Annotated in this window: 46 protein-coding genes, 3 tRNA genes and 1 pseudogene; 15 read left to right on the forward strand and 35 right to left on the reverse strand. The window is 56.2% G+C overall.

The window, feature by feature from the left end; all coding sequences use genetic code 11:
• Positions 1-45: 45 nt before the first annotated feature.
• The 16 genes from ACJBF3_RS23100 to mngA all read right to left on the reverse strand — a co-directional run bounded on the left by ACJBF3_RS23100 (position 46) and on the right by mngA (position 14,621).
• Positions 46-121, reverse strand: a tRNA-Lys gene (locus ACJBF3_RS23100).
• Positions 122-124: 3 nt separating this feature from the next.
• Positions 125-200, reverse strand: a tRNA-Val gene (locus ACJBF3_RS23105).
• A gap of 27 nt (positions 201-227) precedes the next feature.
• Positions 228-303: transfer RNA gene (locus tag ACJBF3_RS23110), tRNA-Lys, on the reverse strand.
• Positions 304-464: 161 nt separating this feature from the next.
• Positions 465-1,259, reverse strand: a complete 795-nt coding sequence (cpoB, locus tag ACJBF3_RS23115) for a cell division protein CpoB (protein ID WP_045325850.1) — start codon at positions 1,257-1,259, stop codon at positions 465-467.
• A 9-nt stretch (positions 1,260-1,268) separates the two neighbouring features.
• Positions 1,269-1,790, reverse strand: a complete 522-nt coding sequence (gene pal / locus ACJBF3_RS23120) for a peptidoglycan-associated lipoprotein Pal (RefSeq protein WP_003858578.1) — start codon at positions 1,788-1,790, stop codon at positions 1,269-1,271.
• A gap of 35 nt (positions 1,791-1,825) precedes the next feature.
• Positions 1,826-3,118 carry a Tol-Pal system beta propeller repeat protein TolB gene (tolB, locus tag ACJBF3_RS23125; RefSeq protein WP_032649508.1) on the reverse strand — a complete coding sequence of 431 codons (1,293 nt, stop codon included), beginning with the start codon at positions 3,116-3,118 and terminating at the stop codon, positions 1,826-1,828.
• A gap of 134 nt (positions 3,119-3,252) precedes the next feature.
• A complete protein-coding gene (tolA, locus tag ACJBF3_RS23130; protein ID WP_406545284.1) occupies positions 3,253-4,530 on the reverse strand; it encodes a cell envelope integrity protein TolA in 1,278 nt (425 codons plus the stop codon).
• Positions 4,531-4,558: 28 nt separating this feature from the next.
• A complete protein-coding gene (gene tolR, locus ACJBF3_RS23135; RefSeq protein ID WP_032638928.1) occupies positions 4,559-4,987 on the reverse strand; it encodes a colicin uptake protein TolR in 429 nt (142 codons plus the stop codon).
• Between the two features lie 3 nt (positions 4,988-4,990).
• Positions 4,991-5,683: a Tol-Pal system protein TolQ gene (gene tolQ, locus ACJBF3_RS23140; RefSeq protein WP_008501101.1), complete on the reverse strand. Its 693-nt coding sequence runs from the start codon at positions 5,681-5,683 to the stop codon at positions 4,991-4,993.
• A complete protein-coding gene (gene ybgC, locus ACJBF3_RS23145) occupies positions 5,680-6,084 on the reverse strand; it encodes a tol-pal system-associated acyl-CoA thioesterase (protein ID WP_003858593.1) in 405 nt (134 codons plus the stop codon). Before ybgC ends, tolQ begins: the two co-directional genes overlap by 4 nt.
• A 148-nt stretch (positions 6,085-6,232) precedes the next feature.
• Positions 6,233-6,523: a cyd operon protein YbgE gene (ybgE, locus tag ACJBF3_RS23150; RefSeq protein WP_045325845.1), complete on the reverse strand. Its 291-nt coding sequence runs from the start codon at positions 6,521-6,523 to the stop codon at positions 6,233-6,235.
• Positions 6,523-6,636: a cytochrome bd-I oxidase subunit CydX gene (cydX, locus tag ACJBF3_RS23155; RefSeq protein ID WP_003858598.1), complete on the reverse strand. Its 114-nt coding sequence runs from the start codon at positions 6,634-6,636 to the stop codon at positions 6,523-6,525. The genes ybgE and cydX overlap by 1 nt, the downstream gene beginning before the upstream one ends.
• Before the next feature lie 14 nt (positions 6,637-6,650).
• Entirely contained in the window at positions 6,651-7,790 is a 1,140-nt protein-coding gene (cydB, locus tag ACJBF3_RS23160; protein ID WP_032638926.1) for a cytochrome d ubiquinol oxidase subunit II, read from the reverse strand.
• 15 nt (positions 7,791-7,805) lie between these two features.
• On the reverse strand, positions 7,806-9,374 hold the full coding sequence (gene cydA, locus ACJBF3_RS23165; protein WP_045325842.1) for a cytochrome ubiquinol oxidase subunit I: 1,569 nt from the start codon (positions 9,372-9,374) through the stop codon (positions 7,806-7,808).
• 676 nt (positions 9,375-10,050) lie between these two features.
• Positions 10,051-12,681 (reverse strand): mannosylglycerate hydrolase, encoded by a 2,631-nt coding sequence (mngB, locus tag ACJBF3_RS23170; RefSeq protein WP_406545285.1) that lies wholly within the window; start codon positions 12,679-12,681, stop codon positions 10,051-10,053.
• A gap of 23 nt (positions 12,682-12,704) precedes the next feature.
• Positions 12,705-14,621, reverse strand: coding sequence for a PTS 2-O-a-mannosyl-D-glycerate transporter subunit IIABC (mngA, locus tag ACJBF3_RS23175; RefSeq protein ID WP_406545286.1), 1,917 nt, complete (start codon positions 14,619-14,621; stop codon positions 12,705-12,707).
• A 171-nt stretch (positions 14,622-14,792) separates the two neighbouring features.
• On the opposite strand from mngA, the gene ACJBF3_RS23180 reads away from it, so the two are divergent.
• A complete protein-coding gene (locus tag ACJBF3_RS23180) occupies positions 14,793-15,509 on the forward strand; it encodes a GntR family transcriptional regulator (RefSeq protein ID WP_045325836.1) in 717 nt (238 codons plus the stop codon).
• Between the two features lie 83 nt (positions 15,510-15,592).
• On the opposite strand, the gene sucD is transcribed toward ACJBF3_RS23180, so the two are convergent.
• The 8 genes from sucD to sdhC all read right to left on the reverse strand — a co-directional run bounded on the left by sucD (position 15,593) and on the right by sdhC (position 25,269).
• Positions 15,593-16,462 carry a succinate--CoA ligase subunit alpha gene (gene sucD, locus ACJBF3_RS23185; protein WP_045325834.1) on the reverse strand — a complete coding sequence of 290 codons (870 nt, stop codon included), beginning with the start codon at positions 16,460-16,462 and terminating at the stop codon, positions 15,593-15,595.
• Positions 16,462-17,628 carry an ADP-forming succinate--CoA ligase subunit beta gene (gene sucC / locus ACJBF3_RS23190; RefSeq protein ID WP_006809579.1) on the reverse strand — a complete coding sequence of 389 codons (1,167 nt, stop codon included), beginning with the start codon at positions 17,626-17,628 and terminating at the stop codon, positions 16,462-16,464. The genes sucD and sucC overlap by 1 nt, the downstream gene beginning before the upstream one ends.
• A 117-nt stretch (positions 17,629-17,745) precedes the next feature.
• A complete protein-coding gene (gene odhB / locus ACJBF3_RS23195; RefSeq protein WP_045325831.1) occupies positions 17,746-18,969 on the reverse strand; it encodes a 2-oxoglutarate dehydrogenase complex dihydrolipoyllysine-residue succinyltransferase in 1,224 nt (407 codons plus the stop codon).
• Between the two features lie 14 nt (positions 18,970-18,983).
• Positions 18,984-21,791, reverse strand: a complete 2,808-nt coding sequence (gene sucA, locus ACJBF3_RS23200; protein ID WP_045325828.1) for a 2-oxoglutarate dehydrogenase E1 component — start codon at positions 21,789-21,791, stop codon at positions 18,984-18,986.
• A 234-nt stretch (positions 21,792-22,025) separates the two neighbouring features.
• Positions 22,026-22,742, reverse strand: coding sequence for a succinate dehydrogenase iron-sulfur subunit SdhB (gene sdhB / locus ACJBF3_RS23205; protein WP_008501090.1), 717 nt, complete (start codon positions 22,740-22,742; stop codon positions 22,026-22,028).
• Between the two features lie 15 nt (positions 22,743-22,757).
• The gene (sdhA, locus tag ACJBF3_RS23210) at positions 22,758-24,524 is read right to left on the reverse strand and encodes a succinate dehydrogenase flavoprotein subunit (RefSeq protein ID WP_023310789.1); all 1,767 of its coding nucleotides are present in this window, start codon (positions 24,522-24,524) and stop codon (positions 22,758-22,760) included.
• A complete protein-coding gene (gene sdhD, locus ACJBF3_RS23215) occupies positions 24,524-24,871 on the reverse strand; it encodes a succinate dehydrogenase membrane anchor subunit (protein ID WP_008501088.1) in 348 nt (115 codons plus the stop codon). The genes sdhA and sdhD overlap by 1 nt, the downstream gene beginning before the upstream one ends.
• Positions 24,865-25,269 carry a succinate dehydrogenase cytochrome b556 subunit gene (gene sdhC, locus ACJBF3_RS23220; RefSeq protein ID WP_020684965.1) on the reverse strand — a complete coding sequence of 135 codons (405 nt, stop codon included), beginning with the start codon at positions 25,267-25,269 and terminating at the stop codon, positions 24,865-24,867. The genes sdhD and sdhC overlap by 7 nt, the downstream gene beginning before the upstream one ends.
• Positions 25,270-25,908: 639 nt before the next feature.
• On the opposite strand from sdhC, the gene ACJBF3_RS23225 reads away from it, so the two are divergent.
• A complete protein-coding gene (locus tag ACJBF3_RS23225) occupies positions 25,909-27,192 on the forward strand; it encodes a citrate synthase (RefSeq protein WP_045325825.1) in 1,284 nt (427 codons plus the stop codon).
• A gap of 90 nt (positions 27,193-27,282) precedes the next feature.
• On the opposite strand, the gene nei is transcribed toward ACJBF3_RS23225, so the two are convergent.
• From nei to ACJBF3_RS23260, 7 genes are all read right to left on the reverse strand, one after another.
• Positions 27,283-28,074, reverse strand: coding sequence for an endonuclease VIII (gene nei / locus ACJBF3_RS23230; RefSeq protein WP_045325822.1), 792 nt, complete (start codon positions 28,072-28,074; stop codon positions 27,283-27,285).
• Between the two features lie 18 nt (positions 28,075-28,092).
• Entirely contained in the window at positions 28,093-28,833 is a 741-nt protein-coding gene (gene pxpA / locus ACJBF3_RS23235; protein ID WP_045325820.1) for a 5-oxoprolinase subunit PxpA, read from the reverse strand.
• The gene (pxpC, locus tag ACJBF3_RS23240) at positions 28,820-29,752 is read right to left on the reverse strand and encodes a 5-oxoprolinase subunit PxpC (protein WP_045325817.1); all 933 of its coding nucleotides are present in this window, start codon (positions 29,750-29,752) and stop codon (positions 28,820-28,822) included. Before pxpC ends, pxpA begins: the two co-directional genes overlap by 14 nt.
• Positions 29,746-30,402 (reverse strand): 5-oxoprolinase subunit PxpB, encoded by a 657-nt coding sequence (pxpB, locus tag ACJBF3_RS23245; protein ID WP_045325815.1) that lies wholly within the window; start codon positions 30,400-30,402, stop codon positions 29,746-29,748. Before pxpB ends, pxpC begins: the two co-directional genes overlap by 7 nt.
• 14 nt (positions 30,403-30,416) lie before the next feature.
• On the reverse strand, positions 30,417-31,160 hold the full coding sequence (locus tag ACJBF3_RS23250; RefSeq protein ID WP_045325813.1) for a type 2 GTP cyclohydrolase I: 744 nt from the start codon (positions 31,158-31,160) through the stop codon (positions 30,417-30,419).
• 10 nt (positions 31,161-31,170) lie between these two features.
• Positions 31,171-32,583, reverse strand: coding sequence for a deoxyribodipyrimidine photo-lyase (gene phrB, locus ACJBF3_RS23255; protein WP_045325810.1), 1,413 nt, complete (start codon positions 32,581-32,583; stop codon positions 31,171-31,173).
• A 593-nt stretch (positions 32,584-33,176) separates the two neighbouring features.
• Positions 33,177-33,383 carry a YbfA family protein gene (locus tag ACJBF3_RS23260; protein ID WP_028019445.1) on the reverse strand — a complete coding sequence of 69 codons (207 nt, stop codon included), beginning with the start codon at positions 33,381-33,383 and terminating at the stop codon, positions 33,177-33,179.
• A gap of 309 nt (positions 33,384-33,692) precedes the next feature.
• On the opposite strand from ACJBF3_RS23260, the gene kdpF reads away from it, so the two are divergent.
• From kdpF to potE, 9 genes are all read left to right on the forward strand, one after another.
• The gene (gene kdpF, locus ACJBF3_RS23265) at positions 33,693-33,782 is read left to right on the forward strand and encodes a K(+)-transporting ATPase subunit F (protein ID WP_014069365.1); all 90 of its coding nucleotides are present in this window, start codon (positions 33,693-33,695) and stop codon (positions 33,780-33,782) included.
• Positions 33,782-35,461 carry a potassium-transporting ATPase subunit KdpA gene (gene kdpA, locus ACJBF3_RS23270; RefSeq protein WP_045325805.1) on the forward strand — a complete coding sequence of 560 codons (1,680 nt, stop codon included), beginning with the start codon at positions 33,782-33,784 and terminating at the stop codon, positions 35,459-35,461. Before kdpF ends, kdpA begins: the two co-directional genes overlap by 1 nt.
• Before the next feature lie 18 nt (positions 35,462-35,479).
• Positions 35,480-37,528: a potassium-transporting ATPase subunit KdpB gene (kdpB, locus tag ACJBF3_RS23275; protein WP_045325803.1), complete on the forward strand. Its 2,049-nt coding sequence runs from the start codon at positions 35,480-35,482 to the stop codon at positions 37,526-37,528.
• Between the two features lie 12 nt (positions 37,529-37,540).
• On the forward strand, positions 37,541-38,116 hold the full coding sequence (gene kdpC, locus ACJBF3_RS23280) for a potassium-transporting ATPase subunit KdpC (RefSeq protein ID WP_045325801.1): 576 nt from the start codon (positions 37,541-37,543) through the stop codon (positions 38,114-38,116).
• The gene (gene kdpD, locus ACJBF3_RS23285) at positions 38,117-40,804 is read left to right on the forward strand and encodes a two-component system sensor histidine kinase KdpD (protein ID WP_045325799.1); all 2,688 of its coding nucleotides are present in this window, start codon (positions 38,117-38,119) and stop codon (positions 40,802-40,804) included. It abuts the gene before it with no gap.
• Positions 40,801-41,478 (forward strand): two-component system response regulator KdpE, encoded by a 678-nt coding sequence (gene kdpE, locus ACJBF3_RS23290; RefSeq protein WP_045325796.1) that lies wholly within the window; start codon positions 40,801-40,803, stop codon positions 41,476-41,478. The genes kdpD and kdpE overlap by 4 nt, the downstream gene beginning before the upstream one ends.
• Positions 41,479-41,756: 278 nt before the next feature.
• Positions 41,757-41,861: a leader peptide SpeFL gene (speFL, locus tag ACJBF3_RS23295; RefSeq protein ID WP_003858645.1), complete on the forward strand. Its 105-nt coding sequence runs from the start codon at positions 41,757-41,759 to the stop codon at positions 41,859-41,861.
• Positions 41,862-42,116: 255 nt separating this feature from the next.
• Entirely contained in the window at positions 42,117-44,315 is a 2,199-nt protein-coding gene (gene speF / locus ACJBF3_RS23300; protein ID WP_045325795.1) for an ornithine decarboxylase SpeF, read from the forward strand.
• Positions 44,312-45,625, forward strand: coding sequence for a putrescine-ornithine antiporter (gene potE / locus ACJBF3_RS23305; RefSeq protein WP_045325794.1), 1,314 nt, complete (start codon positions 44,312-44,314; stop codon positions 45,623-45,625). The genes speF and potE overlap by 4 nt, the downstream gene beginning before the upstream one ends.
• 90 nt (positions 45,626-45,715) lie before the next feature.
• On the opposite strand, the gene pgm is transcribed toward potE, so the two are convergent.
• Positions 45,716-47,356 (reverse strand): phosphoglucomutase (alpha-D-glucose-1,6-bisphosphate-dependent), encoded by a 1,641-nt coding sequence (pgm, locus tag ACJBF3_RS23310; RefSeq protein ID WP_045325793.1) that lies wholly within the window; start codon positions 47,354-47,356, stop codon positions 45,716-45,718.
• A 24-nt stretch (positions 47,357-47,380) separates the two neighbouring features.
• Positions 47,381-47,929 (reverse strand): replication initiation negative regulator SeqA, encoded by a 549-nt coding sequence (gene seqA, locus ACJBF3_RS23315; RefSeq protein WP_032638886.1) that lies wholly within the window; start codon positions 47,927-47,929, stop codon positions 47,381-47,383.
• 183 nt (positions 47,930-48,112) lie between these two features.
• On the opposite strand from seqA, the gene ybfF reads away from it, so the two are divergent.
• The 4 genes from ybfF (at position 48,113) to fur (ending at position 50,726) form a co-directional block, all read left to right on the forward strand.
• Positions 48,113-48,886: an esterase gene (gene ybfF / locus ACJBF3_RS23320; RefSeq protein ID WP_045325791.1), complete on the forward strand. Its 774-nt coding sequence runs from the start codon at positions 48,113-48,115 to the stop codon at positions 48,884-48,886.
• 128 nt (positions 48,887-49,014) lie between these two features.
• On the forward strand, positions 49,015-49,302 hold the full coding sequence (gene ybfE / locus ACJBF3_RS23325; RefSeq protein ID WP_032638882.1) for a LexA regulated protein: 288 nt from the start codon (positions 49,015-49,017) through the stop codon (positions 49,300-49,302).
• 155 nt (positions 49,303-49,457) lie between these two features.
• Complete coding sequence (fldA, locus tag ACJBF3_RS23330) at positions 49,458-49,988, forward strand: flavodoxin FldA (protein WP_008501067.1); 531 nt, start codon at positions 49,458-49,460, stop codon at positions 49,986-49,988.
• Positions 49,989-50,279: 291 nt separating this feature from the next.
• Positions 50,280-50,726: a ferric iron uptake transcriptional regulator gene (gene fur / locus ACJBF3_RS23335; protein WP_014169146.1), complete on the forward strand. Its 447-nt coding sequence runs from the start codon at positions 50,280-50,282 to the stop codon at positions 50,724-50,726.
• Positions 50,727-50,873: 147 nt separating this feature from the next.
• Here fur and chiQ read toward each other — a convergent pair whose 3' ends face one another.
• Together chiQ and chiP are read right to left on the reverse strand one after the other, a co-directional pair.
• Positions 50,874-51,203, reverse strand: coding sequence for a ChiQ/YbfN family lipoprotein (gene chiQ / locus ACJBF3_RS23340; protein ID WP_045325787.1), 330 nt, complete (start codon positions 51,201-51,203; stop codon positions 50,874-50,876).
• 43 nt (positions 51,204-51,246) lie between these two features.
• A pseudogene (gene chiP, locus ACJBF3_RS23345) lies at positions 51,247-52,173 on the reverse strand (chitoporin); the annotation flags it as partial.
• Positions 52,174-52,294 lie beyond the last annotated feature (121 nt).

The raw sequence follows: 52,294 nt of genomic DNA on the forward strand, positions 1-52,294 counted from the left end.
AAGCTGCAGATAGCAAAAAGGCGCCTTTAGGGCGCCTTTCTACACTGGTGGGTCGTGCAGGATTCGAACCTGCGACCAATTGATTAAAAGTCAACTGCTCTACCAACTGAGCTAACGACCCGAGTGGTGGGTGATGACGGGCTCGAACCGCCGACCCCCTCCGTGTAAAGGAGATGCTCTACCAACTGAGCTAATCACCCACTCTGTACTGCCGGTAATGCGTTAAGTGGTGGGTCGTGCAGGATTCGAACCTGCGACCAATTGATTAAAAGTCAACTGCTCTACCAACTGAGCTAACGACCCACTTTTACGCTGTTTTCACGTTGTTTGATATCCCGTGGCAACGGCGGCATATATTACTGATTTAAGAATTCAGCGCAACAAAAATTTCGATGAAGATCACTTAACTGCTTAGTAATCATGCTGCACGACCAGAAATAACGCGATTTCTGGTCATGCGATAATCATCCCATCGAATTCAGACGTTTTTGCGCCTGCTTAGCACCTTCGGTACCTGGGAATTTGGAGACCACCTGCTGATAAACCGCTTTGGCTTTCGCGGTGTCGCCTTTGTCCTGCATGATCACGCCCACTTTGTACATCGCATCAGGCGCTTTCGGCGATTTCGGGTAATTTTTCACCACGGAGGCAAAATAAAACGCCGCATCGTCCTTTTTACCCTTGTTGTAATTCAGCTGACCGAGCCAGTAATTCGCATTTGGCTGGTAAGTGGAATCAGGGTACTTCTTAACAAAGTTCTGAAACGCAGCCAGCGCGTCATCCTGACGAGATTGATCCTGCACCAGGGCAATGGCCGCGTTGTAGTCCGTATTCGCGTCACCGCTCTGTACAGGCGCACCTGTTGAAGCAGACGCATCCGCAGCCGGCGCAGAGGTTGCTGCACCGCTCTGGTCGCCCGCGGCTGGCTGTGCTTGTGCTGCCCCACCACCGCTGCTCAGGCTATCTATCTGCAACAAGATTTGCTTCTGACGTTCCACAACCTGGTTAAGCTGATACTGGCTTTCCTGAATCTGACCGCGGAGAGCGTCAATATCATTCTGGTTGTCGGAAAGTTGTTGCTGGAGCTGGGTTAAAAGCTGGCTGTGAGCGTTAGAAATACGCTCGAGTTGAGTGACCCGGTCTTCTACCGAGCCTGAGCCGACACTACTGATTGGTGCCTGAGCAAAAGCGGCCCAGGGGGCCGCTATTCCAACCAGTAACGACAGACTCAACAGATGATGTCTGAAGTTACTGCTCATGCAATTCTCTTAGTAAACCAGTACGGCACGACGGTTTTTGGAGTAAGCCGCTTCGTCGTGACCCAGTACTGCAGGTTTTTCTTTACCGTAAGAAACGATGGAGATCTGGTCAGCAGAAACGCCTTTACCCTGCAGGTACATTTTAACAGCGTTAGCACGACGTTCACCCAGGGAGATGTTGTACTCTGGGGTACCACGTTCGTCCGCGTGACCTTCTACGGTGACTTTGTAAGATGGGTTGCTACGCAGGAAGTTTGCGTGCGCATCCAGCATCGCAGCGAAGTCAGAACGGATGTCGTATTTATCCAGATCGAAGTAAACGATGTTGTTCTGCTGCAGCTGCTGCATCTGAAGACGCGCCTGCTCTTCAGAAGACATGTTGCCATTGCCGTTCGCGTCCATACCGGTGCCGGCACCCATCATGCCTTCGCCGCTCTGGTCATTGCTGGCGTTCTTGTTAGAAGAACACGCTGCGATTGCCATTACAGGCAGAGCGATCATCAGCCCCTTCAGCACTTTGTTCAGTTGCATTTCTATGATTCCTTTAGTAATCAATTAATTATTATTTACAGATACGGCGACCAGGCAGGTGATTTTACCTGTCCATCAGTGGCCGGAATACGCGCTTTGAAACGCCCATCTGTAGAAACCAGATTCAGCACAGATCCCATCCCCTGAGAAGAGCTGTAGATTACCATCGTGCCGTTAGGTGCCAGACTCGGCGTTTCATCCAGGAACGTTGACGACAGAACTTGAACGCCACCCGCTACCAGATCTTGTTTGGCAATGTGCTGCTGCCCACCGTTGGAGCTGACCATTACCATAAATTTACCGTCGCTGCTCACGTCTGAGTTCTGGTTCTGTGAACCTTCCCAGGTAATACGCTGTGGAGCACCGCCGTTGATGTTGACTTTGTAGATTTGTGGACGGCCAGCCTGGTCAGAGGTAAACGCCAGGTTTTGACTGTCCGGGAACCATGAAGGTTCAGTGTTGTTGCTGCGACCGTCGGTCACCTGACGGATCTGGCCAGAGCCAATGTCCATCACGTACAGGTTCAGGCTACCGGTTTTTGACAGCGCAAACGCCAGTTTAGACCCGTCCGGAGAGAACGAAGGCGCGCCGTTGTGACGTGGGAAGGACGCTACCTGACGAACGGCACCGTTTGCCAGCGTCTGGATGACCAGCGCAGAACGACCGCTTTCGAAGGTCACATAGGCGAGCTTAGAACCGTCCGGAGACCAGGCTGGAGACATCAGCGGCTGGGAAGAACGCTTCACCAGGAACTGGTTGTAGCCGTCGTAGTCAGAGACGCGCAGCTCATACGGGAACTGACCACCGTTGGTCTGCACCACATAAGCAATACGGGTACGGAACGCACCTTTAATGCCGGTCAGTTTTTCAAATACCGCATCGCTGGCAGCGTGTGCCGCGTAGCGCAGGTACTGTTTAGTGACCTTGTAAGAGTTCTGAGCCAGAACGGTACCTGGTGCACCGCCGGTATCCACCAGCTGCCAGGCCACATTGTAAGAGCCGTCCGGGTTAGGGGTAACCTGACCCACAACGACCGCATCAATACCCAGCGCAGACCATGCCGCAGGCTGTACTTCCTGCGCGCTGCCCGGCTGCTGAGGCAGACGAGAACGATCTAACGGGTTGAATTTACCGCTGTTACGCAGGTCAGCCGCCACGATGCCACCGGCATCTTCAGGTGCAGCGCCAGGACCGGCCCACTGGAACGGAACAACGCCGATTGGGCGTGCCGAGTCCACCCCCTGGGTGATCTCGATACGTACTTCTGCGTGCAGGACTGCTGCCCACAGCATTAAAAAACCAAATGCTACACGTAATGCCTGCTTCATCATATCTCCCTTATCCGGGTAACCTTACCCACGATAATTTAGCAGAATGTTAACAAACTCAAATAGACAAAACTACCAGAACCCTGTGACTAAACCTGGTCTAATTTTCCCCGTTTGCACGGGGAAAATGTAACTTAAGGTTTGAAGTCCAGCGGCGCATTTTTGAAGACTTCGTAAACAGCCTGAGATGGCGGTTTAGGCATCTTCGCCTGACGCGCTGCAGCCAGGGCCGCAGTACATAAAGCCGGGTCGCCACCTTCAGACTTAATATCCAGCAGCATGCCGTCCGGAGCCAGTTTTATACGCAACGTACACGTTTTACCGGCGTAGGAAGACGCATCATAGAATCGGCTTTCAATAGCGGATTTAATCTGCGCGGCATAACCGTTGATTTCAGCCCCTGTCGCACCGTTACTCTTAGTGTTACCGCTTCCCGTCGGCGCTGCGTTGTTTCCTTTCGCACCACCGCCCGTTTTCGGCGCATTCTTACCGGAGCTCAAATCGCCCAGCAGATCGTCAACCCCCGCGGCGGCAGCAGCTTTTTCAGCGGCGGCGGCCTTCTTCGCAGCGGCTTTTTCAGCTGCCGCTTTCTTATCGGCTGCGGCCTTCTCAGCGGCAGCTTTTTTATCAGCTGCGGCTTTTTCGGCGGCAGCGGCTTTTTCTGCCGCGGCTTTCTCGGCAGCAGCCGCTTTCTTCGCGGCCTCGGCAGCGGCTTTCTTCTCGGCTTCCTGAGCGGCTTTTTTCGCGGCTTCGGCTTCAGCTTTCTTCTGAGCATCGGCAGCGGCTTTCTTCGCGGCTTCGGCTTCAGCTTTCTTCTGAGCATCGGCAGCGGCTTTCTTCGCGGCTTCCGCTTCGGCTTTCTTCTGGGCGTCGGCAGCGGCTTTCTTCGCGGCTTCCGCCTCGGCTTTCTTCTGCGCTTCTGCCGCTAATTTAGCCTGGGCATCAGCCTGCGCTTTGGCGTCCGCTGCGGCTTTGGCTGCCGCCTCTTCCGCCTGCTTTTGCTGCTCCTGAGCTTTCTTCGCGGCCTCTTCGGCTTGTTTCTGCTGTTCCGCCTGCGCTTTCGCGGCTTCCTGCGCCTGCAAACGTTCTTTCTCGAGCTGCTTCAAACGCTCCTGCTCTGCGGCCTGCTTTTCACGCAGCTCTTCCGCCTGCTGTTGCGCCTGTTTTTCACGCTGCTCTTCAGCCCGTTTGGCACTCGCCTTCTGCTGTTGTTCGCGATTATAGTTCTGTACTACCGCACCGGGATCCACCATCACGGCGTCAATGGAAGACCCTCCACCGCCGCCGGCTGATGCATCAATATGCTCGTCGAACGAACTCCAGATCAGCGCTGCAAAAAGAATAACGTGCAGCACTGCGGAGACGATTATCGCTCGCTTAAGCTTGTCGTTCTGTTCGGTTGCCTTTGACACTATCGGTTCCCAAAAACTACGCGGATGATCAAATAGGTTGGGTCATTAAGCCAACTGACTTAACACCCGCACTATGTAGCAAGTTCAGCGCTTTAATAATTTCATCGTAGGGTACGTCCTTCGCGCCACCGATTAAGAAGACCGTTTTCGGATTTGACGCCAGGCGACGCTGCGCTTCAGCAATAACCTGCTCAGGCGGCAGCTGATCCATACGATCTTTCTCTACCACCACGCTGTATTGCCCTACGCCGGAAACCTCAATGATAACAGGAGGATCGTCATTGGTGCTCACCGCCTGTGATTCTGTCGCATCCGGCAGATCCACTTCCACGCTCTGGGTAATGATGGGGGCTGTTGCCATGAAGATCAGCAGCAGTACCAGCAGGACGTCCAGCAGTGGAACGATATTGATTTCGGACTTGAGCTCGCGACGACCTCGTCCACGGGATCTGGCCATGGTTTACCCCTTGTTGCTCTCGGTGCTGGTAAACGCCTGACGGTGCAGAATCGCGGTGAACTCTTCCATAAAGTTGTCGTAGTTCAGTTCCAGTTTGTTCACGCGCTGGTTCAGACGGTTATACGCCATAACCGCCGGAATAGCCGCAAACAGACCGATAGCGGTCGCAATCAGTGCTTCAGCGATACCCGGTGCAACCATCTGCAACGTGGCCTGCTTCACCGCGCCCAGCGCGATAAAGGCGTGCATAATCCCCCACACGGTACCAAACAGGCCGATATACGGGCTGATGGAACCTACCGTGCCAAGGAAAGGAATGTGCGTTTCAAGGTTTTCCAGCTCACGGTTCATAGAGATACGCATCGCACGCGAAGCACCTTCTACCACCGCTTCCGGCGCGTGATTATTCGCACGGTGCAGGCGGGCAAACTCTTTGAATCCGCTATAAAAAATTTGCTCGGAGCCGGTCAGATTCTCGCGGCGTCCCTGGCTCTCCTGATACAGACGAGAAAGCTCAATACCCGACCAGAACTTATCTTCAAACGCTTCAGCTTCACGGCCAGCGGCATTGAGGATACGCGTTCTCTGGATAATGATGGCCCAGGATGCGATTGAAAAACCAATCAAAATCAACATGATAAGTTTAACCAGAAGGCTTGCCTTCAGGAACAAATCAAGGATATTCATGTCAGTCACTGCTTAAACTCCGCGACAATAGACTTAGGAAGCGCACGAGGCTTCATTATGGTTGGATCAACACAAACAATCAGCACTTCAGCTGAGTTCAGTACGGTATTCTCTGCGTTGACTATCCGCTGCGTGAAAACCAGTGAGGTCCCGCGCATTGATGTAATTTCAGTTTGGACTTCGAGCATATCGTCGAGTCTGGCAGGCGCAAAATACTCAAGCGTCATCTTGCGTACCACGAAGGCAACTCGCTCAGCCAACAGCACCTGTTGACTAAAGTGATGATGGCGCAGCATCTCTGTGCGTGCCCGTTCATAAAAAGCAACGTAGCTGGCGTGGTAAACCACACCACCGGCATCGGTGTCTTCGTAATAGACACGAACCGGCCATCGAAACAGCGTTGTATTCACTTTACATCCCAGTAATGCAACTAAAGTTAATGCTTTTAAACTTCGCTACTATACGCGCGGGAATGAGGGTTGGGAATGGGAGAAAGTAAACGGAGAGTAAATTTTTATGGGCTTGGGTAAGCCCATAACGTTAACGGACATTTCTTATTCAGAAGAAGAAGAAAATCAAACCGGCGAGAAGCACCAGATCGGCAACCAGCGGACAAAAAATTCCCTGCCAGTGAACGGCTTTCGGACGAAAGCCCACGCCGTGGATCACGCCTGCGCAGACCGCCCACATAATGAGGAAGCCGTGCCAGATTTCAAGCTCGCTGGTTTTCGCTGCAAAGCGCGAAGGGTCCCAGAAGATACAACCTGCCAGCAGTAATGCCATCACTAAAGAAAGCGCCCGTAACGGGCGCTTATCCATTACCGCATATAACGTTGCGATAATATTCATCAGTGTTTTTCTTCACCCGCTTTGGTCGCTTCGACGTGCTCAAGCGCCAGGGCAGTGATGACACCAAATGCACAGGCAAGAAGCGTCCCTAAAATCCATGCGAAATACCACATATTCAGCTCCTTACTTAGTACATAGAGTGGGTGTTGCTTTCGATATGTTCTTTGGTGATGCGACCGAACATTTTCCAGTAACACCAGATGGTGTAGGCCAGAACAATCGGAACGAACACGCAAGCAACATACGTCATCAGGTTCAGCGTCATGTGGCTGGACGTTGCATCCCACATCGTCAGGCTAGCATTCAGCATGGTGCTGGATGGCATGACGAATGGGAACATGGCAATACCCGCCGTCAGAATAATGCATGCCAGGGTCAGTGAAGAGAACACGAACGCCAGAGCGCCTTTCTCCAGACGAGACGTCAACACGGTCAGCAGCGGCAGCAGCACGCCCAGAGCCGGGATAGCCCACAGCGCAGGGGTGTTGTTGAAGTTCACCAGCCATGCGCCCGCCTGACGCGCCACTTCTTTGGTCAGCGGGTTAGACGGCGCGGTATGGTTGATTGCAGACGTCACCACGTAGCCATCAATGCCGTACACCACCCACACACCGGCCAGCGCGAAGCAGACCAGCGTGACCAGCGCAGCAACCTGAGCCGTCGCGCGAGAACGCAGGTGCAGCTCACCCACCGTACGCATCTGCAGGTAAGTTGCGCCCTGGGTAATGATCATCGCCACGCTCACCACACCGGCCAGCAGACCAAACGGGTTCAGCAGCTGGAAGAAGTTACCGGTGTAGTAAAGACGCATGTATTCGTCCAGATGGAACGGTACGCCCTGCAGCAGGTTACCGAACGCCACGCCGATCACCAGCGGTGGAACGAAGCTACCGATGAAGATGCCCCAGTCCCACATGTTGCGCCAGCGGGTGTCTTCAATCTTGGAACGGTAGTCGAAACCGACCGGACGGAAGAACAAAGAGGCCAGCACCAGAATCATCGCCACATAGAAGCCGGAGAACGCAGCCGCGTAGACCATCGGCCAGGCAGCAAACAGCGCGCCGCCTGCGGTGATCAGCCACACCTGGTTACCGTCCCAGTGAGGGGCGATGGAGTTGATCATGATTCGACGCTCGGTGTCATTACGACCGAGGAAACGGGTGAGCATCCCCACCCCCATGTCGAAACCATCCGTGACGGCGAAACCGATCAGCAGAACGCCGATCAACAGCCACCAGATAAAACGCAATACTTCATAATCGATCATTTGATGACTCCTGTCTTAGCGTGCCGGCTGAGTAGTCGCAGTGGACTGCTCGTAGTGATAGCGACCGGTTTTCAGGCTGCTTGGGCCAAGGCGCGCGAACTTGAACATCAGGAACAGTTCAGCCACCAGGAACAGGGTGTACAGACCGCAAATCAGCAGCATGGAGAAGATCAGATCGCCCGCTGTCAGGGACGAGTTCGCTACCGCGGTTGGCAGTACCTCACCAATCGCCCATGGCTGACGGCCATACTCGGCAACAAACCAGCCGGATTCAATCGCGATCCACGGCAGTGGAATCCCGTACAGCGCGGTGCGCAGCAGCCATTTTTTCTCGCCGATACGGTTGCGAATCACGGACCAGAAGGAGGCCGCAATGATCAGCAGCATGATGATGCCGCAGCCCACCATGATACGGAATGCAAAGTACAGCGGCGCAACGCGCGGAATGGAGTCTTTGGTTGCCATCTGGATCTGCGCTTCCGTCGCATCAGAAACGTTCGGGGTATAGCGTTTCAGCAGCAGACCGTAACCCAGGTCTTTCTTCACGGTGTTGAACTGATCGCGAACAGCCTGATCGGTAGAACCGGCACGCAGCTGTTCCAGCAGCGAGTAGGCCTTCATACCGTTACGGATACGCTCTTCGTGCTGAACCATCAGCTCTTTCAGACCCGTCACCTGCTTATCGACAGAACGGGTGGCGATGATGCCCAGCGCGTAAGGGATCTGAATCGCGAAGCGGTTTTCCTGTGCGTCCTGATCGGGAATACCGAACAGCGTAAAGGCAGCAGGCGCCGGTTGGGTTTCCCATTCGGCTTCGATGGCGGCCAGTTTGGTTTTCTGCACGTCGCCCATTTCGTAACCGGATTCATCACCCAGAACGATAACAGAGAGGATGGCAGCCATACCGAAGCTTGCAGCGATAGCAAAGGAGCGCTTGGCAAACGCGAAGTCACGACCGCGCAGCATATAGTAAGAACTGATACCCAGGATAAACATCGCGCCGCACACATAGCCAGAAGCGACGGTGTGAACGAATTTAACCTGCGCAACCGGGTTCAGGACCAGCTCGGCAAAGCTGACCATCTCCATGCGCATGGTTTCGAAGTTGAAATCAGACGCGATAGGGTTCTGCATCCAGCCGTTCGCTACCAGGATCCACAGCGCGGACAGGTTCGAACCTAATGCCACCAGCCAGGTCACCGCCATATGCTGGACTTTACCCAGACGGTCCCAACCGAAGAAGAACAGACCTACAAAGGTGGATTCGAGGAAGAATGCCATCAGACCTTCAATGGCCAGCGGCGCACCGAAGATATCCCCTACATAGTGGGAATAGTAAGACCAGTTAGTCCCGAACTGGAACTCCATGGTCAAACCGGTTGCCACGCCCAGTGCGAAGTTGATACCAAACAACTTGCCCCAGAACTTGGTCATATCTTTATAAATCTGTTTGCCGGAGAGAACGTATACCGTTTCCATGATGGCCAGCAGGAACGCCATACCGAGCGTCAGCGGCACAAAAAGGAAGTGGTACATCGCGGTCAAGGCAAACTGTAAGCGCGACAGTTCGACTATATCTAACATCATGACTCCTTGCTCATCGCATGAAGACTCCGAGAGTGAACCCCGTCAGAGAGAGATCCACACGCATGCCCCAATACAAATTATTCGCATCCTTGTCGTCGTTATTACCCTAAAGGAAGATAAAAACGATGACGTGAGGTTACAAATACGTTAATAAAAAACTCAAATTGATCCCGCAAATATAATACGCTGCAAAACCCTTACGATAAACAGGTTTTTATTGAATCACATTTACGTTTTTCGACGGCGATCAATTTATAGCAAAATTACCACTTTTCGGCCATTTTGATCGGGGACAATTTAGCGCTTTTCAGTGCCTTTTTCCAAGGTTTAAACTTTGATTTAAATCAAAAACAGACACCAATGTTAACTATGTTTAATCATGGTGAGAGTGGTAAAGACCATGTTAACGATATGTACATGCAAAGATATGGTTGGTTATCGAAGAAGGGAAAAAATATAAACAGAAGTGATTTTAATTAACGCGAAAGAAAAGCATCCTTTCGATGTACGACAACCAATAAAGCTTAGTCGGGCCGGGTTATTTTTCCATTGAATTTTTGCGGCCCTTCGCAATTACATTTATTTTACTTTTGTCACTCCATAACTTAACACCGTCATGTGACTATTTAATGAAAAAAGGCCGCACCTTCTGCAGCCTTTTTCGAATCAATGGTCAGGCGATAAGAATACTAAAGGTTCGCGACTGCCCGGGCCTGAATGCCCCCGCAATCCCCACTCCTTCACACCGTTCCATTATGCGTTCATTCATGTCCGTCTCGCGGCACCGCTTCACCCTCGGATTCATGGATAACGTCGTGTCACATGCGCTGGACTCTGAAGGGTTGAACAGGCGGAGGATAAGCTCATCACGATCTTCAGCCTTTTTCAGCGTACTGAGCACGCACCCCGTGGGCGAAAGCGCGAGCAGACTGTAACTTTCCGGCGTGATAAACGACGCGCGATTCAGCTTCATCGCGTCCCAGGGAATTTTGTTATAGCACTGCACCGGCGTTAACCATGCTTTAGCCTGCTGCGCAACGCCCGCGTTTTCCGGCGTGCCGCTGAAGCTGAAGAGGCTAAAGCGACAGGTTAACGGCCCGCGAACCTGAGAGTCAGGAACAGGCATTTTGATCCCCGAAGGTCTGCCCGGACGCAGCAGCAGGTCCTCTTTGCCGAGTACCCCCACGCCACGCAACAGGGTCAAGGCGAAGGCTTTTTTGTCATCCCCCACCACTTCAAACTCACGCAGTCCTTCGGTGAACAGCGCCAGCCCGTTTCGCTTTTCCTGCAGGACGGCATAGTTGAGTAAATTCCAGACGGGTACCGGTGCTTCTTTCCACCCCTCCTCCTGCCAGTTTTGCATCGCCGCGTCCTGCACCGGGCGAGTGAGCGTGCCAAACTGCGTATCCGCTAACACTTCCTGAGTGATAAACGGCGTTGGGATTAGTACCCGAACGCGGTGGTCGTCGGCCTGGTTATCAATACGCACCGCCACATCAATGCGTCTGCTGTTATGACTGAGCGTAATCTCAAACTCAGCGTCGACGTAGCCGTTTCGCTGGCGAGCGGCGCGCTCGGCCAGATTAGCCGGAACGGCGATCCGATGGCGGATAGCCGCCCTGCTCTGCCAGCCCTCGTGCGTGACCTTAGCCTGATGTTCACCCTGCGCTGAAGTAAGTCTCCACCCTTCCCGCGACGGCGAGTAGTCGTACTCATCGCCATCATCGGAACTCTCCTCGATCTCCAGCACGCGGTCATAAATAAGCCCGGTCTCTTTGTCGCGCAGGCGCAGCGTGCCGTCGTCATTTAAGTCAATCTGCCAGAAGGCATTTTCAAGTAAGGATTCGGTGTTTTTCACCGCAGGGAGCACCTTCCCGGCCACGTTTGGTTCGATAAACAGCGTGCGGTAGCCCATCGACGGCAGTATCTGGCGGATCTGAATATCAAACTCCATAAACGGTTCGTAATTGCCGTAATGGACAATCTGCCGGTCAATAAGACCCGGGTCGAGCTCGCGCGCGCTGCGGATGAAGAAGGGGATTTCATTGCCTTTTTCATCCCGAAGGCGGAACTGGCTGGCGCGCAGCCGAATCGTGGTGTTTATCACCTCTTCACGCGGCCAGGGCATCAGGTTGAACATAACCAGCTTATCGGCATCGCTTTGCGGCATGTTGTCGACAATCTTGCGCATAGAGAAACGCACCAGGTTGTCAGCCATGTCCTCAGCCAGCTCAAAGCGGGAGACAATCTCACGGTGCACCTTGTCGCTACAGCAGCAGCCGATGCTGTCGTGAGCGTGGTTTTTGAGGATCTCTTTCCACATTTTCTCCAGCAGGCCGTGGTGGTAGTCGAAGCCCAGCGTCCAGGCAAGCGTCGCCAGCGGCTCGAGGATATTGACAATTTTGTTCTCGATACGCGCATGGGCGATTTTAATGTCCATGCGCGTGGAACCGATGGTCCGGTGAACGCGCATGTATTTCCCGTCAATAAACTCCCCTTTCAACGTCGCCAGGGCGTCGCGGTGCGCGTCGATGCGATCAAACACCTCCTCAAACCGACTCATCACAAATTGACGCTGGGGATAGATTTCACGAAGCGTCTTCATCACCGCGAAAATGTTCTGCTGCAGGGGCATCTGATCGTGGCCGTTGGGCAGCAAAATCTCGTTGGTGACGGAGGCGTTTTCCAGCACCTCGAAATAACTGTCGAGCCGTTTTCGCAGACCGGCTTCATCCTCCGGTAAGTACTTACCAATCGCGTAGCCCAGCGGCAGCACCTGCGTAGTCACTTCACTGCCGTCCTGGCTCTGCCAGAGAAACTCGGTTTTATCGGTCCCGTGTCGCTCAGAACAGCCGCGCCAGAACATCGCGCGCGTAATGCCAAATCCGTTATAGATATGCGGAAGCTGGCCGGACATACCAAACGAATCTGGTAGATAACCGATCTTCATCGGCTCGCCAAACGCCAAGCAGTCGCGCATGCCGTACATCAGGTTGCGGACAATCGACTCGCCGCTCACAATCGTGGTGTCGGTCTGGGTATACCAGGGGCCGATAATGAGTTTCCCTTGTTCGACAAGCGCCTTCACGCGAGAGCGGTTTTCGGGCACGACGGCAAAATAATCCTCCAGCACCGCCGTCTGTCCATCGAGGACATAATATTTATACTCGTCATCCTGCTCCAGGCGGGTCAGGATCTCTTCCATATTATTGACCAGAAGAATACGCGACTCTTCGGTGGTGAAGTACCACTCACGGTCCCAGTGCATATGCGGCGTGATATGAACGCGAGATACGGCTTTCATCTTCGTTTCCTGTGTGTGCGTTATTACGGTATGGCGTCTTCAGTGACGTAGCTGCCTTTTTTCACCGCCTGGCGTCGCCAGAGCAGCAGAACAAAGGTGGAGATAGCGGTCCCCACCAGCGCCGCGCCAAACCAGCCCGCCGCCGCAACCACACCACTCAACCCGGCATCGTGAAGTAAAAAGAGAGAGAAAATACCGGCCCCCGGCGTAGACAGCCCGATCCCCATCGCGCCGACAATCGCGCCTGTGACCATGGAGCCAAGCACAAATGAACCAATGACGCGAAGCGGATCTTCAATCGCCATTGGAATCGCCCCTTCGGTAATGCCCGCGAGGCCAAGCAGCCAGGTGGATTTACCGGTTTCAATTTCAAACGATTTGAACAGCTTCGGCGCCAGCAACGTTGAGGCCGTAACGGTGAAGGCCGACACCATTTTGACGGAGGCAAAGATGGCATAAGGACCGTATACCCCGTTAGCCATCGCGCCCAGACAGAACGCGTAAGAGGCTTTATTGACCGGGCCACCCAAATCGAATGAGCACATAAATCCGAGGATCGCCCCGAGGAGCAGCGCATTCGCGCCGGACAGCCCATTAAGCCAGGCGGTGAGCGTGTTATTAAGCCAGGCCACCGGCTCACCGATGACAAACAGCATCAGGCTGCCTGCACCCAGTACGCCAATGACCGGATAGAGATAAAACGTCAAGAAGCCGTTGAACCGGCTACTCAGGCGAATATGATTTTTCACCCAGCGCATCAAGTAGCCCGCGATTAGCCCGCCAACGATAGCCCCGAGAAAACCCGAGCCGATCATATTGGCAGCCAGACCGGCCGCAAAGCCCGGCGTCAGGGCGGGTTTATCCGCCAGCGAGTAAGCGGTATAGGCCGCCAGAACCGGGATCATCAATATGCCAAGCATGCCGCCGCCCAGCTTGCGGTATAGCCACAGCCACGAGTTTTCCTGGTCGAACAGGTGCTGCAGGCCCAGGATTTGCGCCAGCAGCACTGAAACGGCCAGCACCGTACCGCCGGCGACGATCAGCGGCACCGCGAAGGAGATGCCGCTGAGAAGCGCCTGCTTGAGTTCAGATTTAACGCTCTTTTTCGTTTCGGTATCGACCTGCGCATGCCGCGCGACGGTAGAAGGCTTTAGCGCCAGCGCGCGCTCAATGAGCGCTTCAGCATGCCGCAGGGGTTCCGCGACGGGCACGGAAAGGGCCGGGATCCCCTGAAAGCGCTCGATCTCTTTAATCGCCACTTCTGCCGCAAAAATGCACGCTTTCGCCTCCCGCAGCTGCTGCGCGGTGATGCGTCCCTCAATGCCGTTCGCCCCCTGCTTTTCGACCACCACGTTGACGCCCAGCTTACGCCCCGCTTTTTCCAGGTACTCAGCCGCCATGTAGGTATGGGCAATCCCAGCCGGACAGGCGGTGACGCAGACGACGGTGGGTGCATTCAGCAATGGGGCAATCTCGTCTTCCTGCGAGACCCCGTTCAGCGCATCAAGGAGATCCTCCGCCGTCGCTGCAGCCATAACGCGTTCCCGAAGCGCATCATCTGCCAGGCGAGACGTCAGTGAGGTCGGCACCTGGATATGCGTGGATCCCGCTTCAGCAGGCGGGATGGCAAGCAGGACAATCAGCTCAACGTTTTCAGGGCCGTCCACCCCCTCCCACTCCAGCGGTTCGCTCAGCGTAGCAACCGCAAAAGCCGCTTCGTTCACCGCGCTCGATTTACCATGCGGGACAGCCAGCCCTTCACCCAGTGCCGTTGGCCCCTGCGATTCGCGGCGGTAGACCTCCGCCAAAAATGCCTCGCCATCAGTAATTTTGCCCAGCGCCACCAGCCGCATCGTAAGCTGGCGAATGGCCTCATCGCGGCTGGCATAGCGTGCCTGCACGCAGACAGCACGGGCGTGGGTCAGAGTCGTCAGGTTCATGAGATCCTCACACTTAAGTTGTTATTGTCTGGCGGCAATTGTGGCAGGTCATTCAATACATTTATGTGATCATTTTCACTAACAACGCTAAATTTGTATTTAATTGGTATTATTTACAAATTTCAGGCTGAAGGCATAATTCCGTGAAAAGGTATTAGAAAGGCAGATTCGATGGGTCACAAACCGATGTACCGGCAGATAGCCGATGCGCTTCGCGAGAAAATTACTGCGGGTGAGTTAAAACCCGGCGATGCGTTACCGACGGAATCCAGCCTTCAGGAGGCATTCAACGTTAGCCGCGTCACGGTGCGACAGGCGCTGAAGCTGCTTACGGAAGAGCAGATCGTTGAGAGCATTCAGGGCAGCGGCACCTACGTAAAAGAAGAGCGCGTCAATTACGACATTTACCAGCTCACCGGTTTTTACGAAAAACTGGCGGACCGGAACGTGGATTCCCACAGCGAGGTGAGCACTTTCGAAGTACTGAAAGCCGATGAAAAACTTGCCGAAAAGCTGAATATCGCTCATGACGATAAAGTCTGGCACGTCAAACGCGTTCGTTTTATCAAACAGAAACCGGTGAATCTGGAAGAGACGTGGATGCCGCTGGCGATGTTCCCCGACCTCACCTGGGAAGTGATGGAAAACTCGAAATACCACTACGTTGAGCAGATCAAAAAGCTGGTTATCGACCGCAGCGAGCAGGAGCTGGTGCCGATCATGCCTTCAGAGGAGGCGATCGCCGCGCTGTCACTCGATCCGACAAAGCCGATCCTAGAAAAAGTCTCCCGCGGGTTTCTGAAGGACGGACGGGTATTTGAATACAGCCGCAACGTGTTCAATACCGATGATTACAAGTTCACGCTAGTCGCCAGACGCAGGCAATAAAAAAGGCCGCTTTACAGCGGCCAACCATGTCGAAACGGACATTTTTATACTGCAACGCCCCCCTCTCGGGGAGCAGAGAGGACTTACTTAATAATGGATTTCAGTGCTTCGCCGATATCCGCCAGGCTGCGAACGGTCTTCACGCCTGCGGCTTCAAGCGCTGCGAATTTCTCATCAGCCGTACCCTTACCCCCGGCGATGATCGCGCCTGCGTGACCCATACGCTTGCCTTTCGGCGCGGTTACACCGGCGATGTAACCTACAACCGGCTTGGTCACGTGTTCTTTGATGTAAGCAGCCGCTTCTTCTTCCGCGCTACCGCCGATCTCACCGATCATCACGATCGCTTCGGTCTGTGGATCTTCCTGGAACATCTTCAGGATGTCGATGAAGTTAGAGCCCGGGATCGGGTCACCGCCGATGCCCACGCAGGTGGACTGGCCGAAGCCGTAATCGGTGGTCTGCTTAACCGCTTCATAAGTCAGGGTACCGGAACGGGAGACGATGCCCACTTTGCCCGGCTTGTGAATGTGGCCCGGCATGATGCCGATTTTGCATTCGCCCGGGGTGATCACGCCTGGGCAGTTCGGGCCGATCATGCGCACACCGGCTTCATCCAGCTTCACCTTCACGGTCAGCATATCCAGCGTTGGGATACCTTCGGTGATGGTGATGATCAGTTTGATACCCGCATCGATTGCTTCCAGAATGGAGTCTTTGCAGAACGGTGCCGGAACGTAGATCACGGTGGCGGTAGCGCCGGTTGCTTCTACGGCTTCACGCACGGTGTTGAACACCGGCAGGCCCAGGTGGGTGGTGCCGCCTTTACCTGGCGTTACGCCGCCAACCATGTTGGTGCCGTAGGCAATCGCCTGTTCGGAGTGGAAAGTCCCCTGGCTACCGGTGAAGCCCTGGCAGATAACCTTGGTATCTTTATTAATTAAAACTGACATTATTTCCCCTCCACTGCGGCAACAACCTGCTGAGCTGCATCCGTCAGACTTTTCGCTGCAATAATATTCAGGCCGCTGTCAGCCAGTTTTTTCGCGCCGAGTTCAGCGTTGTTACCTTCCAGACGCACAACTACCGGAACGTTAACGCCCACTTCTTCTACCGCACCGATGATACCGTCGGCGATCAGGTCGCAACGGACGATACCGCCGAAGATGTTCACCAGAACGGCCTTCACGTTGTCGTCAGAGAGAATGATTTTAAACGCTTCGGTTACGCGCTCTTTGGTTGCGCCACCGCCTACGTCGAGGAAGTTTGCTGGCTCACCGCCGTGCAGCTTAACGATGTCCATGGTGCCCATTGCCAGGCCCGCACCGTTAACCATGCAGCCGATGTTGCCGTCCAGCGCCACGTAGTTCAGCTCCCACTGTGCAGCCTGTGCTTCACGCGGGTCTTCCTGAGACTGGTCGCGCATTTCGCGCAGATCCGGCTGGCGGAACAGCGCGTTGCCGTCAGCGCCCAGCTTGCCGTCGAGGCAGATCAGATCGCCCTGGGTGGTGATCACCAGTGGGTTGATCTCGATCAGCGCCAGATCGCGCTCCAGGAAGATGGTCGCCAGACCCATGAAGATCTTGGTGAACTGCTGAACCAGCTTGCCTTCCAGGCCCAGCTTAAACGCCAGCTCGCGACCCTGGTAAGGCATTGGGCCCGCCAGCGGATCGATAGCCACTTTGTGGATCAGGTGCGGGGTCTCTTCCGCCACTTTTTCGATTTCCACGCCGCCTTCGGTAGACGCCATGAACACCACGCGACGGGAGCTACGGTCAACAACCGCGCCCAGGTACAGCTCTTTGGCGATGTCGGTCGCGGCTTCAACCAGGATCTGGTTAACCGGCTGGCCGTTCGCGTCCGTCTGGTACGTCACCAGGCGCTTGCCGAGCCAATGTTCCGCAAACGCACGGATCTCTTCTTTGCTCTTAACAACCTTCACACCGCCCGCTTTACCACGGCCACCAGCGTGAACCTGACATTTAACTACCCACGGGCCGGAACCGATTTTAGATGCGGCTTCTTCTGCTTCACGCGGGGTAGTACAGGCATAACCCACCGGAGCCGGTAAGCCATACCGGGCAAACAGCTGTTTGGCCTGATATTCATGTAAGTTCATGTGTTCTATCCATCCTTCAGGGTAATCGTTATCTTCAAACCTGTAGACCGGCGCGGTCTGTGTGCCGGATGGCGCTACGCTTATCCGGCCTACAGGGCAGGTGATGCTAAATCGTTACTAGACGTCCAGCAGCAGACGCGTTGGATCTTCCAGCAGCTCTTTAATGGCGACCAGGAAGCCCACGGACTCGCGGCCGTCGATCAGGCGGTGGTCGTAAGAGAGCGCCAGGTACATCATCGGCAGGATCTCAACTTTACCGTCTACCGCCATCGGACGATCTTTAATGGCATGCATACCCAGGATCGCGCTCTGCGGCGGGTTAATGATCGGGGTAGACATCAGCGAGCCGAATACGCCGCCGTTGGTAATGGTGAAGTTACCGCCGGTCAGATCGTCTACGGTCAGCTTGCCGTCGCGGCCTTTCACGGCCAGCTCTTTGATATTTTTCTCGATGTCAGCCATACCCAGGGTATCCACATCACGCAGAACCGGGGTGACCAGGCCGCGTGGAGTAGAAACCGCCATGCTGACGTCGAAATAGTTGTGGTAAACCACGTCATCGCCATCGATGGACGCGTTCACTTCCGGGTAACGTTTCAGCGCTTCAACCACCGCCTTCACGTAGAAGGACATAAAGCCAAGACGGATACCGTGACGTTTTTCAAACGCGTCGCCGTACTGCTTGCGCAGGTCCATGATGGGCTTCATGTTGACTTCGTTGAAGGTGGTCAGCATCGCGGTAGAGTTTTTCGCCTCCAGCAGACGCTCGGCCACGCGCTTGCGCAGGCGGGTCATTGGCACGCGTTTTTCGCTGCGGGCGCCCAGAGCAGGCTGAGCTGCTGGCGCGGCCGCAGGAGCTTTCGCTTCTGCCGCCTGAGCAGGCGCTTTCGCCAGGTGCTTGTCAATGTCTTCGCGGGTCAGACGGCCGCCCACACCGGTGCCTTTGATGGCTGCCGGGTCAAGGCTGTGTTCAGCCAGCAGGCGACGGATCGCCGGGCTGAGCGCGTCGTTAGACTGTTCTTCCAGAGAAGCCTGCTGGCGCTGAGCCGGCGTAGAGGCTTTCTCTTCAGATTTCGCGCTGGACTCTTTGCCCGCGCTGTTGCCTTCACGCAGGCGACCCAGGATCTGACGAGAGGTGACGGTGGTACCTTCATCTTCCAGCACCGCGTCCAGAACGCCATCCGCCGAAGCCGGTACTTCCAGTACCACTTTGTCAGTTTCGATTTCTACCAGCACTTCATCGCGCTTAACGGCATCGCCTGGTTTTTTGTGCCAGGTAGCGACGGTCGCATCTGCTACGGATTCAGGCAGGTCGGGAACAAGAATATCTACGCTACTCATTTTGTATCCTTTAATTAATCGACGTTCAGCGCGTCATTGACCAGATCTTGTTGCTGCTTCTGGTGAACGGACATATACCCTACCGCCGGAGAGGCGGAGGCCGGGCGACCTGCGTAACGCAGGGCTGACCCAAATGGAATCACTTCACGGAAATGATGCTGGCTGCAGTACCATGCGCCCTGGTTGAGCGGCTCTTCCTGGCACCAGACAAAATCATGAACGTGAGCGTAAGGTTTCAGCACTTCCTGCATCGCCTGATGCGGGAACGGATAAAGCTGTTCGATACGCACGATGGCGACATCTTTCTGATCGTTCTTGCGGCGCTGTTCCAGCAGGTCGTAATAAACCTTACCAGAACACATCACCACGCGCTTCACGGCCTGCGGATCCAGCTCGTCAATTTCACCGATGGCTGGCAGGAAGGTGCCGTTGGCCAGCTCGTCCAGGCTGGACACCGCCAGCGGGTGACGCAGCAGGGATTTCGGCGACATCACCACCAGCGGACGACGCATACCGCGCAGCGCCTGACGACGCAGCATGTGGTAGACCTGCGCCGGGGTAGACGGCACGCAGACCTGCATGTTCTGCTCGGCGCAAAGCTGCAGATAGCGTTCCAGACGCGCGGAGGAGTGCTCCGGACCCTGGCCTTCATAACCGTGCGGCAGCAGCATCACCAGACCGCACATGCGGCCCCACTTCTGCTCGCCGGAGGAGATGAACTGGTCGATAACGACCTGCGCACCGTTGGCGAAGTCACCGAACTGCGCTTCCCAGATGGTCAGGGTGCGCGGTTCCGCCGTGGCGTAACCGTATTCGAAAGCCAGTACCGCTTCTTCAGACAGCACGGAGTCCCAGACCTTGAACTGGCCCTGACCGTTGTGCACGTGCTGCAGCGGAGTATAGGTTGAACCGTTGGACTGGTTGTGAACCACCGCGTGACGGTGGAAGAAGGTGCCGCGGCCCGCATCTTCACCGGACAGACGCACAGGAATGCCTTCGTCAACCAGCGTTGCGTAAGCCAGCGTTTCCGCGCCGCCCCAGTCGAACAGCTTCTCGCCTGCCGCCATGGACTGACGGTCAGCGTAAATTTTCGCCACGCGAGACTGCATCTCAATAGCGTCCGGTACGGTGCTGATGCGTTTAGCCAGCTCCTGCAGGCGCTTCATCTCCACCTTGTTCGGGTAGCTCTCATCCCACTCGTGGTTGAGGTACGGCGACCAGGTAAAGGAGTGCATGTTCATCGGACGCAGCTCTTTCACCACGCATTCACCCGCATCCAGCGCGTCGCGGTAGAGGTTGACCATTTCGGTCGCATCTTCCAGCGTCGTCACTTTGTCGCTCTCCAGCTTGTCAGCATAGATTTTGCGCGGGGTCGGGTGTTTTTTGATTTTCTGGTACATCAGCGGCTGGGTTGCACTTGGCTCATCCGCTTCGTTGTGGCCGTGACGGCGGTAGCAGAAGAGGTCAATGAACACATCGCGTTTGAAGGTATTACGGAAGTCCAGCGCCAGACGGGTAACGAAGGCAACGGCTTCCGGGTCATCCGCGTTAACGTGGAAGATTGGCGCCTGCACCATCTTACCGATGTCGGTGCAGTACGGGGTAGAACGCGCATCCAGCGGGTTAGAGGTGGTGAAGCCCACCTGGTTGTTGATCACGATGCGAACGGTACCGCCCACTTCGTAACCACGCGCTTTCGACATGTTCAGGGTTTCCTGAACCACGCCCTGCCCTGTGACCGCCGCATCGCCGTGGATGGTGATCGGCAGCACTTTATTGCTGCTCGGCTCGTCCAGACGATCCAGACGCGCGCGCACGGAACCGATAACCACCGGGCTAACGATTTCCAGGTGTGACGGGTTAAACGCCAGCGCCAGGTGAACCAGACCGCCTTCGGTTTCGATATCCGACGAGAAGCCCATGTGGTACTTCACGTCGCCGGTGCCGAGGTGTTCTTTATGTTTGCCCGCGAATTCGTCGAACAGGTCCTGCGGTTTTTTACCCAGCACGTTGACCAGCACGTTCAGACGACCGCGGTGCGCCATGCCCAGCACCACTTCACGGGTGCCGCTCTTGCCCGCGTGACGAATCAGCTCTTTCAGCATCGGCACCAGCGCGTCGCCGCCTTCCAGCGAGAAGCGTTTTGCGCCCGGGAACTTCGCGCCCAGATAGCGCTCAAGCCCTTCCGCTGCGGTCAGTTCGTTCAGGAAGCGTTTTTTCTCGTCTGACGAGAAGGTCGCATGGCCCGCTACGGATTCGATGCGCTGCTGGATCCAGCGTTTCTCTTCGGTAGAGGTAATGTGCATGTATTCCGCGCCGATGGAGCCGCAGTAGGTTTGCTTGAGCGCGTCAATCAGATCGCCAAGCTTCATCGTGTCTTTGCCGATGGCAAAGGAACCTACGTTAAAGCTTTCCTGGAAATCGGCCTCGGTCAGATCGTGATACGCCGGATCGAGATCGGCCACACGGTCTTGTTTCCACAGCCCCAGCGGATCGAGATTCGCATGCTGGTGACCGCGGAAGCGATAAGCGTTGATAAGCTGCAGGACTTTAACCTGCTTCGCATTGGTGTCAGGGTCGGAAATCGCAGAAGAGTAACGTGAGGCATCCTTCGCCAGACGACGGAAATAATCACGTGTTTTGGAATGGAATTGATCCGGTTTGACCCCTGTACCAGGCAACTGCTGGAACATGGAACGCCAGTTTGCGTCCACTGAGTCAGGATCGGTTAAGAAGTCTTCATAGAGCTGTTCAATCCAGCTCTGGTTTGCACCAGAAAGGAAAGAAGAGTCCAGCCAGGCTTTCATTGCGCCGTTCTGCATCGTGATCCCTTAAGCATTTTTATGCTTACTTTCGCCGTAGAAACTACCACGCACACCGCGTGTACGTGCCGGGGTTCACCTGCGAGCTCTATGTGGCCCGCGAAGGAACCTTTAGAAACTGTCTAGACTTCAGGGCAGTTTTTAAAGGTTTCTGCATTTTGCCCGGTGGCGCTACGCTTACCGGGCCTACAGTTTCGTAGGCCGGATAAGCGCAGCGCTATCCGGCAACGTTACTTACGCACTGCGCTGCAGCAGCATCGACTTAATATGGCCGATGGCGCGCGTCGGGTTCAGCCCCTTCGGACACACACTGACGCAGTTCATGATGCTATGGCAGCGGAATACGCTGAAAGCGTCACTCAGTCCTTCCAGACGGCTGTCGGTTTCGGTGTCGCGGCTATCGATCAGGAAGCGATAGGCAGCCAGCAGACCGGCCGGGCCGATAAACTTGTCCGGGTTCCACCAGAACGACGGGCAGGACGTAGAACAACATGCGCAGAGAATACACTCGTACAACCCGTCGAGTTTTTCACGCTGCTCAGGAGACTGTAAGTGCTCGCGAGCGGGTGGATTTTGCCCATTATTCAATAAGTAAGGCTTAATCTTCTCATATTGTGCATAGAATTGCCCCATGTCTACCACCAAATCGCGCACGACCGGCAGGCCTGGCAGAGGACGGATAACAATTTTCTGACCAGGACGCTGCAGCGCTGAAATTGGCGTGATGCAGGCGAGGCCATTTTTGCCGTTCATGTTCACACCGTCAGAGCCACACACCCCTTCACGGCAGGAGCGGCGGAACGACAGCGTTGGGTCTTTTTCTTTCAGCTGGATTAACGCATCCAGCAGCATCATGTCGCGACCTTCTTCCGCTTCCAGGGTGTAGTCCTGCATGCGCGGAGCGTCATCAACATCCGGGTTATAACGATAAACTGAGAATTCGAGTTTCATTATCCTGTCTCCGCATTAGTAAGTACGAATCTTCGGCGGGAACGCCGGACGCAGTTTCGGTTCCATGTTGACGCTACGACGCGTCATGGATTCCGACTCTGGCAGGTACAGGGAATGGCACAGCCAGTTTTCGTCATCACGATCCGGGAAGTCGAAGCGGCTATGCGCGCCACGGCTTTCGGTACGGAAGTTTGCCGACATCGCGGTCGCGAACGCGGTTTCCATCAGGTTATCCAGCTCCAGGCACTCAACGCGCTGGGTGTTGAACTCGCTGGAAGTATCGTCCAGACGGGCATTTTTCAGACGCTCGCGGATCGCCTTCAGCTGCTCAAGACCTTTGGCCATCGCGTCGCCTTCACGGAATACCGAGAAGTTGTGCTGCATGCACTCCTGCAGCGCCTTACGGATTTCCACCGGATCTTCGCCGTTACGGTTGCCGTTCCAGCGGTTGAGGCGCTCAAGCGAGGCATCAATTTCGTCGTCGGTCGCGTCACGCAGCGCGCCCTGCTCGGCAATGGATTCCTGCAGATGCAGACCCACCGCACGACCAAACACCACCAGGTCCAGCAGCGAGTTGCCGCCCAGACGGTTGGCGCCGTGTACGGATACGCAGGCAATTTCGCCTACCGCGAACAGGCCAGGAATGACCACGTCTTCGCCCTGCTCGTTCACGGTCAGCGCCTGACCGGTCACTTTGGTCGGAATACCGCCCATCATGTAGTGGCAGGTTGGGATAACCGGAATCGGCTCTTTTACCGGGTCGACGTGTGCGAAGGTGCGGGACAATTCGAGGATGCCCGGCAGACGGGATTCGAGAACTTCTTTACCCAGATGGTCGAGCTTCAGCTTCGCGTGTGGCCCCCATGGGCCGTCGCAGCCGCGGCCTTCACGGATTTCGATCATGATGGAACGCGCCACCACGTCACGACCCGCCAGGTCTTTCGCATTCGGGGCATAACGCTCCATGAAGCGCTCGCCGTGTTTATTCAGCAGGTAACCACCTTCACCACGGCAGCCTTCCGTTACCAGAACGCCCGCACCGGCGATACCGGTTGGGTGGAACTGCCACATTTCCATATCCTGCACCGGCACGCCCGCGCGGATAGCCATACCGACACCGTCACCGGTGTTGATGTGCGCGTTGGTGGTGGACTGGTAAATACGGCCTGCGCCGCCGGTCGCCAGCACGGTCGCGCGGGCTTTGAAGTAAACCACTTCACCGGTTTCGATGCACAGCGCGGTACAGCCAACAATTGCGCCGTCGGCGTTTTTAACCAGATCCAGCGCGTACCACTCGGAGAAGATGGTGGTGTGGTTTTTCAGGTTCTGCTGATACAGAGTGTGCAGCAGCGCGTGGCCGGTACGGTCAGCCGCCGCCGCGGTACGTGCCGCCTGCTCGCCGCCGAAGTTTTTCGACTGGCCGCCAAACGGACGCTGGTAGATGGTGCCGTTTTCCAGACGGGAGAACGGCAGGCCCATATGGTCCAGCTCCAGAATCGCTTCCGGGCCGGTCTTACACATATATTCGATGGCATCCTGGTCGCCGATGTAGTCGGAACCTTTTACCGTATCGTACATGTGCCATTCCCAGTTATCTTCATGGGAGTTACCCAGCGCAACGGTGATACCGCCCTGCGCGGACACGGTGTGGGAACGGGTTGGGAACACTTTTGAGAGCAGCGCACAGGTCTGGCCGCTCTGGGAAATTTGCAGTGCGGCACGCATACCTGCGCCACCGGCACCAATTACAACAGCATCAAATTCTCTGACTGGCAGTTTCATTACACACCCCACACCACAACGAATCCATAAATAACGTAAACCACCAGTGCAACGACAATGGCCAGCTGCAGCGGAAGGCGAATTGCCAGCGGTTTAACGTAATCGGTCAACACCTGCCACATACCAATCCAGGCATGAATAAGGATGGAGAACAGCGCCAGCAGAGTGAACACTTTGGTGAAGGCGGATCCGAAGAACCCACTCCAGATTTCCCACGTCAGCGTGCCGCTGGTCGCGAAGAAACCAATCATATAGATGATGTAAAGGGTGAGAACGATGGCGGTAGCACGGACCAGGATGAAGTCATGTACGCCGTTGCGTCCTAATGCGGAGGCGTTGCTTACCATACGAGAACTCCTGCGAGAAGTGAAAGCACGACTGTAATCACAAATGAAATGTTAGCGGAGCGTTTCCCGGCTTCGAAAGTCTCTTCCAGGTAGCCAAAGTCCATCAGCATATGGCGAACGCCGACAACGACGTGATACGCCAGCGCGGTCAGAATGCCCCACATGATGAATTTCACGAAGAAGCTGTTCATGATGGCAGAGGCCTGGAGGAAACCTTCAGGGGAAGAGAGGCTGGTGCCCAGTAACCACAGCAAAATGCCGACCGCCACAAACGTAATCACACCCGAAACACGGTGCAGAATGGACGCTATTGCTGTTACAGGGAACCGGATCGTTTTGAGATCCAGATTGACAGGTCTTTGTTTTTTCACATTTCTTATCATGAATAACGCCCACATGCTGTTCTTATTGTTTCCTTCCTCCGGACTGCGATGCGGGTCAAGCAGCGTTCCTTTTCTATAACTGCGCGTCATGCAAAACAGTGCTTCCAGATGCTTAAACGACACGTTACAACGCTGGGTGGCTCGGGATTGCAGGGTGTTCCGGAGACCTGGCGGCAGTATAGGCCGTTCACAAAATCATTACAATTAACCTACATACAGTTTGTCGGGTTTTCTCTGGAACAGTGATCAGGGTCACGATAACAACATCTTTTTAATTTTTAATCATCTGATTTGACAAATGTTAAACAATATTGTTACAAACGTCATCAGAAAAGGCATATAATGCGCAAAAGTTATGAGGTCTCTCTTTCACCTGACAAATAGTTATGTAACAGTGTGATGGTATTGACCGAAGTTATCAGGACAGTTATTAGTGATATACAGGTTTGAATAATTCGGACTGCAAAAACGCTGATTTGCTGTTGTTTCACTGATATTTCATTCGTTTACCTGCAAGGCGCCATAGCTCTGTACCCTGGTTTGTCCTCGTGAGCTGAGCGGTAAGCCAAATAACAATCTGGTAACGGTGATTAACAGCTGAAAGCAAATCCGGTAAAGCGCAGTCTTAAGCATAAGGCGCTAAGGAGACCGTAAATGGCTGATACAAAGGCAAAACTCACCCTCAACGGTGGTGATGCTATTGAACTGGATGTGCTAAAAGGCACGCTCGGTCAGGATGTTATTGATATCCGTACGCTGGGTTCTAAAGGTGTGTTTACCTTTGACCCTGGATTTACCTCTACCGCATCTTGCGAATCCAAAATCACCTTCATTGACGGTGACGAAGGTATCCTGCTCCATCGCGGCTTCCCCATCGATCAGTTAGCCACCGAATCCAACTATCTGGAAGTGTGCTACATCCTGCTGAACGGCGAAAAACCGACGCAGGCTCAGTACGATGAATTCAAAACCACCGTGACCCGTCACACTATGATCCATGAGCAGATTACCCGTCTGTTCCATGCGTTCCGTCGTGACTCTCACCCAATGGCGGTGATGTGCGGGATTACCGGCGCGCTGGCGGCGTTCTATCACGACTCCCTTGACGTGAATAACCCGCGCCACCGTGATATCGCGGCGTTCCGCCTGCTGTCCAAAATGCCGACCATGGCGGCGATGTGCTACAAATACTCTATCGGCCAGCCGTTTGTGTATCCGCGCAACGACCTCTCCTATGCGGGTAACTTCCTGCGCATGATGTTCTCCACGCCGTGCGAAGAGTACGAAGTGAACCCGGTGCTGGAACGCGCGATGGACCGTATTCTGATCCTCCACGCTGACCACGAGCAGAACGCCTCTACCTCTACCGTGCGTACCGCAGGCTCTTCAGGCGCGAACCCGTTCGCCTGTATCGCGGCGGGCATCGCCTCCCTGTGGGGACCGGCGCACGGCGGCGCGAACGAAGCGGCACTGAAGATGCTGGAAGAGATCAGCACCGTTGAGCACATCCCTGAGTTCGTGCGTCGCGCGAAAGACAAGAATGACTCCTTCCGCCTGATGGGCTTCGGTCACCGTGTTTACAAAAACTACGACCCGCGCGCCACCGTGATGCGTGAGACCTGCCACGAAGTGCTGAAAGAGCTGGGTACCAAAGATGACCTGCTGGAAGTGGCGATGGAGCTGGAACACATCGCGCTGAACGACCCGTACTTCATCGAGAAGAAACTCTACCCGAACGTCGATTTCTACTCTGGCATTATTCTGAAAGCGATGGGCATTCCGTCCTCCATGTTCACCGTGATCTTCGCCATGGCCCGTACCGTAGGCTGGATTGCGCACTGGAACGAAATGCACAGCGAAGGCATGAAGATCGCCCGTCCTCGTCAGCTTTACACCGGCTACGAGCAGCGTGATTTTAAGTCTGACCTGAAGCGTTAAAAGATAAGCCCGGTGGCGCTACCGCTTACCGGGCCTACAAATAAATGCGAAACGTAGGCCGGGTAAGGCGAAGCAGCCACCCGGCTTTTTTTATGTCTGACAGTGCGGGCACCAGTAAAACGGTCTGGAAGAGAGCATCATCCTGTCGATAATTCCGCCGCACCGCTCGCACTTTTTCCCCGCCCGATGAAACACCTTAAACCGGAACTGCGCCCCGTGATGCTTGTTCTCATCCACCACGCCGCGCGTGTTGTACGACAGCCGCGGAATATCCAGCAGCGCGTGGGATAGCGCCTCCAGCTGTTCATCATTCAGCTGAGACGCTTTACGCTGCGCCGCCAGCCCAACTTCCCAGAGGATCTCTACCCGCAGGTAGTTGCCCAGCCCGGCCAGAAAGGCCTGGTCGAGGAACAGACCGGAAAACTGTCGGTTACGGAATTTAGGCGATAACAACCGGGCCTTCACGTCGCTCGCCGTCAGGCGCATGTCCAGCACGTCCGGCCCGACCCGCTGCAGAAACGGGTGCGTCAGGAGCTGCTCCGGCGTTAACATTTCGATATCCGACGCGCTATAGAGCAGGATCGCCTTATCCGCCGTTTGCAGCCTGACGCGCAGCACGCGGGTGGTTTGCGGCTGCTCGTCCGCCTCCACCACGCGCCAGACGCCGTAAAGCTGGTTATGGCTATATAACGTCAGGTTATGGGAAAAGTGCGTCAGCAAGGCCTTGCCGCGCGTTTCAATATGGGTCACCGTCTGCCCCACCAGCTGTGATTCAAACGGTTTTAGCTGAGGAAAAGCAAACCAGACATCCGTCAACGGTTTGCCCTTTATCGCCGCCTCCAGGCTATCCGCCGCGCGGCGGATCTCCGGACCTTCAGGCATGTTATTGTCCTTTCATGATTATGCTGCGCTAACGAGGATGCCCTCTTCAGAGAACGCTACCCGCAGGCGGCGCGCGAACTGTAGCGCATGCTCGCCGTCGCCGTGTAAACACACCGTATCGGCCTGCACGTTTGCCTGTGTTCCGTCCACCGCGGTCACCCGCCCGGCGCGCACCATCTCCAGCGTTTGCGCCAGCGCTTTATCTTCATCGGTAATCAGCGCCCCGGCCAGGGTGCGCGGCACCAGGCTGCCGTCCGGCTGATATCCCCGGTCGGCAAAGACTTCCTGACGCGTCGTCAGCCCCAGCCGCTTCCCGGCCCGGATCAGCTCGCTGCCCGCAAGGCCTACCAGAATCAGCTGCGGATTACAGTCCCTCACCGCGCGGGCAATCGCCTCCGCCAGCACCGGATCTTTTGCCGCCTGGTTGTAAAGCATGCCGTGCGGCTTCACGTGGCGCAGCACGCCCTTCTCGGCGCGCACCATCGCCGCCAGCGCGCCGATCTGGTAAAGCACCTGAGCGTAGACCGTCTCTGGCGGCAGGTCCATCGCCGTGCGGCCAAAGTTTTCCCGGTCGGGGAAGCTCGGATGCGCGCCTATCGCGACGCCATTTTTAATGGCATGACGCACGCTCTCCAGCATGGTTTGCGCATCGCCCGCGTGAAAGCCGCAGGCGATGTTGACCGAGGAGACCAGCGTCATCAGCTCTGCGTCGGCGCCGCCGCCCTCGCCCAGGTCAGCGTTTAAATCAATCTTTGCCATCAAGCCTCCACGCCAGCTGTTCGAGATAACGCTGCTGATCCTGACGCGCCTTAAGTGCCTCCTCCAGCGAACACTGCACGAAGTGGATCGGCTGACCGAGAGGGATCTGTGCCAGATGGTAGCGATCGGCTTCAATAATGCAGGCAATGCGCGGGTATCCCCCCGTTGTCTGCGCGTCGTTCATTAACACGATGGGCTGACCGTTGCCCGGCACCTGAATGACCCCCGGCAACAAGCCGTGGGAGAGCAGCTCCCGGTCCGTCGTGCGGGTCAGCGGCTGCCCCTGCAGGCGGTAGCCCATACGGTTACTCTGCGGGCTGAGCTTCCACGGCGAGCGCCAGAAGGACTCTTTCGAAGCCTCGTCAAACTCATGATATTCCGGCCCGGGTAAGGCGCGGATCTGGTTTCCCCAGAGAAGCTGTTTCACCCCCTGAGCCGTCGAGAAGTGGCGCGATGAAGGCTTAATCGCCAGGCGATCGCCGTCGCGCAACAGGCGTCCTTCGTGACCGCCGATGCCGGCTTTCTGATCGGTACTGGATGAGCCCAGCACCTCCGGCACGTCGATGCCGCCCGCCACCGCGAGGTAGCTACGCACGCCGTGCAAAGGACGCTTTAAGGTCAGACGCTGTCCGGCTTTCGCCCGCAGCCGCCAGCCGGTCCACACCGCTTTGCCGTCCAGCGTCGCGTCACACCCTGCGCCGGTTAAGGCAAACCAGGTCTCCTGGCCAAACTCAATGACGCACTGGCCGAGCGTCATTTCGAGCGCGGCCGTATTGCCGGGGTTGCCCACCAGCACGTTAGCAATCTCCAGCGCGGGCCTGTCCAGCGCACCGCAATAGCTCACGCCAGACTGGCGCATGCCAAAGCGCCCGGCATCCTGTACGGAGGTATAAAGCCCGGCGCGAATAAGCGTTAACATACCCCCTCCTTCTGCGGGATAAAGCGCAGGGTATCGCCGGGACGCAGGAGTATTGGCGTCTCCAGCCCCGGGTCAAATAGCGGCGTAGCGGTATGCCCAATCAGCTGCCAGCCGCCGGGCGACGTCAGCGGATAGACGCCGGTCTGCTCGCCGCCAATCGCAACCGTCCCAGCCGGTACGCTCAGGCGCGGTTCAGCGCGGCGCGGCGTATGCAGCTGGGGGGAGAGACCGCCCAGATACGGGAACCCGGGCTGGAAACCCAGGAACCAGACCACGTAATCAACCGAACTGTGCAGTTCAACAACCTGCTTTTCTGTTAATCCGCAGTGGTCTGCCACCACGCCAAGATCCGGTCCACCCGTGCCGCCGTAAACGACCGGGATCTTGATGGTGCGCGATTCCGGCTCCAGCGCCTCGCTCTCTTCCCACCAGCGCTGTAAACGTTCAATAGCGTCCAGCGCCAGAGTGTGCGGACTGCGCAGCACCACGGTGATGTTATTCATCCCCGGAATGGCTTCGACCACCTCGGGCAGTTCGACCAGACGCTGGGTGAGCCGCCAGATACGCTTTTGCGTGGCATGAGTCACCGGCGGTTCTAGCTCCAGAACCACCGCCGTTTCCCCCAGAAGATAACAACGCGCTCGCTGCACTCAGGCACCTCTCATCAGGCCGGGTTAGGAATATCAATAAAGGTCACATCAAGATCGGTATTTTCCGTCAGCCATTCGCTGAGGGCGCGAATGCCGCCGCGCTCGGTGGCATGATGGCCGGCCGCGTAAAAATGCAGCCCCTGTTCACGCGCCGAATGAATGGTCTGCTCGGACACTTCGCCAGTGATAAAAGCATCGACGCCGAAACGCGCGGCGCTGTCGATAAAGCCCTGGCCGCCGCCGGTACACCAGGCAACACGCTTCACCGTATCCGGGCCGGTATCGCCGCTCCACAGCGGGCGACGCCCCAGGCGAGCTTCGATCCAGGATGCCAGCTCCAGCCCCGGCACCGGCATCGCCAGTTCGCCCCACGGCACCAGCGGCTCGATTTCGCCCATCACGGTAATCCCCAGCAGCTGCGCCAGCTGGACGTTGTTGCCGAGCTCCGGGTGCGCATCCAGCGGCAGATGGTAGCCGTACAGGTTAATGTCATTTGCCAGCAGCGTTTTCAGGCGGTTGCGCTTCATGCCGCGAATAATCGGCGATTCGTTTTTCCAGAAATAGCCGTGATGGACAATCACCGCGTCGGCCTCCTGGCGCACCGCTTCATCCAGCAGTGCCTGACTTGCCGTTACGCCGGTGATAATTTTTTGCACCGTCTCACGGCCTTCCACCTGCAGGCCATTCGGACCGTAGTCGCTAAAGGCGCTGGTATTCAGTTTTTCGTTGATCAGGCGTTCCAGTTCACTGTTTTTCATCTTTACTCTCTCACACTTTTCGGGCGGCTTCGTACGCCGCCAGCGTGGCGACGCGCGCCTGCTTATGGTCAACAATCGGACGAGGATAATCCAGCTTTACGCCCTGTTTATCCGCCCACGCCCAGGGGTCATGGATCGCTTTCGCCGGAACATTCCTGAGCGCGGGCAGCCAGCGGCGAATGAAGTCGCCGTCCGCATCAAATTTTTGCCCCTGCGTGGTCGGATTAAAAATTCGGAAATAGGGTGCCGCATCGGTGCCGGTTGAGGCCGCCCACTGCCATCCGCCGTTATTTGCCGCCAGATCGCCGTCGATCAGCTGAGAGATAAAATAGCGCTCCCCGACACGCCAGTCGATAAGCAGATCTTTCACCAGGAAGCTGGCGGTAATCATTCGCAGACGGTTGTGCATCCACCCCGTCTCATTGAGCTGACGCATAGCGGCATCCACAATCGGATAGCCCGTCTCCCCTTTTTGCCAGGCCTGTAAATGGGCCTCGTCGTGCTGCCATTTGATGTTGTCGGTCCAGGGAATGAACGGGTGATGCTTGCAGAGATCGGGATGAAACGTCATCAGATGGCGGTAGAACTCGCGCCAGATCAGTTCATTCAGCCAGACAGAACCCGCCCCGCCCTCCAGCGCCTGCGGCTGCTCCGCCAGCAGGCGGTGTAAACACTGACGAGGAGAGATCGCGCCCAACGCCAGGCTCGCGGATAAACGGCTCGTGCCTTCAATCCCCGGAAAATCGCGGCGCGCGTCGTACTCTCCCGCGCCCTGTTTGCAAAACTGGCGCAGCTTCGCAATAGCGGATTTCTCATCGGCAGGGAACAGAAGTTCATCGAACGTCTGTTGGGGGTAGTTAAACGTTAATTCAGGGAGATCGGTGATGGCATCGCCGCGAACGGCGGGCGCGGCCACGCACTCGGGCAGCGCCTCTTTCAGGCGTTTAACAAACGCATTTTTAAACGGCGTAAACACTTTGTACATTTCCTGACTGCCGGTCATGACGCTGCCCGGCGCAAGCATCACGCTGTCATCAAATCCTTCACAAACCACATCTTCCAGTATCTTCTCCAACTGACGGTCGCGCTGCTGCTCGTTGAATTCGTACTGATAGTTGTAAAAAAGATGCGTGACGTTGTGCTGCTTGCAGGTCTCCTGCACCGTCTGCAGCTGGGCCGCAAAATCATTCACCTCTTTGTAGAGAAGCGGTATCCCCTTCCCGGCAAGCGAGTGCTGCAGATCGGTCAGATACGCACGCAGCAGGGCCGCCTGGCGGGGCGCCATGTCATGCTGCCGCCACTGCCCGGGCGTCGCCACAAACAGAGCCAGAACGTTAGCGTCTTTGGCGCGGCAGGCCGCCGCGAGTGCGATGTTGTCATGTACGCGCAGGTCTGCGCGAAACCAAACCAGATGGGTGGGCATAAAACTCCAGGCAGTTATCCATTATGTCCGTAAGGGCATGCCGTCAAAGGAAAAAGCATGCAGTGAACTACTTTGCCATGAAGTGTAGACGGGATGAAATAAAAAAGGCCGCCCGAGGCGGCCTTAACGCTACTTGTCCTGCGCTATCGTGTTAAATGCAACAAACCCCATCGGTTCATCACTTTTGACAACGAGTACGCTGGCGACAATGAACGCGATGCAAAAATAGCGTTTCATTATGCGGTCCCTGCTGCTAACCGCTCCACCGTTCACCACCGGTGATAAGTCGGTGGACACAAGCTCTGACGAGAGCCTGACTTACGGTTGTGGTCACGCCTTTCCCGGGACCGGTGCCCATGTGCGAGATGGCGGAAAGGGACGCTGCATAGTAGTTGGCCCTGGCGTAAAACGTAATCCACCGAAAAGGTTTTTAAGAATATATTTAGGGAGTTGCAGTTTGATTACTTGAGGACCCGAGATATTCTTATAAGCCTCTGACGAGGGCTTGAAGACTACCCAACGGACTGCGAATCCCGAGGGATAAAAAAACCGCCACATTGCTGTTGGCGGTTTTTTTATTGCTGTATGTAGTCTTAGTAGAAGTCGCAGGTCGCTTTCTCGGCCTGATCCATCCACACCGGCTTCTCGCTGGTTTTCGCCCAGACGCGGTGCAGATAGCTGTAAAAACGGGCGCGATCTTTCCAGAACAGCATCACCGGCAGAGCCAGCACCCCAGCCACTACGGCGAAAGTGCGGCGCATGAACACGATATGAGCCGGAAACTCTTTATAAAGATCCATATTTTTCTCCCCTATAGTTGGCCGGAAACGTCATCCGGAAAATTCAAAATCTGTGACCTGGCTAAAATAATATCGCTTTGTTTGTAATTTTACTACTCATCCGACCACTTATTTTTGCCCGTTTAGGGGAAATTTACATTCACGCCGTAATTAAGTTACAAAAAAGTTAACGACTTACTTATCAATAGTTAAATTGTGGGCTTTGCCATTTTTATACTTTTTTTACACCCGCCCTTCCCATTTTTGCGAAATCTTTGCGCCATAAATCCTACCGTTAACACAACAAAGAAAGTCACCCGGAGGTGGATTGTGAGTGCAGGTCTTATTGCCGGCATCGTGCTGGTGTTCCTGTTATTGGGTTATCTGGTTTATGCCCTGATTAATGCGGAGGCATTCTGATGGCTGCTCAGGCGTTTTTGCTTATTGCCAGTTTCTTAGTGGTGTTGTTTGTCCTGGCAAGGCCGCTGGGCTCGGGGCTGGCACGGCTAATCAATAACGTTCCCCTGCCCGGTACGGCAAGCGTTGAAAAAGGGATCTGGCGCGTCCTGGGTATCGACGATCGGGAGATGAACTGGCGCGACTATCTGATCGCCATTTTGCTGCTGAATATCGTTGGACTCATTGCGCTTTTTGCCATGCTGATGGTGCAGGGTATCCTGCCGCTGAATCCGCAACAGTTACCGGGCCTTTCCTGGCATCTGGCGCTCAACACGGCGGTCAGCTTTGTCACCAACACCAACTGGCAGTCCTATTCTGGTGAAACCACGCTCAGCTACTTCAGCCAGATGGTCGGTTTAACCGTGCAGAACTTCCTCTCTGCCGCGAGCGGTATTGCGGTGATCTTCGCGCTGACGCGTGCGTTTGCGCGCCAGAACGTGAGCACGCTGGGTAACGCGTGGGTGGACCTGACGCGCATTACGCTGTGGATCCTGCTGCCGATTGCGCTGCTGATTGCGCTGTTCTTTATCCAGCAGGGCAGCCTGCAAAACCTGCTGCCTTATGCGCCTTATACCTCGCTGGAAGGGGCAAAAGAGCTCCTGCCGATGGGGCCCGTCGCGTCGCAGGAAGCCATCAAGATGCTCGGCACCAACGGTGGCGGCTTCTTCAACGCCAACTCGTCGCACCCGTTTGAAAACCCGACCGCCCTGACCAATTTTGTGCAGATGCTGGCGATCTTCCTGATCCCCGCCGCGCTCTGCTTTGCCTTTGGCGACGTGGTGAACGATCGCCGTCAGGGGCGCACCCTGCTCTGGACCATGTCGCTTATCTTTGTGGTCTGTGTTGCGCTGGTAATGTGGGCCGAGTGGAACGGCAACAGCCATTTCATGCAGCTTGGGGCTAACAGCAATATCAATATGGAAGGTAAAGAGAGCCGCTTTGGCATTCTCGCCAGCAGCCTGTATGCGGTGGTCACCACGGCAGCGTCGTGCGGGGCGGTCAACGCCATGCATGATTCCTTTACGGCGCTGGGCGGGATGATCCCGATGTGGCTGATGCAGATTGGCGAGGTGGTGTTTGGCGGCGTGGGCTCGGGTCTGTACGGCATGCTGCTGTTCGTGCTGCTGGCGGTGTTTATTGCCGGTCTGATGATTGGCCGCACCCCGGAATATTTGGGTAAAAAAATCGACGTTCGCGAGATGAAGTTAACCGCGCTGGCGATTCTGGTCACCCCGGCTCTCGTGCTGCTCGGCACCGCGCTGGCGCTGATGACCGAGTCCGGACGCAGCGGCATCTTTAACCCCGGCATTCACGGCTTTAGTGAAGTGCTGTACGCCGTCTCCTCTGCCGCCAACAACAACGGCAGCGCCTTTGCAGGCTTAAGCGCCAACTCACCGTTCTGGAACTGCCTGCTGGCGTTCTGCATGTTTGTTGGCCGCTTCGGGATCATTGTGCCGGTTATGGCGATTGCCGGCTCGCTGGTGAATAAGAAAATTCAGCCGACCACCACCGGGACATTACCGACCCACGGCGCGCTGTTTATCGGCCTGCTGACCGGCACCGTGTTGCTGGTAGGCGCCCTGACCTTTATCCCCGCCCTCGCGTTAGGCCCGGTCGCGGAATACCTCTCTTTACGCTGATTTTGCGGAGAAATTGTCATGAGTCGTAAACAACTGGCCCTGTTCGAACCGTCATTAGTTCGCCAGGCGCTCATGGATGCGGTGAAAAAACTGAGCCCGCGCGTGCAGTGGCACAACCCGGTGATGTTTATTGTCTGGGCGGGAAGCGTCCTGACCACCGCCCTGGCGATTGCCATGGGAACAGGCCACATGCCGGGGAATGCGATGTTTACCGGCGCCATCAGCCTGTGGCTGTGGTTTACCGTGCTGTTCGCCAACTTTGCGGAAGCGCTGGCGGAAGGCCGGAGTAAAGCCCAGGCCAACAGCCTGAAAGGGGTGAAAAAGACCGCCTTCGCGCGCAAGCTGCGTGAACCGAAATACGGCGCGCAGATGGACCACGTTCCGGCGGATGAACTGCGCAAAGGCGACGTGGTGCTGGTGGAAGCCGGTGACATCATCCCGTGCGACGGCGAAGTCATTGAAGGGGGCGCCTCGGTGGATGAAAGCGCCATCACCGGGGAATCCGCGCCGGTTATTCGTGAGTCCGGCGGCGATTTCGCCTCCGTGACCGGCGGGACGCGCATTCTCTCCGACTGGCTGGTGATCCAGTGTAGCGTTAACCCGGGTGAAACCTTCCTCGACCGGATGATCGCCATGGTGGAAGGCGCCCAGCGTCGTAAAACGCCTAACGAAATCGCCCTGACCATCCTGCTGGTGGCCCTGACCATTGTCTTCCTGCTGGCAACCGCAACCCTGTGGCCGTTCTCCGCCTTTGGCGGCACCGCGGTCACCGTCACGGTGCTGGTGGCGCTGCTGGTTTGTCTGATCCCCACCACCATCGGCGGCCTGCTGTCAGCCATCGGCGTGGCCGGCATGAGCCGCATGCTCGGGGCTAACGTCATCGCCACCAGCGGGCGTGCAGTAGAAGCGGCGGGTGACGTCGACGTTCTGCTGCTCGATAAAACCGGGACCATTACCCTCGGTAACCGCCAGGCGTCAGACTTCTTACCCGCGCCCGGCGTGGATGAAAAAACGCTGGCGGATGCCGCACAGCTCTCTTCGCTTGCTGATGAAACGCCGGAAGGCCGCAGTATCGTGATCCTCGCCAAGCAGCGCTTTAACCTGCGCCAGCGCGACGTTCAGAGCCTGCACGCCACGTTCGTGCCCTTCACGGCGCAAACCCGCATGAGCGGCATCAACATCCAGGATCGCATGATCCGTAAAGGCTCGGTTGACGCGATTCGTCGCCACATCGAGGCCAATAGCGGTCACTTCCCACCGGAAGTCGACAGCCTGGTTGAAAGCGTGGCGCGTCAGGGGGCGACGCCGCTGGTGGTGGCCGAAGGCGCACGCGTGCTGGGGGTGATTGCCCTGAAGGACATCGTCAAAGGCGGAATTAAGGAACGCTTTGCCCAGCTGCGCAAAATGGGGATCAAAACGGTGATGATCACCGGGGATAACCGTCTGACCGCCGCGGCGATTGCCGCCGAAGCGGGCGTGGATGATTTCCTTTCCGAAGCCACGCCGGAAGCCAAGCTGGCGTTGATTCGTCAGTACCAGGCGGAAGGGCGACTGGTGGCGATGACGGGGGACGGTACCAACGATGCCCCTGCCCTCGCGCAGGCCGACGTGGCGGTGGCGATGAACTCCGGTACCCAGGCGGCAAAAGAGGCGGGCAACATGGTCGACCTCGACTCTAACCCGACCAAGCTGATTGAGGTCGTGCACATCGGCAAGCAGATGCTGATGACGCGCGGGTCGCTGACCACGTTCAGCATCGCCAACGACGTGGCGAAATATTTCGCCATCATTCCGGCCGCGTTTGCTGCGACCTATCCGCAATTAAACGCGCTGAACGTGATGCACCTGCACTCCCCGGCTTCGGCCATTCTGAGCGCAGTCATCTTTAACGCCCTGATTATTGTCTTCCTGATCCCGCTGGCGCTGAAAGGCGTGAGCTATAAGCCGCTCACCGCCGCCGCCATGCTGCGCCGTAACCTGTGGATTTACGGTCTGGGCGGGCTGGTGGTGCCGTTCATCGGTATCAAGGTTATCGACCTGCTGCTGACGCTGTTTGGCCTGGTTTAAAAGGTGATTCAAATGACGATGTTACGCCCCGCTATACTTCTGTTTATTCTGCTGTCTCTCATCACCGGCGGGCTGTACCCGCTGGTGACCACCGCGCTGGGCCAGTGGTGGTTTAAGGATCGGGCAAACGGCTCGCTGATACTGCAAAACGGTGAAAACCGCGGTTCGCGCCTGATTGGTCAGAACTTTACGGATGCCCGCTACTTCCAGGGACGCCCTTCCGCCACTGCCGAAAGCCCGTATAATCCGATGGCATCGGGCGGCAGCAACCTGGCAGGCAGCAACCCGGATCTGGACAAAGCCATCGCCGGGCGCGTGGCGGCCCTGCGCGCCGCCAATCCGCAGGCCAGCCGTGAGGTTCCCGTAGAGCTGGTGACCGCCTCGGCCAGCGGGCTGGACTACAGCCTGACGCCGTCAGCCGTGGCATGGCAGATCCCGCGCGTCGCCGCCGCCCGTCAGCTGACCGTCGAACAGGTGAGCCAGCTTGTGGCAGAGCACACGCAAAAGCCGCTGGTCAGCTTCATCGGCATGCCCGTGGTAAATATTGTTGAGCTGAATCTGGCGCTGGACGCGCTAAGGAAAAACTAAATGACCGACGAGCCCATGCGCCCGGATCCGGACAGGCTGCTTGAACAGACGGCTGAAGCCCATCGCGGCAAACTGAAAATTTTCTTTGGCGCCTGCGCGGGCGTCGGGAAAACCTTCGCCATGCTGACGGAAGCCCAGCGGCTTCGGGCGCAGGGGCTCGATATTTTGATCGGCGTGGTTGAAACCCACGGACGTAAAGAGACGGCATCGCTGCTGAAGGGGCTGGCGACCCAGCCGCCCCGCCGCATCAGCCATCGCGGTCGGTTAGTTACCGAATTCGATCTCGATGCCGCCCTCGCCCGCCGTCCCGCCCTTATCCTGATGGACGAGCTGGCGCACAGCAATGCGCCAGGCTCGCGCCACCCCAAGCGCTGGCAGGATGTCGAAGAGCTACTCGAAGCCGGCATCGACGTGTTCACCACGGTTAACGTTCAGCATCTTGAAAGCCTGAACGACGTGGTGAGCGGCGTGACCGGGATTCAGGTGCGCGAGACGGTACCCGATCCCTTCTTTGATTCCGCGGACGAGGTGGTGCTGGTCGACCTGCCCCCGGATGATTTACGCCAGCGCCTGCACGAAGGTAAAGTCTACATCGCAGGCCAGGCCGAACGCGCCATCGAACATTTCTTCCGCAAAGGCAACCTGATTGCCCTGCGCGAGCTGGCCCTGCGCCGTACTGCCGATCGCGTTGACGATCAGATGCGCGCCTGGCGTGACCTGCAGGGCCAGGAACGCGTCTGGCACACGCGAGATGCCATCCTGCTGTGCGTGGGTCACGGCAGCGGCAATGAAAAGCTTGTTCGCACCGCCGCGCGCCTGGCGGCCAAATTTGGCAGCGTCTGGCATGCGGTGTATGTCGAAACGCCGCAGCTTCACGCCCTGCCCGAAAACCAGCGTCGCGCCATCCTGAGTTCGCTGCGCCTGGCGCAGGAGCTGGGTGCCGAAACCGCCACCCTTTCCGATCCGCAGGAAGATAAAGCCATTCTGCGCTACGCCCGCGAGCATAATCTGGGGAAAATCGTCATTGGCCGTCGCCAGCATCGCCGCTGGTTTAGCCGCGAATCCTTCGCTGACAAGCTGGCCCGCCGTGCGCCGGATCTGGATCTGGTGATCGTGGCGCTGGATGACAAGCCCACGCCATTGCCCAACCGCGCGCCGGACAGCCGCACCTTTAGCGACAAATGGCGCATTCAGCTTCGCGGCTGTCTTGTCGCCGTCGTGCTTTGCGCCCTCATAACCGTCATTGCCAGCCAGTGGCTGATTGCCTTTGATGCCGCCAACCTGGTGATGATCTACCTGCTGGGCGTGGTGGTGGTGGCGCTCTTTTACGGGCGCTGGCCGTCGGTGCTGGCGACGGTGATAAACGTCATCAGCTTCGATCTCTTCTTTATTGCCCCCCGCGGGACGCTCGCCGTCTCGGACGTGCAGTATATTCTCACCTTTGCGGTGATGCTTACCGTCGGGCTGGTGATCGGGAATCTGACGGCGGGCGTACGCTATCAGGCGCGCATCGCCCGCTATCGCGAACAGCGCACGCGCCATCTCTATGAGATGTCGAAATCGCTGGCGGTGGGCCGCACGCCGCTGGATATTGTGCAGACCAGCGAGCAGTTTATTCGCTCAACGTTTCATGCCAGCAACCTGATTTTACTCCCGGACGAACACGGCAGGCTGCGCCCGCTAACGTCGGCCACGGGCATGACGCCCTGGGATGAAGCCATCGCGCGCTGGAGCTTTGATAAAGGGCTACCGGCGGGCGCAGGGACCGACACCCTCCCCGGCGTGCCCTATCAAATTCTGCCGCTGCGCAGTGCCGATAAAAATCAGGGGCTGGTGATTGTTGAGCCTTCCAACCTGCGCCAGCTGATGATCCCCGAACAGCAGCGGCTGCTGGAGACCTTTACCCTGCTGGTTGCCAGCGCGCTGGAGCGGCTGGCCCTCACCACCAGTGAAGAACAGGCCCGGCTGGCGAGCGAGCGTGAAAGCATTCGTAACTCGCTGCTGGCGGCGCTCTCGCACGATCTGCGGACCCCGCTCACCGTTCTGTTCGGTCAGTCAGAAATCCTGACGCTGGACCTGGCGGCGGAAGGCTCTAAACACGCTCTGCAGGCCAGCGAGATCCGCCAGCACGTGCTGAATACCACCCGTCTGGTAAATAACCTGCTCGATATGGCGCGTATTCAGTCGGGCGGATTTAACCTCAAAAAAGAGTGGCTCACGCTGGAAGAGGTGGTGGGCAGCGCCCTGAAAATGCTGGAGCCCGGCCTGGGCGGACGCCATATCGCCCTCAACATGCCCGAGCCCCTGACGTTAATTCACGTCGATGGCCCCCTGTTTGAGCGGGTGCTGATCAACCTGCTGGAAAATGCCGGCAAATATGCGGGCGCCAGTGCCCGGATCGGCGTGGATGCGACGGTGGACGATGGCACGCTGCACCTTGACGTCTGGGATACCGGCCCGGGCATTCCTGCCGGACAGGAGCTGGCTATTTTCGAAAAATTCGCGCGCGGCAATAAGGAGTCGGCCATTCCGGGCGTTGGGCTCGGGCTGGCCATTTGCCAGGCGATCGTTGACGTCCACGGCGGCACCATTTCCGCAAAGAATCGTCCGGAAGGCGGGGCGCGTTTTTGTGTTACACTTCCGCTGGAAACTCCGCCAGAACTGAATGAATTACCAGAGGATTTGTGATCAACGTTCTGATTGTTGAAGATGAGGTCGCCATTAGCCGTTTTCTGCGCGCTGCGCTGGAAGGTGACGGTCTGCGCGTCCATGATGCGGGTACGCTTCAGCGGGGCTTAATTGAAGCCGCCACCCGCAAGCCGGACCTGGTGATCCTCGATCTGGGCCTGCCGGACGGTGACGGCATCGATTTTATTCGTGAGGTACGTCAGTGGAGCCAGATGCCGATTCTGGTGCTTTCCGCCCGTACTGAAGAGACGGATAAAATCGCCGCGCTGGATGCCGGTGCGGATGATTATCTGATTAAGCCTTTTGGTATCGGCGAGTTGCAGGCTCGCCTTCGCGTGGCGCTGCGTCGCCACAGCGCCGCCACGCCTGCCGACCCAACCTACACGTTTGGGGATATCCGGGTTGACCTGGCCGCGCGGCGCATCGTGCGCGGCGATGAGGAGATTCATCTCACGCCAATCGAGTTTCGCCTGCTCGCCGTCCTGCTCAACAACCACGGCAAGGTACTCACCCAGCGCCAGCTGTTAAGTCAGGTGTGGGGACCCAACGCCGTGGAACATAGTCATTATTTACGCATATATATGGGGCATCTCCGTCAGAAACTCGAACTCGACCCCGCACGCCCTCGCCATTTATTAACTGAAACCGGTATCGGTTATCGGTTTATGCTTTGAATAACTATTCAGTTTGTTTTTAAATAACACCTAAATATTCCGGATAATATCTTAGAAATATCTCTCTCGTTATTTTTCGGGTTATTTCTGCTCATTTAAAACATTGACAATACATCCTGTTAACTCAATACCAACAAATCAGCATTTTGATCTGCGTTATTCATCAAAAACGACTAATTATTTCTGAAATGATCGGTTAACGGTGATCTCCTTCACAGTTAATCGCGTTTTCCTGGATAAAATGACCGTGCTTTCAATTACTGAAAGGAAAATGAAACATGGAAAACAACAATCGCTTAATGCCCCATATAAGGCGGACAACGCATATCATGATGTTTGCCCACCGAAACTGCTTTGACTTTCATCTCTTTAATGCCCGGTAGTCCTTCGACTTCTGGCGCACCCGCTTACAGGTTATCCTGAAACACCTTACTTTACAGGCCATTGCCTGTGAACTCGTGCGCTCATTCATTTTGATTCAGACTCATCCGCACCAGGCGGACTGAATTTCAATCATCAAAAAAAGCAATTCACTGATTTTAATCAGCGGCCTCCCTTTGCTTTTTTTCCGGAAAATTATCGATTTCTTTCTTGCAAGAAATCGAGGGACGCTTATTACCTAAAATAAAGAGAGAAAGATGAAAAGTTTAAAAATCGCAGCCAGCCGTGCGTGTCCGGATTGCTTCACTACCCAGCGTGAACTGGTGGATGTCCGCGCTTCGGATTATATTGATGTTGCCGCCATTGTTCTGGCGGTCACGGATATTACCAGCGGCATCCTGGACGAAATAGAAGCCACCGGTTTTGGCATTCCTGTTTTTGTCGCGACGCATAAAGAAGAGTTCATCCCGGCAGACTATTTATCGCGCATTCATGGCGTATTTGAGTATTCAGACTCCAGCAGCGACTTTTATGGACGCCAGCTGGAAGCGGCAGCCCAGAAGTATGAAACCCAGCTGCGGCCGCCGTTTTTCCGCGCCCTGGTCGACTACGTTAAACAGGGCAACAGCGCCTTTGACTGTCCGGGGCATCAGGGCGGCCAGTTCTTCCGCCGCCATCCTGCCGGTAATCAGTTTGTCGATTTCTTTGGCGAGACGCTCTTCCGCTCCGATCTGTGCAACGCCGACGTGGCGATGGGCGATCTGCTGATCCACGAAGGCGCGCCGTGCATTGCGCAGCAGCATGCGGCGAAGGTCTTTAATGCCGATAAGACCTACTTCGTGCTGAACGGCACCTCCTCATCCAACAAAGTGGTATTAAACGCCCTGCTCACGCCGGGCGACCTGGTGCTGTTCGACCGTAACAATCACAAATCTAACCATCACGGTGCCCTCCTCCAGGCTGGCGCAACGCCGGTCTATCTGGAAACCGCGCGCAACCCGTACGGCTTTATTGGCGGCATTGACGCGCACTGCTTTGAGGAGAGCTACCTGCGCGAGCAGGTGGCAGAGGTGGCGCCTGGCCGAGCACGCGATGCGCGTCCGTTCCGCCTGGCGGTGATCCAGCTGGGCACCTACGATGGCACCATCTATAACGCCCGTCAGGTGGTGGATAAGATTGGGCATCTGTGTGATTACATCCTGTTTGACTCGGCGTGGGTGGGTTACGAGCAGTTTATTCCAATGATGGCCGACTGTTCGCCGCTGCTGCTGGAGCTGAACGAAAATGACCCGGGGATTTTGGTTACCCAGTCCGTGCATAAACAGCAGGCGGGCTTCTCCCAGACCTCGCAAATCCACAAGAAAGATAGCCATATCAAAGGGCAACCGCGCTATGTCCCGCACAAGCGGCTGAACAACGCCTTTATGATGCACGCCTCTACCAGCCCGTTCTATCCGCTGTTCGCCGCGCTGGATATCAACGCCCGCATGCACGAAGGCCAGAGCGGCCGCAACATGTGGATGGACTGCGTGGTTAACGGTATCGAAGCGCGCAAGCTGATCCTGGAGAACTGTCGGTATCTGCGCCCCTTCGTGCCGGAGACGGTGGATGGCCGTCCGTGGGAAAGCTGGGACACGGCGGAGATTGCGACCAACCTGCGCTTCTTCCACTTCGTGCCGGGTGAAAACTGGCACGCTTTCGAAGGCTACGCGGAGCATCAGTACTTTATCGACCCGTGCAAGCTCCTGCTGACCACGCCGGGCATCAACGCCCGCACCGGGGAGTATGACGACTTCGGCGTGCCCGCCACCATCCTCGCCAACTTCCTGCGTGAAAACGGTATCGTGCCGGAAAAATGCGATCTCAACTCGATCCTGTTCCTGCTCACCCCTGCCGAAGATATGGGCAAACTGCAGCAGCTGGTGGCGCAGCTGGTACGCTTCGAAAAACTGCTTGAGAGCGACGCACCGCTGAAAGAGGTCCTGCCCTCTCTCTACAAGCAGCATCCGGACCGTTATGCGGGCTACACCCTGCGTCAGATCTGCCAGGAGATGCATGATCTGTACGCCCGCCACAACGTGAAGCAGCTGCAGAAAGAGATGTTCCGCAAGTCCCACTTCCCGCGCGTGATGATGAACCCGCAGGACGCGAACTACGCCTACCTGCGCGGTGAGGTTGAGCTCGTCTCCCTGCGCGACGCGGAAGGCCGCATCGCTGCCGAAGGCGCGCTGCCCTATCCGCCGGGAGTGCTGTGCGTTGTCCCGGGCGAAGTCTGGGGCGGCTCCGTGCTGCGCTACTTTACCGCGCTTGAAGAAGGCATCAACCTGCTGCCGGGCTTTGCGCCAGAGCTGCAGGGCGTATACGTCGAGGAGTGTGAGGGACGCAAACAGGTTCGTTGCAACGTCATTAAACAACCCGCCGCTCGGCCCGGGCTGCTGAAAGGAGAGACATTATGAGTAAGTCCAACAAGATGGGCGTGGTGCAGCTGACCATCCTCACCATGGTCAACATGATGGGGTCGGGGATCATCATGCTGCCCACCAAGCTTGCCGAAGTGGGTACCATCTCTATTATCTCCTGGCTGGTGACGGCTGTGGGGTCAATGGCGCTGGCGTGGGCGTTTGCCAAGTGCGGCATGTTCAGCCGCAAGTCCGGCGGGATGGGTGGCTATGCCGAATACGCCTTTGGCAAGTCGGGCAACTTCATGGCCAACTATACCTACGGCGTGTCGCTGCTGATCGCCAACGTGGCGATTGCCATCTCCGCCGTGGGCTACGGGACGGAGCTGTTTGGCGCGACGCTCAGCCCGGTCCAGATTGGGCTGGCGACCATCGGGGTGCTGTGGATCTGCACCGTGGCTAACTTTGGCGGCGCGCGTATCACCGGACAGCTCAGCAGCATCACCGTCTGGGGCGTGATTATCCCGGTCGTCGGCCTGTGCGTCATCGGCTGGTTCTGGTTCAGCCCGACCCTGTACGCCAACTCCTGGAACCCCCACCATGTGCCGTTCTTTAGCGCTGTAGGCTCTTCTATTGCCATGACGCTTTGGGCTTTCCTGGGTCTGGAATCGGCCTGCGCGAACGCGGAAGTGGTAGAAAACCCGGAGAAGAACGTGCCGATTGCGGTCCTCGGCGGCACGCTGGGCGCGGCGGTGATCTATATCGTCTCGACGAACGTGATTGCGGGCATCGTGCCGAATATGGATCTGGCTAACTCCACGGCGCCGTTCGGGCTTGCCTTCGCCCAGATGTTCACCCCGGAAGTCGGGAAAGTAATCATGGGTCTGATGGTGATGTCCTGCTGCGGTTCGCTTCTCGGCTGGCAGTTCACCATCGCGCAGGTGTTTAAATCCTCGGCTGATGAAGGCTACTTCCCGAAAATCTTCTCCCGCGTGACCAGAGCGGATGCGCCGGTGCAGGGCATGCTGGCGATTGTGATTTTCCAGAGCGGATTGTCGCTGATGACCATTAGCCCGTCGCTGAACAGCCAGTTCAACGTGCTGGTCAACCTGGCGGTGGTGACGAACATCATTCCGTATATTCTGTCGATGGCCGCGCTGGTGATTATTCAGAAGGTGGCGAAGGTCGATCCGCGTAAGGCGCGGGCGGCAAATATCGTGGCGCTGATTGGGGCAATCTACAGCTTCTATGCGCTCTACTCATCGGGTCAGGAGGCGATGCTGTATGGCGCGATGGTGACCTTTATGGGCTGGACGCTGTACGGCCTGGTGTCACCACGGTTTGAGTTGAAAAATAAGCATAGTTAAAAAAAAGCCCGGTGGCGCTAGCGCTTACCGGGCCTACGATCGCTGTTGTAGGCCGGGCAAACGCAGTGCCGCCCGGCACACAAACCGCACTTACGCGTTTTTCAGCACTTCGCTGACGATCTCTACCGCTTCTTTCTCAATCTGCTGACGGTGCTCGGCGCCGAGGAAGCTTTCGCAATAGATTTTATACGCATCTTCCGTGCCGGACGGACGCGCGGCGAACCAGCCGTTGTCGGTCATCACTTTCAGACCACCAATGGAGGCGCCGTTGCCCGGTGCCGCCGTCAGACGCGCGGTGATCGGGTCACCTGCCAGGGTGCTTGCGCTGACCATCTCCGGAGAGAGTTTAGACAGGGCCGCTTTCTGGGCTGAGGTCGCGCTGGCCTGAATACGGTTGTAGCTAGGTGCGCCAAAGCGTGCCGCCAGGTCATTGTAATGTTCCTGCGGGTTTTTACCGGTGACCGCGGTGATTTCCGCAGCCAGCAGGCACATAATGATGCCGTCTTTATCGGTTGACCATGGCGTGCCGTCGAAGCGCAGGAACGACGCCCCCGCGCTCTCTTCACCACCAAAACCAAAGCTGCCGTCGTGCAGACCGTCAACGAACCATTTGAAGCCCACCGGCACTTCCACCAGCTTGCGGCCCAGCGCCTCGACCACGCGGTCGATCATCGCGGAGGAAACCAGCGTTTTACCGACGGCCACCTCTTTGCCCCACTGCGGACGATGCTGGAACAGGTAGTTGATCGCCACGGCCAGATAGTGGTTCGGGTTCATCAGCCCGGCAGGGGTAACGATGCCGTGACGGTCATAATCCGGGTCGTTCGCAAACGCCAGGTCGAATTTATCGCGCAGTGCCAGCAGGCCCGCCATCGCGCACTCGGAGGAGCAGTCCATACGGATCGCGCCGTCTTTGTCCAGGTGCATAAAGCGGAAGGTCTGATCGACGTGATCGTTCACGATGGTCAGATCCAGCTTGTAGTGCTCGGCGATACGTTTCCAGTATTCAATACCGGAGCCGCCCAGCGGATCCACGCCCAGCTTCAGGCCCGCTTTCTGAATCGCCGCCATATCGACGATATCCGCCAGCCCTTCCACGAACGGCTGAACCAGATCCTGCTCTTTCACGTGACCGGAGGCCATGGCCGCGTCCAGAGAAATGCGCTTCACGCCTTTAAGACCGTCAGCCAGCAGCGCGTTCGCACGATCTTCCACCACTTTGGTGACGTTAGTGTCGGCCGGACCACCGTTAGGCGGATTGTATTTGATGCCACCGTCTTCCGGCGGGTTGTGGGATGGCGTGATAACGATACCGTCAGCCAGCGCGCCCCCTTTTTTGTTGTGCACCAGGATGGCGTTAGAGACCGCAGGCGTTGGAGTGAAGCCGTTGTTCTCCTGAACAATCACGTCGACCCCGTTAGCCGCCAGCACTTCCAGTACGGAGATGAACGCCGGTTCAGACAGCGCATGGGTATCTTTCCCCACGTAGCACGGACCGGTAACGCCGTTTTTAGCGCGCTCTTCCGCAATGGCCTGAGCAATAGCCAGAATGTGCGGTTCGTTAAAGCTGTGGCGCGCCGCGCTGCCGCGGTGACCAGATGTACCAAACTTCACTGCGTGTTCTGCGTTGCCCACGACCGGTTTCAGCACGTAATACTGCGCGGTCAGCTGAGCGACGTTAATCAAATCGCTTTGTTGTGCAGGTTGGCCTGCACGGCTGTGATTTGCCATTACCGGGTCCTTCTGATGCAAGGGTTAAATTGTACCGCAAACCTTTTCAATCAATTCCGCAGGGAACTGCATGGACTGCATGATGTGTTCAATCATGCTGCACTTGCGGCCCGTGTTGGTATTGGTGATCACCCAGTATGGAGTGCCAGGGACATGTTTAGGTTTGGTTTGGTTGCCATTTTGCAGCAGCGTCTGCTCGTCGCCCGCGAAATAGACGCGAGTACGACCGTGCAGCGACTCGGTCGCCTCAGCAAACGCTTTGTTATCCAGGGAATAAAGTGTAGACAGCACCAGCATAAAACGGTTAACCGCCTTTTTCTGCTCAGCGTATTCGTCGGAGAGCAGCAGTTCGCGCACCGCGCGGACTTTATCTTTTACCGGCGTCACGGCAGGTTTTGCTTGTGCAACAACGCTCGGCTGAGACACGACATCTTTGGTGACTGGGGTAGCAGGCTGTGAAGCGGCGGAAATTTTAAGCATGCGCCGTAAAATGTCGGACGCGCTCTCCCCGATATGCCGCGTCTGGCTGGCAATATACTGATAGAGTTCGTCATCAACTTCGATTGTTTTCATCTTAATCCAGTGCGATATCTTATCTGAATACAAGTCATTGGGATTATAAGGTCAAATCCCAACAGCGGATAGCGTCAAACCAGGTTGGCGGCAAAAGTCAGATTAAACTGGAACCTTGCGGCCGGGCGGCAGAATGGTCAACATGATACCCTAACCTGACATACGTAAAAAAAGAACTTTGCCATGAAATTGAATACCCGAGCGCAAACTGCACAATCGCCGAACAATAATTCTCCCATCGTACTGGTTCACGGACTTTTTGGCAGCCTGGATAATCTCGGCGTGCTGGCGCGCGATCTGGTGACCGACCACGATATTTTACAGGTTGATATGCGCAATCACGGTCTATCCGGGCGTGCCGACGAGATGACCTATGCGGCGATGGCGCAGGATCTGCTGGATACGCTGGATGCCAACGGTCTGCAAAAGGTAACGCTCATCGGGCATTCAATGGGCGGCAAAGCGGTGATGGCCCTGACGGCGCTGGCGCCGGAGCGTATTAGCGGCCTGGTGGTGATTGACGTCGCGCCCGTGGATTATGACGTCCGCCGCCACGACGAGATTTTTGCCGCCATCAATGCGGTCACGGAAGCGGGCGTTGCGACACGCCAACAGGCGGCTGCCGTCATGCGTGAGCACCTTAATGAAGAAGGCGTCGTGCAGTTCCTGCTGAAGTCGTTTGTTGACGGCCAATGGCGTTTTAACGTGCCGGTGCTCTGGAACCAGTACAACAACATCGTAGGCTGGGAAAGCGTCCCCGCCTGGCCGCACCCTACCCTCTTTATTCGCGGCGGGCACTCCCCTTACGTTACCGACGCGTACCGCGACGCCATACTGACGCAGTTCCCGCAGGCTCGCGCCCACGTCATTGCCGGTGCCGGACACTGGGTGCATGCGGAAAAACCGGACGCTGTCCTGCGCGCCATTCGTCGCTATCTCGCTGATACGGCAAATTGATTAAAAAGAAAGCGACTGGAAGACTGCGGGCTTCCAGTCGTTGGCGTGCCGTTTTTGGTGATGTATGATGGCGCGCTTATCGCCCGGGCATTAGCAGGGCGGCGTGTTTCCCCCGAAGTCTCAGAATCATGGCCAAAGAACAAACGGACCGTACGACACTAGATCTGTTCGCGAACGAGCGTCGCCCGGGACGACCCAAGACGAATCCGCTTTCGCGCGATGAACAGCTGCGTATCAATAAACGCAACCAGCTTAAACGCGATAAAAATCGTGGACTTAAGCGTGTCGAACTGAAGCTGAACGCCGACGCTGTCGATGCGCTTAACGAGCTGGCCGACGCGCGAAATATCAGCCGCAGCGAGCTCATTGAAGAGATGCTGATCGCCCAGCTTGAGACGTTACGCCGCCAGGCATAAGTCTGAAAATCCCCTTTATCGCCCTTTTCATGTAGCACAGAGTGCAGTCCTGCGCGATAGCTGTTTCCGCAGGGTTGCCTGTTCTGCTATTATTGCCCTTATCCGTGGCCGAATTGCGCCACCATACTATTAAGTTTCAAGAGGTTATTTTACTCATGGCAATCATCGGCATTTTCTTTGGCAGTGATACCGGCAATACCGAAAATATCGCAAAAAACATTCAGAAACAGCTCGGTAAAGACGTTGCTGATGTGCATGACATCGCCAAGAGCAGCAAAGAAGATCTGGAAGGCTATGACATCCTGCTGCTGGGTATTCCAACCTGGTACTACGGTGAAGCCCAGTGCGACTGGGATGATTTCTTCCCGACGCTGGAAGAGGTGGACTTCAACGGTAAGCTTGTCGCCCTGTTTGGCTGCGGCGATCAGGAAGACTATGCCGAATACTTCTGTGATGCGCTGGGCACCATCCGCGATATTATTGAGCCAAATGGCGCGGTTATCGTAGGCCACTGGCCGACCGCCGGTTACCACTTTGAAGCGTCTAAAGGTCTGGCCGATGACGATCATTTCGTGGGTCTGGCCATTGACGAAGACCGTCAGCCAGAACTGACCGCCGAGCGCGTTGAGAAGTGGGTGAAGCAGATCCGTGAAGAACTGCACCTGGACGATATTCTTAACGCCTGATGCTTACCGCGGCGCAACCGCGGTTGCGCCCATGCCCCAGGTCAAACCGATTAAATTAATTGCTACAATCTTTTAACTTTTTCGCCCAGACCTGTACAATGTCTCCCTGATAAAAATGGGTTTTCCATTGAGCAAGTTTGTTGGTGATACCCCATTTTTATAAGCATATTTTGCCTGAGACTTGCAGTTTTCATTTAGCCATGGCAGTTCTATAATGAGACGCATTATCCCAGGTGCATTTTCTGTCACTTCCTACAGAAGTGAATCGTTTAGCAACAGGACAGATTCCGCATGACTGACAACAATACCGCATTAAAGAAGGCTGGCCTGAAAGTTACGCTTCCTCGGTTAAAAATCCTCGAAGTGCTTCAGGGTCCAGACAATCACCATGTCAGTGCGGAAGACCTTTATAAACGTCTTATCGACATGGGTGAAGAGATTGGGCTGGCTACCGTTTATCGCGTGCTGAACCAGTTTGATGACGCGGGCATTGTTACCCGTCATAACTTCGAAGGCGGTAAATCTGTCTTCGAACTGACCCAGCAGCAGCACCACGATCACCTGATCTGCCTCGACTGCGGCAAGGTCATTGAATTTAGCGATGACTCCATCGAAGCGCGCCAGCGTGAAATCGCCGCGCGTCACGGCATCCGTCTGACCAACCACAGCCTGTACCTTTACGGCCACTGCGCTGAAGGCGATTGCCGCGAAGACGACCATGCGCACGATGCGAAATAAGCGAGAGTTCATACTCTAAGCCAGCCGAAAGGTTGGCTTTTTTTCGCCTAAAATAAAGCCCGGTGGCGCTGCGCTTACCGGGCCTACGGGCTGTGAAACCTGTGTAGGCCCGGTAAGCGCAGCGCCACCGGGCGTAAAAACAGCTCATTAGTTATTATTGCTGCGAATTTCCTGCCAGATCTTATCGCAACGCTTCGCCACTTCCTGATCGTTACCGGTCTTACGCGCCTGAATACAGGCCTGGTAATCCATCACGCGAACGCTCTCCTGCGTGGCAAACTGCTCGTGCGCCTTCTCCTTTTTCAGCACGTTAAGAACGCTTTGACAGGCCTCGATTTTTTCTGGCGAACCTTGCGCTGTGTTGATACAGGCGCTGTACGCCTCCTTCAGTCGCGAATCTTCTTTCGGCCCCGGCGAGGTCACGCAGGCTGCAAGCCCGGCGCTCATCACCGCGACAAGTACGATTTTCTTCAACATAGCCGTCTCCATTCCAGCGGGCCTCAGCCCGCCAGAGCGTTTATCAGAAGATAGTGAATGGTGCGATAACCATGAACTTCACGTCGCGCTCATCCTGGAAGATGTTGCCGTAACCGCCGCCCCAGCTTGGGATATCGGAGTGGTTGTCGTACTGAGTGAAGTGCAGTTTAAACATGGTGCCTTTCGCGCGGCCGTCCTGAACGGTGTACATCGCGTCCAGGCTGTACGCAGACTCTTTAATTTTGTTTGACGCGTAGTCTTCACGCTGGCCTGCGGCGTTGATAAACCAGTCGGCCGGTTTTGCATCCCAGGCATAAACGTAGGATGCACCGACGGCCCAACCCGCCAGATCCCAGTTTTTGAGATCATACATCGCGCCAAAGAACACCGCCTTTTCACCGTTGGCGTTGAAGTCAGAGCGGTTATCCCACCAGATGTCGAGACGACCGTTCGAAGAAGCATAGGTTGGCGTCATGCGCTGCAGGAAGTAGCCCTGCTGCCCTTCTGCTTTCACCCACGTTCCTTCCAGGCGCAGATCCACCACGTCGGCTACCTTGTAGCCGAAGGTCAGCGCCTGCAGCCAGGCCGTGCCGTCGTAGATATCGTTGATGGTATTGTTATCGGCCTTATCCCGCGCGCCGTAGAACTGATAGCTGGTTGAAAGCGGGGATCCCGCGACGTCAAACTTGTAGCTGGCTTTGGCAAAGTATTGATCGACAAAACCTTCTGCCTGGCCGAACGCCGCTTCCAGCACCAGGTCATTTTTGAAATCGTACTTAGCACCGAGTGAATGCAGGTAATCGACCTTCGTCCTGCGGTCATTCTGGTAGAACTTGTCCATCTCAATGTGCCACGGCGCTTTGTACTCGTTGGTCCACATGTATGAGAAGCTCAGCGCACCCGCGTCGCCGTAGTCGAAGTTTGCCCCGGCCTCTGCCCCCTGATATGTGCCGGGCATAAAGCTCCAGTGTGTACTGCACCCATTTTGTTGGACGATGAAATGGAATAGTCCCTGATATGTCAAAGCCAAAATACCCCTTCGAAAAGCGCCTTGAAGTCGTGAATCACTACTTCACAACTGATGATGGTTA

The sequence above is a fragment of the Enterobacter sp. PP-008-ECC_S150 genome (genome assembly GCF_045257065.1).
GTDB classification, from domain to species: domain Bacteria; phylum Pseudomonadota; class Gammaproteobacteria; order Enterobacterales; family Enterobacteriaceae; genus Enterobacter; species Enterobacter chengduensis.

Excerpts from the sequence above, each read along its gene's own strand:
- cpoB (WP_045325850.1), bottom strand. The coding sequence starts at position 1,259 with ATGAGCAGTAACTTCAGACATCATCTGTTGAGTCTGTCGTTACTGGTT.
- pal (WP_003858578.1), bottom strand. The coding sequence starts at position 1,790 with ATGCAACTGAACAAAGTGCTGAAGGGGCTGATGATCGCTCTGCCTGTA.
- tolB (WP_032649508.1), bottom strand. The coding sequence starts at position 3,118 with ATGAAGCAGGCATTACGTGTAGCATTTGGTTTTTTAATGCTGTGGGCA.
- tolR (WP_032638928.1), bottom strand. The coding sequence starts at position 4,987 with ATGGCCAGATCCCGTGGACGAGGTCGTCGCGAGCTCAAGTCCGAAATC.
- ybgE (WP_045325845.1), bottom strand. The coding sequence starts at position 6,523 with ATGAATATTATCGCAACGTTATATGCGGTAATGGATAAGCGCCCGTTA.
- cydX (WP_003858598.1), bottom strand. The coding sequence starts at position 6,636 with ATGTGGTATTTCGCATGGATTTTAGGGACGCTTCTTGCCTGTGCATTT.
- cydB (WP_032638926.1), bottom strand. The coding sequence starts at position 7,790 with ATGATCGATTATGAAGTATTGCGTTTTATCTGGTGGCTGTTGATCGGC.
- cydA (WP_045325842.1), bottom strand. The coding sequence starts at position 9,374 with ATGTTAGATATAGTCGAACTGTCGCGCTTACAGTTTGCCTTGACCGCG.
- mngB (WP_406545285.1), bottom strand. The coding sequence starts at position 12,681 with ATGAAAGCCGTATCTCGCGTTCATATCACGCCGCATATGCACTGGGAC.
- mngA (WP_406545286.1), bottom strand. The coding sequence starts at position 14,621 with ATGAACCTGACGACTCTGACCCACGCCCGTGCTGTCTGCGTGCAGGCA.
- ACJBF3_RS23180 (WP_045325836.1), top strand. The coding sequence starts at position 14,793 with ATGGGTCACAAACCGATGTACCGGCAGATAGCCGATGCGCTTCGCGAG.
- sucD (WP_045325834.1), bottom strand. The coding sequence starts at position 16,462 with ATGTCAGTTTTAATTAATAAAGATACCAAGGTTATCTGCCAGGGCTTC.
- sucC (WP_006809579.1), bottom strand. The coding sequence starts at position 17,628 with ATGAACTTACATGAATATCAGGCCAAACAGCTGTTTGCCCGGTATGGC.
- odhB (WP_045325831.1), bottom strand. The coding sequence starts at position 18,969 with ATGAGTAGCGTAGATATTCTTGTTCCCGACCTGCCTGAATCCGTAGCA.
- sucA (WP_045325828.1), bottom strand. The coding sequence starts at position 21,791 with ATGCAGAACGGCGCAATGAAAGCCTGGCTGGACTCTTCTTTCCTTTCT.
- sdhB (WP_008501090.1), bottom strand. The coding sequence starts at position 22,742 with ATGAAACTCGAATTCTCAGTTTATCGTTATAACCCGGATGTTGATGAC.
- sdhA (WP_023310789.1), bottom strand. The coding sequence starts at position 24,524 with ATGAAACTGCCAGTCAGAGAATTTGATGCTGTTGTAATTGGTGCCGGT.
- sdhD (WP_008501088.1), bottom strand. The coding sequence starts at position 24,871 with ATGGTAAGCAACGCCTCCGCATTAGGACGCAACGGCGTACATGACTTC.
- sdhC (WP_020684965.1), bottom strand. The coding sequence starts at position 25,269 with ATGTGGGCGTTATTCATGATAAGAAATGTGAAAAAACAAAGACCTGTC.
- ACJBF3_RS23225 (WP_045325825.1), top strand. The coding sequence starts at position 25,909 with ATGGCTGATACAAAGGCAAAACTCACCCTCAACGGTGGTGATGCTATT.
- nei (WP_045325822.1), bottom strand. The coding sequence starts at position 28,074 with ATGCCTGAAGGTCCGGAGATCCGCCGCGCGGCGGATAGCCTGGAGGCG.
- pxpA (WP_045325820.1), bottom strand. The coding sequence starts at position 28,833 with ATGGCAAAGATTGATTTAAACGCTGACCTGGGCGAGGGCGGCGGCGCC.
- pxpC (WP_045325817.1), bottom strand. The coding sequence starts at position 29,752 with ATGTTAACGCTTATTCGCGCCGGGCTTTATACCTCCGTACAGGATGCC.
- ACJBF3_RS23250 (WP_045325813.1), bottom strand. The coding sequence starts at position 31,160 with ATGAAAAACAGTGAACTGGAACGCCTGATCAACGAAAAACTGAATACC.
- phrB (WP_045325810.1), bottom strand. The coding sequence starts at position 32,583 with ATGCCCACCCATCTGGTTTGGTTTCGCGCAGACCTGCGCGTACATGAC.
- ACJBF3_RS23260 (WP_028019445.1), bottom strand. The coding sequence starts at position 33,383 with ATGGATCTTTATAAAGAGTTTCCGGCTCATATCGTGTTCATGCGCCGC.
- kdpA (WP_045325805.1), top strand. The coding sequence starts at position 33,782 with ATGGCTGCTCAGGCGTTTTTGCTTATTGCCAGTTTCTTAGTGGTGTTG.
- kdpB (WP_045325803.1), top strand. The coding sequence starts at position 35,480 with ATGAGTCGTAAACAACTGGCCCTGTTCGAACCGTCATTAGTTCGCCAG.
- kdpC (WP_045325801.1), top strand. The coding sequence starts at position 37,541 with ATGACGATGTTACGCCCCGCTATACTTCTGTTTATTCTGCTGTCTCTC.
- kdpD (WP_045325799.1), top strand. The coding sequence starts at position 38,117 with ATGACCGACGAGCCCATGCGCCCGGATCCGGACAGGCTGCTTGAACAG.
- speFL (WP_003858645.1), top strand. The coding sequence starts at position 41,757 with ATGGAAAACAACAATCGCTTAATGCCCCATATAAGGCGGACAACGCAT.
- speF (WP_045325795.1), top strand. The coding sequence starts at position 42,117 with ATGAAAAGTTTAAAAATCGCAGCCAGCCGTGCGTGTCCGGATTGCTTC.
- potE (WP_045325794.1), top strand. The coding sequence starts at position 44,312 with ATGAGTAAGTCCAACAAGATGGGCGTGGTGCAGCTGACCATCCTCACC.
- pgm (WP_045325793.1), bottom strand. The coding sequence starts at position 47,356 with ATGGCAAATCACAGCCGTGCAGGCCAACCTGCACAACAAAGCGATTTG.
- seqA (WP_032638886.1), bottom strand. The coding sequence starts at position 47,929 with ATGAAAACAATCGAAGTTGATGACGAACTCTATCAGTATATTGCCAGC.
- ybfF (WP_045325791.1), top strand. The coding sequence starts at position 48,113 with ATGAAATTGAATACCCGAGCGCAAACTGCACAATCGCCGAACAATAAT.
- ybfE (WP_032638882.1), top strand. The coding sequence starts at position 49,015 with ATGGCCAAAGAACAAACGGACCGTACGACACTAGATCTGTTCGCGAAC.
- fldA (WP_008501067.1), top strand. The coding sequence starts at position 49,458 with ATGGCAATCATCGGCATTTTCTTTGGCAGTGATACCGGCAATACCGAA.
- fur (WP_014169146.1), top strand. The coding sequence starts at position 50,280 with ATGACTGACAACAATACCGCATTAAAGAAGGCTGGCCTGAAAGTTACG.
- chiQ (WP_045325787.1), bottom strand. The coding sequence starts at position 51,203 with ATGTTGAAGAAAATCGTACTTGTCGCGGTGATGAGCGCCGGGCTTGCA.